The sequence below is a fragment of the Nocardia heshunensis genome (assembly GCF_054782115.1).
Genome location: NZ_BAAGTC010000007.1, coordinates 621723 through 663918, shown reverse-complemented (window position 1 = coordinate 663918; position 42196 = coordinate 621723). Strand labels below are relative to the sequence as shown.

Sequence of the window (42196 nt, the reverse complement as noted above, 5' to 3'; positions counted from 1 at the left end):
GGACAGCAGAGCTCCACAAGTTCCCGCTTCACCACAAGCCAACCGTTACAAGATAAGTAGGGGTGAATCGTGACGACCGTCCAGGAGATGAGAATCGGCGACGCCGCCGCCACGCTCGGCGTGGAGACGCACGTGCTGCGGCATTGGGAGTCGATGGGATTGCTCGCACCGCCGCGCAGCTCCTCGGGGCATCGCAACTACAACGAGCACATCCTCGATTACGCACGGGTGATCCAGAAGTTGCAGCGCACCGGGCTGTCACTGGAACAGATCCGGCAGCTCGGCATCGGCCAGTGCGACGATCGCCTGACCATGCTCGCCGAGCGCCGGGCCGAGGTGAGGGAGCGAATAACCCTACTGGAGGCCACCGATCGCTTCCTCGGGCACCTGGCCGAATGCAGTCATCCGATCATCAGTGAGTGCGCGGAATGCACGGAGTTCGCGGTGCCCCGGTCACGTTCTCGCCGCGCCCTGCGATAGATCAGTCAGCGGGAGGAGTTGGGAATGCGGGTCCACATCGAGATTTTCGCGGTGAGCGCCGCCGTGCTGGCGGCGGTCGGCTGCTCGTCGACCTCGACGACCACCGTGCCGACGTCCGTCGTTGCGGCCACGCCGGGCGTGACCGGTACTGCCGGTGGGCCGTCGGTCACTTCACGGGCGGCACAGCAGGTTCCGGTCACCATCGACCTCGCCGGTTGTGGCAGCGGGCAGGTCGATGTGACCGGTGCGGTGATGTCCCCGGCGACCGGTCACCGCGGCGTGAAGCTCACCTTCACCCTGGCCGCGGGCTCCGCTCCGTGCACGCTGACCGGCTATCCGGGCGTGGACAGCGGAGCGGGCGGCCCACTGCTGCACGCGGATCGCACACCCCGTGGATTCATGGGCGGCCTCCCGCAGGGCAGCGACGAACCGCCCACGGTGACCCTGGATTCCGAGCACCCCGCCACCGCGGTGGTCGAGGGTCTGGCCTTCGACGCCGACGGCAACGGCTGCTCGCTCTATTCGAATCTGCTGGTGACGCCGCCTAATTCGACCGATACCCGCACCGTCACAGTGACGATCGACAGCTGTGCCCTGCACGTGCACCCGGTCACCGGATAACAGCCGCTACACCGGCACCTCGGTCTCGGCGGTCACCACCACGGGGGCACCGTTGGCCGGGATATGTGTGATGTTGCGGACCTTCGACGGCTCGCTTCCCGTCCCGGCGGGCAGCGAAAGCCGGTAGCGCGTCAGGATTTCCCGCAGCACGGCCGTGCCCTCCATGAGCGAGAACCCGGCCCCGATGCAGCGCCGCACGCCGCCGCCGAACGGCAGCCACGTGTTGGGTGCGACGGAGCCGTCGAGGAAGCGTTCGGGCCGGAAGGCGACCGCGTCCGGGAAGGCCGCCGTGCGCTCGTGGGCCAGCAGGATGGATGTCGACACCACCGTGCCCTTGGATAGATCGATACCGCCGATGGTCATGTCGCGGGTCAGTTTCCGCCCGGTCGCGGCGATGACGGTGTGCAGGCGCATGGCTTCCTTGAGCACCGCCTCGAGGTACTTCTCGTCACCGTCGTGTGCCGCGCGCCGGGCCTGCGCCTGGATCTCCGGGTTCGCGGCCAGCTCGTGACAGGCCCACGACAGCGCGGATGCGGTGGTCTCGTGCCCGGCCAGCAGCAGCGTCACCAGCTGATCGCGCAACTCCTCGTCCGACAGCGGTGCGTCGGAGGGGTTTTCACCGGACCCGGCCGCCAGCAGCCGGGAAAGCACATCGGTTCGCGCGTCCACCTCCGGATGCGCACGCCGCTCGCGGATCTCGCTGTAGAGCAGCTCGTTGATGGCGTTCTGGTTGTCGTCGAAGCGTTTCCACGGTCCGCGCTGCTGCAGCCACGGATACTTCCAGCCGAAGAACATGATCGGATTGACGTTCACGATCCGGCGCAGGCGCGGGGCCAGCTGCTCGCGGCGGCGCCCGTCGGTCATGCCGAACACCACCTGCATGATGACATCGAGTGTCAGTTCGTTCATCCGGTCGAGCGTGTGCACGGTGGACCCGGACGCCCACCGGTCCACGTGTTCCTTGGCGATGCCGTCGACCAGGGCCCGATACCCGCGCAGCGACGATCCCACGAACGCGGGCATGAGCAGTCGCCGGGCCCGCGCATGCTCGTCCTCGTCGGTGAGCAGCAGGGAATGCTCACCCATGATGTTGACCAGCAGCCGATTGCCCTCCCCGGCATGCAGATCGGCCGGGTCGGCCGCGAAGATCTCCCGAATGTGCTCGGGCCGCGTGAACACCACGACGTTCTCGGAGTAGGGCGGCACCAGGTGCAGGGTGAACACGTCTCCGTACCGGCGTGCCGCCGCCCGCAGCATCGTCCCGCGCCACCTGGCGTAGAAGATGGTCTGCACGGTGCGCGGCACCGGCGGTCCGGGCGGATATCCAGTGCTCACGATGCCGGTCCCTTCCCCTGCCGCACGGTCGCGGCCGAAAACTTCTGTCCTACAGAGTAGACCGAGCGTTGTACCCAGCGGAACCGTTGGCGGTTATCGGACCGCGGCCGCGCGTCAGACGGGCAGCACCCGTACGCCGAGGGCGGTCGCAAGCACGATCGCCTGTTCCGGGTCGACGATCGCCCGCGTGATCGTGGTGGTCAGCGGGTCGAGTGCGGTGATATCGCTGCCGCGCAGGTCGGCTTCGGTGAAGTCGGCCTTGCTGAGCCACGCCCCCGACAGATCCACGCCCTGGAATGTGGCCTTCTGACAGCGGGCGAAGGTCAGGTCGACCTCACGCATGCGGAGGTCGGTGAACGTGGTGCCGCGCAGGTCCGCACCGGGCAGGCCGACGAACGACCAGTCGCCGCCCGTCGCCTTCAACAAGGTGAAGGTGCAGCGATCGAACATGCTCCCGGTGAGTTTGCAGGTCGTGAACTCGGTTTCGAAGAATCGGCAGGCGGTGAAAGTGCAGTTCAGAAATGCGGCACTGCGGTGGACAGCCTGTGCGAAGCTCACGTTGCGGAAGGCGCATTCGGTGAAAACCGTATCCCGCGTGTTGATTTCGCTCATATCTACATCGAGGAACTCGACCCGGGTGTGCTGCTCGCCGATCAGCTCGCGCCCGTACCAATCCTCCCCGCGGATGGTGCTCTCGGTCGGCGGCGCGTGCTCGCCGTCCCTACGATCGGCCAAGGCGGGGCCCGCTTCTCGACATCATGGGCTCACCGTAACGACACCTACCGACAGGACCACGCCATGCAGACCTTCCACACCCTCGACGAGTTGCGCGCCCAGATCGGTCAGGTGCTCGGTGTCAGCGATTGGCTGACGATCGAGCAGGACCGCATCGACGGTTTCGCGGCGGCGAGCGAGGATCGGCAGTGGATTCATGTCGACCCGGCCCGGGCTGCGACCGGGCCGTTCGGCAGCACCATCGCACACGGCTATCTGACGCTGTCCCTGCTGGCCCACTTCTCCTGGAACCAATTCGAGCTGCCGGGTGCCGCCATGGCCGTCAACTATGGATTGAACAAGGTGCGCTTCCCCGCACCGGTTCCGGCCGGGTCGCGACTGCGCGCCACCGGGACGCTCGACGATGTCCGCGAATTGGCAGGCGGCTGGACCGAATTGACGATCACCCAGACCGTGGAGATCGAGGGCTCAACCAAGCCGGCTTGCGTCGCCGAAACTCTCACCCGAGTGCTCTGGTCCTGAGGGGGTCCGGCGGGTACCCGTCACTTTCGAGGCGGGCAGTCGTCCAGCCTTGGACGTTCCCGACAATGCATCGCCGGTGATCGTCACCGCGAAGGTGAGATCCAGCCGCATCGGCTTGGTGACCTTCTGCCTCCAGGTGAGTCGGTCACCATCGAGCACGATGCCGGTTAGGGGCACGTCTTCGCCTGCGCCCGTTGCTGTTCCGACGAGCAGGTCCTGCTCCCTCCGGAACTCGACGACGGCGGCGATCCTGCCGATCGGGGTGGCGATGGACAGGTCCCAGATGCCTTCTGCGGACATGCTTTTCCTCTCGTTCACAATGGCTGCGGTTCGAATCAGAAGGGTGTCGGCACGGGTCCGTGACTGCGCCAGACCGTTCCGCGCCGTTCGTGCGCGAACAGCTCTTCGACCGCGTGCGCGACCTGCGGGCCGATGTGGCGTTCGAGCAGATACAGCGCCAGGTCCAGGCCGGAGGTGACGCCCGCGCCGGTGACGAGATCGCCGTCGTCGACGATGCGGGCGTGCACCGCGTGCACGCCGGTCGCGTCGAGCAGATCCAGACCCAGGTGGTGGGTGGTGGCGTACCGGCCGTCCAGCAGCCCGGCCATGGCCAGCACCAGCGAGCCGCCGCACACCGCGCTTACCGTCACCGCCGGATCGGTCATCGCCGCCCGCAGCAGAGCGGGCAACTCGGTGGTCAGGGTGCGGCCGAGCAGAACCGGGATGGTCTGATCCGGTTGCGGCCGATCGGCTTCCGCATCCTCCTCGGGTACATCGGTAAGGTCGCCGACGCGGCCCGAAGCGCCGGGCACCAGAATCAGATCCGCGCGGGCGGGGTCCAGTGTGGCGGTTGCGCGCAGCGTCAGGCCGCCGGTCCCGCTGATCACCTCGCGAGCTCCCTCCGCCGACACCAGTTCCACACTCACGGCACCGCCGGAGGCCATGCCGCCCGCGTAGAGCACCTCGTAGGGTGCGATGGCATCGAGCGGATCGAAGCCGTCGAACAGCACGATCTGGGCATGCATGGGAGTCCTGTTCCAGTGCGGTGGTTCGGCTGGGTACTCCCCGAATCTAGGATCGTTCCGCCCTGTCACCCAGTGGCATTCGTGACTACTTGCACCGGATTATTGCCAGCGCCCAGTCGGTAGTTTGGACACATGCATACGGTCGCCGTGCTCGCGCTGGACCAGGTGATCCCCTTCGACTTGGCGACGCCGATCGAGGTCTTCACCCGCACCCGGCTATCCGATGGGCGACCCGCCTACGAGGTGCGGGTGTGCGCCGAGCGCCCCGACATCGACGCCGGCACCTTCACGCTCCGCGCCCGGTGGGGACTCGACGGGCTGCACGGTGCGGACACGATCATCGTGCCGGGAACCGCCACCGCGGCCCCGCCCTCGGTGCAGGTCATCGCCGCTCTGCGGGCGGCCGCCGCGGCGGGCACGCGCATCGCCTCCATCTGCTCGGGCACCTTCCCGCTGGCCGCGACGGGTCTGCTCGACGGTCTGCGGGTCACTACGCACTGGGTGGCCGCCGCCCAGCTGGCGGCGACCTACCCGGATGTCACCGTGGACCCGGATGTCCTCTACGTCGACAACGGTCAGCTCCTGACCTCCGCGGGCGCGGCGGCGGGAATGGACATGTGCCTGCACATGATTCGCCGCGATTACGGGTCCGCCGTCGCCGCGGACGCCGCCCGGATGTCGGTCATGCCCCTCGAACGGGAAGGCGGGCAGGCGCAATTCATCGTGCACGAATATCCGCCCCAGCCGCAGGGCACCGTCCTCGAACCGGTGCTGATCTGGTTGCAGGACAACCTCGATCGCGAACTCACCCTCGCCGATATTGCCGTCCGTGCCGGTACCAGCACCCGCAGCCTGATCCGCCGCTTCCGCGAACACACCGGCACCACCCCGCTGCAATGGCTGCATCGCGCACGCATCCGGCGGGCACAGCAGCTGCTCGAAACCACCGACCACACCGTCGAGCGCATTGCCGGTCAGGTCGGTTTCGGCTCACCCGCCGCCTTCCGGGAGCGGTTCAAACGCACCACCGGCGTGAGCCCGCACCACTATCGACGTGCCTTCAGCTGAAATCGCTGTAGGACACGATTTGACCTAGTTGCTTCCTATTGTGGAGCCATGACGGTTTTCGAGCCCTTCCGAATCGACATCTCCGACAACGACATCGAGGATCTGCGTGGCCGGTTGGCGCGCACCCGCTGGCCTTCCGAACTGGCGGACGTGGGCTGGACCTACGGCATTCCGACCGCGTATGTGCGGGAGCTGTGCGAGTACTGGGGGAGCGGGTACGACTGGCGGGCACAGGAGGCCGCGCTGAATGCGTATCCGCAGTTCCGGACCGAGATCGACGGGCAGCGGGTGCATTTCACGCATGTTCGTTCGCCCGAGCCCGATGCCTTGCCGCTGGCGCTGATCCACGGCTGGCCGTTCGAGGACTTCAGCGAGCTGATCGGTCCGCTCACCGATCCCCGCGCCCACGGCGGGAACCCGGAAGATGCCTTCCATCTGGTGATTCCGACGCTGCCCGGTTTCGGGTTCTCCGGCCCGACCGAGCGTGCGGGGGACGCCGCCACCTCGCGCAGCGCCGAGTTGATCGCGAAGCTCATGGCCGCGCTGGGATACGAGAAGTACGGCGCGCAGGGCGGCGACGCCGGTTCGTTCATCGCACCGCAGTTGGGGCGGATCGCCACCGATCACGTGGTCGGCGTGCACCTCAACGACCCGATCACCGTCCCGGGCTGGAACGAGGACGGCTCCGGGTTCAGTGCGGATGATCAGGCGAAGCTGGCGCAGATGAAGGACTGGAACAGCAAGGAGACCTCCGGCTACGCGGGCATGCACAGCACTCGGCCGCAGACCCTCGCCCCGGCGATGTCGGATTCCCCGGCGGCGTTGGCGGCCTGGGTGCTGGATGTGGTGAACACCTTCAAAGATCCGGCCAAGGCGACCCCGACCGATGCCATCGATTGCGACATGCTGCTGACGAATCTCTCGGTGCTGTGGTTCACCGACACCGGCGGATCGTCCATGCGTTTGTACAAGGAAGGCCAGGTGTGGGGCGCGACCCTGCCGGACTCCGGGGTGCCGACCGGGGTGGCGGTGTTCCCGGGCAACAACACCATTCGCGGCATCGCCGAACGGCAGAACACCCTCGTGCACTGGTCGGAGTTCGATCGCGGCGGCCACTTCGCGCCCATGGAAGTCCCCGATCTGATGACCGGCGATCTGCGTGACTTCTTCCGAAAGCTGCGCGGCTCCGTCCAATAGCGCACCGCCGCAATCGCTTCCGCCGCTATCCTGCCGAGCTCTGGCAGGATAGCGGTATGGCGGAGATCCACGAGACGACCGTGACGCCCGGCAAGCTGGAACTGCTGGCGCGGTGGTTGCCCACCCGGCACTGGTATATCGGCGTCCAGGCGCCTGCCCTCACTAAGTCGGGCGGTTTCCGTCTCGATGATCCCGCGGGCGAGGTCGGGATCGAACTCATGGTCGTCACCGACACCGCCGGAGGCGATGCGGTCGTGTACCTGGTGCCGATGACCTACCGCGGCGCGCCGGTCGAGGGCCTCGACCACGCGCTGATCGGCACCGCCGAACACGGCGTGCTGGGCACCCGCTGGTTTTACGACGCCGCGCACGATCCGGTCTTCATCGAGCAGGCCGCGCACCTGCTGGCGGGCAAGGCGACCCCGCAGGACCAGAACACCAGCGATACCCCGGACCTGACCGTGCACCTGGTTCCCGGCGACATCCTCATTCCCGCACCGGGTTTCCGGCCCACCGTGATCGACACGGACGCGCACACCGATATCGCCTTCGACTCCGACCGCTCCGCCAACGCGGGCGCGGAACTGATCCGCCTGCACCGGCGTCTGCACACGGGCCCGGCCCTGGAACGCGACCGCAGCCATGTCGACGCCCTGTGGTCCGCGGCCGACGGCACCCAACTGCGCGGCATCTTCCTCAGCGCCCCCTAGCATCCTTCCGGCGACGCGCCGGACGACCCTAGATCAGCCAAACGTCCAGTTACCTGGGCATTCGGCCCATATCATGAACGCATGCCCGCCAATCGGATCGAGGGGCGAACCGACGTATTCGCCGACTGGGCTTGGCAGTCGCTGGTGGTGACCGGCGGCTGCTCGGTGATTCTGGGAATCGTGCTGATGGCCTGGCCGGACAAATCCGAGACGGTGGCGGGGATCCTCTTCGGGCTGATCCTGATGGCCACGGCGGCCGTCCAGTTGATCGTGGCGTTCGGGGCGCACATCGGAACCCCGCTGCGAGCCGTCGAGGTGGCGAGCGCGATCCTCGCACTGGCGCTGGCGTTCTCGTCGTTCCGCAGCGGGGATTCGGTTCCGCTGCTGTCCCTGTGGGTCGGCATGGGCTGGACGGTGCGCGGCATCGTGGCGGCGATTGTCGCGGTGTGGTCGGAGCAGTTCCAGGGCTCGGGCCGCCAGGAGCTGGTCGGACTGGCCACCATGGTGGTCGGGGTCGCCGTGGCGGCGGCCCCGTTCGTGTCCATGACGACGCTGTCGATCACCATCGGCCTCGCACTGCTGGCGCTCGGCGCCTCGGAGATCCTGCTGGGCGCCCGCGTCACTCGATGAAATCGCGCACGAGCTTCACCAGCTCGTCCGGCTTCTCGAACATCGGCATGTGCCCGCAGTCCAGCTCCTCGTAGACGGTGTCAGGGATGGCGGCGGCCAGTTCGCGGGGATTCTCCACGGAGACAATCGCATCGTGGGTGCAGGCGATCACCAGCGTCGGGGCTTGGATGAGCGGCAGCCGGTCCCGGGCATCGAGCCGCTGGACCAGATCCATCTGCCGCAACCGGCCCGGCGCGGGCTGGTAGGCCGCCGCCAGCTCCTCCACGCCCGCCCGGTCCAGGGTCGCCAGGTGGGTGCGGCTGAAGGCCACCAGCATGGCGAACCGCGCGAAAGTGTCGGGGGCGTCGGCGAGTTCGCGCCAGACGGTCATGACGCTGCGGAAGTATTCGTCGCTCTGCCCGGCGACACCCGTGACCAGCACCAGCCTGCGGACCAGATCGGGTCGCAGCGCCGCCAGGGTGGCGACCACCGGGGCACCCATGGAGTGGCCCACGACATCCGCCGGTTCCGAACCCACCGCTTCGATCACCGCGGCCACCTGCTCGGCCAGCAGCTCCAGCGTGAGTTCCCCGCCGTCGTCGCGCGCCGCATCGCTGCCCGAAAGATCCGGCAGCACCACGGTTCTGATATCCGCGAACGAACCGGAAACGCCGTCCCAATTCCGCGATCCCGCGCTCGTCCCGTGCACCAGCACCAGTGGGCGTCCCGTTCCCAGCACCCGATACGGCACCTGTGCGCTGCCCACCGTGATCTCGTTCATGTCGCTCTCCTGTCTGATTGTTCGACGAGATCGACGATGCCAGCGACGGAAGACGATGAGGAGCGGAGAGCATCCCCTAGGAGCGGCTCTCCTACCCTGCGCGGACGGCAGCGCCGTCGTGCTCGCTCTTGCGGAAAGCGTTGGGCGGCAAGCCGTTCCATCGGACGAAGGCGCGACGGAAGGCACGGGCGTCGGCGTAGCCGAGGCGGGCGGCGACGGTATCGACGGGCAGGTCGGTGTCGCGCAGCAGCCGGGTCGCCTGTTCGAAGCGGGCGGAGTCGAGCTCGTCGCGCCAGCTGGTGCCGCGGTCCTGCAGGCGGCGCTGCAGGGTGCGGGGGCTGATCGCCAGGCGGCGGGCGACGTCCTCGAGTTCGATCCCGCCGCGGGTGATCGACTCGTGGATCGCGCTGCGCAGCAGGCCGTCCCAATCGCCGTGGACCCGGAAGGAGTCCATCAGGAGTTGGGCGTGGTGGCGGTGGATGCGGGCCAGGTTCGGGTCACCGCCGGTGGGTAGACGACCCACATCGATGAAGGTGATCGCGGAGACCGGGGCATCGAACTCGAATCGCGCGGTGCCGAATTCGTCGACCAGCGCCCGATGACAGCGCGGCGCGGGCTGGGTGAGCGCGACCCGGACCGGGGTGAGGTGCTCACCGGTCGCCTCCCGCATCCGGCGCAGGACGAGCCCGAGCAAAAACACTTCCAGGGTCGGGATGACCATCTCGACAGCGGAAGACGTGGTGTCGTAGACGGTGAGAATGCCGCCGTCCACGACGGTGGAGCTACCGACCGAGGGTGTCGAGACGACCGATTTCAGTTCGCACATCGTCTGGAGGCTCTCGGCCAGGGTCGGGGCGCTCGAGAACAGATAATCCCAAACCCCCAGTCGCCCGCGGTCGGCCATGCCGGTGGCGAGCCGACCGGCCGACACCCCGTGGATCCCGTCCAGCAATTCCCAGATACGCCACACGGGTCCGGAGGAGATCCGCAGCGAGTTCTGCTTGAACAGACTCGGATTCAGGCCCGGGATGTTGCTCAGCTCGACCGGAGACAGGCCCGCGCGCAGGGCCGCCGCATGGACCAATGCGGCGGTGCGGGCGGGAATGGTGCCTTCGAACATGCTGCCGAACGATACGGAATGCCGGCATCGGTCCTTCCAGGGCCATCTGCGTCCCGCGAGTATGAGAGTGCGTTATGACCGCGCTAATGAACCGGACAGGAATGGTCGGTTCGGGTGCGATGACGGTGTTCCTATTCCGATCTCGTCGCTAGCGTCGCAAAACATGAAGGGGGACTTGATCTACCGATTCCGCTACGCGGTGATCGCGATTGTCGTCGGCGGGCTGCTGACATTGGGCGCCTACGGACTGGGACTCGGCGATCACCTCAGCACCGGCGGTCTGGACGATCCCACCTCACAGTCGGCGCGGGCGGCTCAGCTGAAGGACGCCACCTACGGACGTGACCACATCTCGGATGTCCTGGTGCTCTACACCGCTCCCGACGGCGGCAGCATCGACGATCCCGTATTCAGCCGGAGGATTGTCGACAACCTCAACAGCCTGCCCCGCAACCATCCCGACCAGATCGCGAAGATCAACCTCGCCTATTGGAAGACCGACACCGGCGAATTCGCTCCCGCTCTGGGGACGTCCGACAAGCGGCATGCCTTCGCCTCGGTCGCCATCAAAGGTGACGACGACACCGTCACCATGCGCAATTTCCGGGAAGTGCGGTCCGCCTTCGACATCGACGGGGTGACCGTGCAGGTCGCCGGGCTGCAACCGATCGCGGGCACCCTGTTCGACACTATGGCGCAGGATCAACGCCGGATGGAGATGCTGGCGCTGCCCGCGGTCGCGGTGCTGCTGTTCGTGATCTTCGGTGGCCTGGTCGCGGCGTCGCTGCCGTTGATCGTGGGTGGGCTGACCATTGTCGGCGCCACCGGCATCGTCATGGTGATCACGCACTTCACCGAGGTGAATTCCTTTGTGAGCGCGGTCGTCTCGATGATCGGGTTCGGACTCGCGATCGATTACGGGCTGTTCATCGTCAGCCGGTTCCGGGAGGAACTGGCCGAGGGCTACGAGACCCGCACGGCGGTGCGGCGCACGGTGCGGACGGCCGGGCGCACGGTCGCCTCGTCGGCCACCATGATCATCGCTGCCAGTTCGGGAATGTTGTTGTTCCCGCAGGGATTCCTGAAGTCCGTGGCCTACGGGACCATGGCGGCCGTGCTGCTGGCCGCCGCCACCGCGGTCACCCTGTTACCCGCGCTGTTGTCGGTGCTGGGTCCGCGCGTGGACAGCCTCGGGTGGAAGCGGCTGCGCAAGACCAGAACCGCCGAGGAAGTCGAGCGCGGCTTCTGGGGGCGGCTCACCGAATGGGTGATGCGCAATCCCGTGAAAGTCATGCTGCCGCTGACGATCCTGTTGCTGCTGCTGATCATCCCGGTCAAGAATCTGGCGTTCGGCGGGCTCAACGAAACCTACCTGCCACCGGCGGACCCGACCCGGGTGGCGCAGGCCGATTTCGACCGGCTGTTCCCGATTCGCAGTGCCGACCCGATCGAGTTGGTGATCGTGACCGATGATCCGCGGACGGTCGGCCCGATCATCACGCAGGCCGACAAGGCACCTGGCCTCGCGCCGCGAGCCGGGTTCGACGTCAAACGCACTCCGCCACAAGGTTCCAACGTGTGGGCCACCTCCGCGGCGCTCGCCGACAGTGACCACGCCGGCCCCACGATCGACTACCTCCGGTCGATGGACGTCCCCGATGGCACAACGGTTCTCGTCGGTGGCCGCCCCGCCATCCAGCAGGACAGCGTCGACTCCTTGCTCGCCCGACTACCACTGATGATCGGTCTGGTCGTGCTCGTCACGATGGTGCTGATGTTCCTCACCTTCGGCTCGCTGGTGCTGCCGATCAAGGCCGCCCTGATGAGCGCGCTCGGCCTCGGCTCCACCCTCGGCATCCTCACCTGGATCTTCATCGACGGCCACGGTGCTTCACTACTGGACTTCACCGCGCAGCCGATCACCTCACCGGTGCTCGTCCTGATCATCGCGATCATCTACGGCCTGTCCATCGACTACGAGGTATTCCTGCTCTCGCGCATGGTCGAAGCCCGCGCCCGAGGCGCGAGCACCACCGAAGCGGTCCGCATCGGCACCGCCCAAACCGGCCGCATCATCACCGCAGCCGCCCTCATCCTCCTGGTCGTCACCGGCGCCTTCGCCTTCTCCCACCTGGTGATGATGAAGTACATCGCCTTCGGCCTGGTGTCCGCCCTGTTCATCGACGCCACGGTCCTGCGCATGCTCCTGGTCCCCGCCACCATGAAGCTGCTCGGCGACGACTGCTGGTGGGCCCCAGCCTGGTTGAAGAAACTCCAACACCGCATCGGCCTCGCCGAACCGATCCTCGACGACGAGCGCCCCGGTGACGGTGACATGACAGACCTGGTCGAAACCACTCCGGTCACCGACCCGGTCACCGAGCAGATCGCATTGCTGCCGGACGGCAGACCCGCCACCCGACCACGATCCGCCCGCCGGGTGCGCCCCCGCAGAAGCAACAGCGACGCGCCCACCCTCCGCCTCGGCGACGCTGCCAAAGAAGTTGCGGGGAAGGATGGTTGACATGGGCATGGATCGGGAGAAGTTGGCGGACTTTCTGCGGCGGTCTCGGGAGCGGATCGGGCCCGAGGAAGTGGGGCTGGCGGTGGGGCCGCGGCGGCGGACGCCGGGGCTGCGGCGGGAGGAGTTGGCGCAGTTGTCGGGGGTGTCGGCGGATTATGTGATGCGGTTGGAGCAGGCTCGGAGTTCGCAGCCGTCGACGCAGATTCTGGATGCGCTCGGCAGGACGTTGCGGTTGAGTGGGGATGAGCGGGATCATCTGTTCCTGCTGGCGGGGCATCGGCCGCCGGAGGGGCCGCGGGCGGGGGAGGAGATACGGCCGGCGTTGCTGTATCTGCTCGATCGGCTGGGGGATACACCGGCGCAGCTGCTGACCGATCTGGGGGATCTGCTCGCCCAGAATGCCTTGGCCGAGGCGTTGTTCGGAGGGGAGTCCACCCTCGGGGAGCGCGAGCGCAATATCGCGTGGCGGTGGTTCACCATGCCGTCCGTGCGGGCCGCCTACCCGGAGGACGAGCACGGCGATCTCAGCCGGGAGCGGGTTGCGGATCTGCGGGCGGCCGCGACGCGGCGCGGGTACGACCGGGCGTCGACGGCGCTCGTCGATGAGCTCATCGCGGCGAGTACGGAATTCGCCGGCCTGTGGCAGCGGCACGAGGTGGCGGTGCGGCGCAGCAGCCGGTTGCGCATTGTGCACCCGGTTGTGGGGCCGATCGAATTCGACTTCGAGATGCTGCGGACCGACAGCGAGGATCAGCGACTGCGCATGTTCACCCCGCCGCCGGGATCGGCGAGTGTGCAAGCGCTGGAACGGCTTCGGGCGCTGGGCCCGGACCGGCAGCGATGAGCGGGCGGATCAGGGTGCGGGGGTGAGCCATTCGGCGACGTTGTCGCATACCCAGGCGGCGTCGTCGAGTGGCAGATCGTGTCCGGCCGCATCATGCAGGCGCAGCGGAGCCGCGAAGCGGGCGGCCAGGCGCTCCGACATCTGGTAGGGCGCGAGGCGGTCGGCCCGGGAAGCCAGGATCAGCAGCGGGACCGGGACATGGCGGGGCAGGCGGAAAGTGGCGGCGGCCAGCAACTGACCCAGAACGCTGGCGGGCAGGGGCCGGGCGTCGGCTTGGTATTGCGCCCAGGTCCGGGCGAGGGACTCCAAGTCCAGTGCCGGACTGTTGGCGGTGAGGCTCAGCACGGCGGATTCGTGCGCCAAATCGGTGCGCACGGCGCGGCCCGCGAACACGGGCAGCACGCCCCAATTGAATTCGCGGACGCGGAAAACCGCGGGGCTACTGGTGTTCACGACCACACAGCGTTCGAAATCGCGGGGATAGCGGGCGCACCAGTTCATCGCCATCATGCCGCCGAGGGAGATACCGAGCACCGACCATTGCTCGCCGCCGGTGCCGAAGCGCGCGCGGATGTCGTCGACGATCTCGGGTATCGAACGCGGTGACGGCCGGGCGTGCTCGGTGCCGAAACCTGGTGGGTCGATGGCCTCCACCCGCGCGCCCAGCGCCTCGGACAACTGCGCCGGAAACTCACCCCAATGCCGCTGATCGCGAGTCAGACCGCGCAGCAACAGCCAATTCGTCATCCCAGTCCCCAATGCTCTGGTCCGGAGCCTATCGGGAAACTCGTTTCGTCGGGCCGGACCGGTCTCGGTAGGGTGCGGGCGTGGCGAGGATTGCGTTTCTGGGGTTGGGTCGGATGGGTGCGGGTATGGCGGCGCGGTTGGTCGCTGCCGGGCACGAGGTGACGGTGTTCAATCGGTCGCCGGAGAAAGCGGCCGAATTGGTTTCGGCGGGGGCGACTTTCGCTCCGACACCGTGCGAGGCAGCGCAAGGGGTCGAGGCCATCTTCTCGATGGTCGCCGATGACGACGCCTCGCGGGCCGCGTGGCTGGGTCCGAACGGCGCATTGGCAGGGGAGTACGCGCCGAACGCCTTCGCGGTGGAGTTCTCCACCATCTCCGGACCGTGGGTGCTGGAGTTGGCGAAACACGCGGTGGCGCACGGACTCCGATACCTCGATTCGCCGGTCACCGGACTGCCCGACGCGGCCGCGGCCGGGCGGTTGACGCTGTTCGTCGGTGCGGATTCCGCCCATCTCGAGGCGGCCCGCCCGCTGCTGGCGCCCCTGTGCACCGACATTGTGCATTTCGGTGCGGTCGGCGCGGGCGCGAACTACAAGCTCATCCAGAACCTCCTCGGCTCAATCCAGATCGCGGCCACCGCCGAAGCGCTGCGGACCGCGGAGCTTGCCGGACTGGACCTGACGACCGTCGCCCAAACCCTGTCGCGGAGTGGCGCGGCCAGCCCCACGGTCATCCGGATGTGCAGCGAGATGGTGGCCGGTGTGCACGACCGCGATATCGCGTTCACGGCCGCACTTCGCCTCAAGGACACCCGCATCGGCGTCGAACTGGCCGACGCGGTGGGCAGCCCGGCCGCGCTGGGGCACACCGCGCAGGGCATCTTCGAACGGCTGATCGCCGCCGGACACGGCGAACTGAACGAGACGAAGGTCATCGACCTGCTGCGGGAGTGATCGCGAATCACCCCTGCGCCCAATCGGATTCGGATACGCTGACGGCGTGTCGGAACTCGATCGGCTGGTGGGGGTCAGCACGGTCGCGCGCGCGGACATCGAAGCGCTCGGGCAGCTCGACGAGGGGCAGTACGCGGTACTGCGGTCCGCGTTCGAACGGGCCCGGGATCGGCGCGAGCGAGAATTGAGCGCGGCCATCGACAGCGGGCTCACCCTCATCCCACCGCTATTGCGGCCGTTCGCCCGCCGCATGCTGTTCTTCTGAGGTGCCGATGACGAGTCTGGCCGCCCGCGCCGAAGTCGTGAAGCTGGCTCGCGAATTGCATATCGCGCCCGCGGATCTGGAGTTCCTGCAGCAGAGTGATCCGGTCGCGATCCGGCGGGTGCGGCAGGGGATGTACCGGGCGCTGGACGCACCCTATCGGCCCATGTTCGACCGCCTGGCCAAGGTCAGCGGGTTGATCCCGAACAGTCTCGCGATCGCCATCGCGACCCGGTTCTTCGGGCCGATGCTGTGCGGGATGGTCGCGAGCTCCCTGTCGCCAGAGCGGGCCGCGGCGCTGATCGGGCATGTGCCGTTGCCGTTCCTCGCCGATGTCGCGCCCTTTGTCGATCCGGAGGCCGCCACCCCGATCGTGCAGTGCTTCGGCGTCGACGTCATGGTGCCGGTGCTGCGGGAAATGCTGCGCCGCAAGGACTATGTGACGCTGGCCAGATTCATTGTGGCGGCATCGGATGCACAATTGCGTGCGGTGCTGCCGTATGTCGAATCCGGTGAGGACATGCTGATGGTCGCGTTCAACGCCGAACTCGACGCCGTCGCCGACAGATTTGATCTGGTGCTGCTGGAAATGCCTGACGAGGGCATTCGCGGGGTGCTGCGGGCTGCCCATGAACAGAACCTGTTCGCCGAGGCGATCACTTTCCTCGCGGTGCTCGGTACAGAAACCCTGGCCCGGGTCGCGGATCTGGCCGCCGGGATGGGGCCGGAGGTACTCACGCACCTGGTCTCCGCGACCGAGCGCGAGAACGCGTGGGCGGATCTGCTGCCCGTCGTCGGTGCCATGTCGAAGGAAAGTTTGCAGCGGCTGCTGGAACTCGATGTCTGGACCGCCGAGAATTTCGCCGCCATCGCGACCGCCGCCGAGGACAGCGGGCAGTTCGACGAATTGTCGCGGCAGATTGCCGCGGCGAGCGAGCGCCTTGCGTGACCCGTGGGGATGACTGTGCACCGCTGTCAATACCGCTGAGGTCGCACCGGAATCAGGGTCGGCGATGGATGTGCCCGGCCGCAGCCCCGAAATAGCGTGGGGGCATGTCCGAGCAGGTCGAAACGCAGGTGTCCGAGATGGTGCGGGATCGGCGCATCGGGGTGGTCGACAGTCTGCGGGGCTTCGCGCTGTTCGGGATTCTGGTCACCAATACGATCGTGGCGACCCAACTCTGGTCGTCGCCGGGTACGGGCGACGAACTGCGGCCGCTGTTCGACGGCACCGCGGACCGGTTGGTGTACGCGCTGGTCGACGGACTGTTCCTGGGGAAGTTCTATCTGCTGTTCGCGTTCCTGTTCGGCTACTCGTTCACCCTCCAGATCGCCGCCGCGCAGCGAGCGGGTGCGGCTCCGGTGCCGCGACTGATGCGCCGATCCCTGGCGCTGTTTCTCATCGGGCTGGCACATGTGCTGCTGCTGTGGCTGGGCGACATTCTCACCCTCTACGCCGGACTGTGCCTGATCCTGGTGCTGCTGCGCGGGATTCGGCCTCGTCCCGCCCTCATCGCCGGGCTGGTGCTGTATTTCGCGTTCGCGTCGCTGGCGTTCGTGCCGGGCAACGGCGGCTTGTCGGGTCTGGGGCAGATCGTCGATTTGCAGCGCATGCATGATGGCTACACGGGCAATTTCGGTGACACGCTGTCCGCGCAGCTGAGCTTCGGGCCGCAGTTCATGCTGTTCACCTTGCTGGGCCAGGGCATTCCGGCGCTGGGCATGTTCCTGGTCGGGCTCGCGGCGGGCAAGCGGCGGATCTTCGAGTATGCGGAGTGGATCACCCGCTGGCTGCCGCGGGCGCTGGCCCTGGGTTTCGGTGTGGGGCTGCCGGTTTCCACGGTCACCGTGATCATGCAGACCATGCACGGATCCATGCCCGCGTTCTGGTACGGCGTGCAGGAGCTGGCGAATCCGTTTCTGACGCTAGGTTATGCGGCGGGCATCGTGTGGTTGACTCGGTATCGGTGGGCGGGCCCGGTGGTGTGGCTCGCGCCCGCCGGGCGGATGGCGGCCTCCAACTACATCGGTCAGTCGGTGGTCATGATGGTGATCTACACCGGATATGGCCTGGCACTGGCCGATCGGGTGCCGCCCGCCGGTGTCGTCGCGCTGGCCGTGGCGACGTATGTGGCGCAGTTGCAGGGGAGTGCGTGGTGGCTGCGGCGGCACCCGTACGGTCCGGTGGAGTGGTTGTTGCGGGCCGCGACCTACCGGTCGGTTCCGTTCTGGCGGAAGGCATCGGCGTGAATTGTCGCCCACTGCCGGAAGGTTCGCGGTGCGCGGCCGGTGATCTGCTCCACGGTGGGGCGCACGATGGACTCGTCGATCGCGCCGTCGACGTAGAAATCGAAGAAGGCGTCCACGTATTCGACCGGTGTCGTCTGCAACATGTCGGCGCGCGCGTCCGCGTCGCTGAGGCCCACACAGGTTAGGTCGCGGCCGAGTACCTCGCCGAGTATCGCGAGCTGCTCGGCGGGCAGCAACGATTCCGGTCCCGTCGGCCAGAGGATTTCACCGTGCAGCGCCGGATCGGCGAAAGCTCGCGCCGCGACCGCCGCCAGATCGAAGGCATCCAGGTTCGCGGTCCGCACCGTCGGGAACGGGACTCGTACCGTGTCACCGGCCCGCAACTGCGGTAGCCAGCGCAGGGCATTGGAGTCGAAAGCGCACGGGCGCAGGATGGTCCACGCCGCGCCGCAGTCGGTGACTTCCTGTTCGGAGGCCATCATGTACCGGGTGACGGCATTGCCGGTGTCGCCGGTGGCGGCGGAGACACCCGACAACTGCACGATGTGCTCGACCCCCGCCTTGGCCGCCGCCTGCGCGATCCCGGGATAGCCGGGCAGCAGGAACATCGCACGCACCCCATTCAGGGCCGCCGCCAACGATTCCGGCGCGCCGAGATCGCCCGCGACCGCTTCGACACCGGCGGGCAGCGCAGCCTTCGCCGGGTCCCGTACTACCGCCCGCACCGGTTCGGGCCCGCTCGCCAGCGCTTGCACCAGCTCGGCTCCCACATTGCCGGTCGCGCCCGTCACCAGAATCATGCAGTCTTCTCCGTACCGTCCCGTATCTCGGGACCTCCTTCAGGCTTACACGAAAACCGTACTGCCGGAACGAATCCGCTCCTGTTCAGGGCAGATCGTAGGCCGTGGGATGCCGAGGCTGATAGAGCCCGATCTCCCCGGCCCCTGGAACCCGCAACCGGGTGAGTAGACCCCACCCGGCATTGCTGATCTCGGCGGTGAATTCGACGCCCTTGGCCCGCAATTCGTCCACGGTGGCGGTCAGGTCGTCACACATGAGATACAGCTCGGCCCGCCCACTGTCGGCGGGTTCGGTCGGATGAACCGCGATCTCGGCGGGTGGCGACTTGAAGATCAGCCATCCGTCGTTCGCGTCCACATTCGCTAGTCCGAGCACATCCCGGAAGAATGCCCGAGCCGCCTCGGCGTCCTCGGCATAGAGGATCGTGTGCGCAGCATTGATCATGCGCCCGACGCTACCGCCTGCTCACAGCGCCGCGAGGCAGGCGCGAGCCACCTCCACATCCTGGTCGGCGGTGCCGCCGGAGACACCGACCGCGCCGATGATCCGACCCTCGGAATCGGCGATCGGAAGTCCACCGCCGAAGGAGATCAGCCCGCCGTTGCTCCACTCGATGCCGTAGATCGGTCCGTCCGGGCGCGAGATCTCCCCGAGCGTCGCGGTCGGGAGGTGAAAGAGAATGGCGGTCTTGGCCTTGCGCTGGGCCAGATCGATGCAGCCCAGCAGCGCATCGTCCTTTCGGCTGAAGTGCAGCAGGTGCCCCGCCTGATCGACGATGGCGATATTCATCGCAACGTGAATGCCCTCGGCCGCCTTGTGTCCGGCGTCGGCGATGCGGGCTGCGATATCCATGGAAAGTGTTGTCATGCCATCGAGATTCGTCGCGGTGAGGCCGACGAACCAGGGCGTCTCGTACCGGGGGACCGCGTCCCTGGGTACGACACCACCAGGAACCGAACCCGGTGCAGCGCTGTCGGTGCGCTGTCGGTGGCCTGTCAGCGCTACCCGGCACTGTCGATCCCAGCACAGAGATCCGCTTCGGGCGGAGTTCGAGGAAGGTCGGCGCGATGTCGAACATGGGATTGAATGCACTGGTCAGCGAGTTCATCGAAACCAGTGGGGTGCCTGGCGTAGTCGCCGGGGTGTATCACGCGGGGCAGCAGGAAGTAGTCGCGCACGGGGTGACCAATGTGGTCACCGGCGAGCGGATGCGGGAGGGCACCGGATTCCTGCTCGGATCGATCACCAAGGTGCTGACTACGACTCTGGTCATGCAACAGGTGGAGCAGGGCCGCATCGATCTGGACGAGCTCGTCGTCACCTATCTGCCGGAGTTCCGCCTCGCCGTCGCGGGTGCGGAGGACATCCGTATTCGGCATCTGCTCAATCACACCAATGGCATCGACGCCGATCTGTACTTTCCCGATGCCGACGGTCCCGAGGCGCTGCGCATCGCGGTCGACGGGATGGCCGAACAGGTCGGTACGCTGTTCGCGCCCGGCGAGCACATCAGCTACTCCAACGGCGGCATGATCGTCGCGGGGCGCGTGCTCGAGGTGGTGACCGGACTGCCGTATCACGAACTGCTGCAACGGAATCTGTTCTCCCCGGCCGGAATGACCGGCGCGGTGACCAGCCCCGCGCAGGCGATCCTGCGCAGCACCGCCGTGGGCCATTTCCCCACCCTGGAGGGCGCGCGCCGCACGGACCTGTTCAAACTTCCCGACACCTGGGGCCCGGCCGGTTCCTCGGCGATCGCCGGGATCAGCGATCTGCTGGCCTTCGGCCGCACGCATCTCGACGGCGGTATCGCGCCCTCAGGAAGCCGGGTGCTCTCCGAAGAGTCAGCCCGGCGGATGCAGACAGTCACGCATTCCGCTGACAGCCTGCACATTCCGCCGATCGGCCTGGGCTGGCTGCTCATGCCCTTCGGCGACATCGAGGTGCTGTCGCACTCCGGGGCCTCGCCGGGCGGGGTCGCCGTGCTGGTCGCGGTGCCCGGCCACGACCTGGTCTTCGCCGCCTACGGCAACGACGCCCGCGCCATGATGCTGTTCGATCGAATCCTGTTGTCGCTGTTGCGAGATCGCCTGGGCGCCACCGTCCCCGACCTGATCACCGCCACGGTCGAGGCCGACGACCTGACCCGTTACGAGGGCACCTACCGCTCCAACCAGCTGCGCATCGACGTCCGCGCGGTCGACGGCGCGCTGGAGGAGACCACCACCTACGAACCCGCCGACGACGCCCAGTCCCGCATCTTCACCGCCTTCGTCGGCGGTTCGATCCCGGTCATGACCCGCCGCTACCTCCCCGTCGGCAAGGACCTGTTCGCCCCCGCCGGACTGCCATTGGAGATGTTCACCGGCTACTCCCGCCAACTCCTGGTCTCGTACCACGACTTCCGCAGCGGCCAGCCCCAATACCGTTCGGCCGGGGGCCGTGTAACCCACCGCGCTGTCGACTGACCCTGCCCGGGCGGCCAGTCGACGTTGTCAGTCCGGCAGCCAGTTCAGCTCGCGTGCCAGCGTTTTGGCGACGGCACGGACGCGGCCGTGCAGTGGTGATTGCACGCTCGGGAGAACCAGATGGAACGTCTGGCTGGGCGCGCCACGCAGGGGTCGCCAGGTGAGACCGGCGGGGGCGAGGGTGAGCGCGGATTCTCCGGCCGGAGCGAGGGTGAGTCCGTCGCGCAGGTCGCGCTGGGACATATCGAAAGAGATTGCGGGCGTGTGGAATCGGGGGCGTGGTCGAATGTCCCGGAACGGTGTGGACAACAGGTCGTGGATCACGGAGTTTGCCGCACGGTCCGGGAGTCGCAGCGGATACGCGGCGGCGTCGGCGGCCTCGATCTCCGGGTGTTCGGCCAGCGGATGGTGCTCCGCCAGCTGGACCCCGATGCGCTCACGCCGCAGCAGGTACCGGCGCACCCCACGACCAGGCTGCGCACCGCGGGTGATTCCGGCGTCGATGCGGCCGTCGGCGACCGCGGGGGAGATCTCGGGTGTCGTCATCGGGACCGCGCTGACCTCGAGTCCGGGACAGCTGCGGATCAGCTTGTCCACCAGCGCCGGTGCTGTCTCGGCCCCGGTGCTGAGGCTGTATCCGATGCGGAAGGCGCCCAGTTCACCGGCCCCGGCCCGCCGAGCGGTCTCCCAGGCCCGGTCCAGCGCCGCGAGCGCCGGCGGCGCGGACTCCGCCAAAGCCGCACCGGCCGTTGTCAATACGACACTGCGCGTGTTGCGAACCAGCAAGGCCGTCCCGAGCTCCGCCTCCAACCGGCGCATCCGGGCACTGAGTGCGGGCTGCGCGATCCCGATCCGTGCGGCCGCCCGGGTGAAGTTCAACTCCTGCGCCAGCACCAGAAAGTACCGCAGGCTCACCGTATCCGGCGCCACATCCCCTCCCCACCAACTAATAACGATCCGTTCCGACTCTATCCCGTGTTGATCTTTCCCCCGACCCCACATCACGCCCTAACCTGCGGATACGACATTTCAACCGAACGGAGATCCCCATGCATAAGCTGCTGGTCCTCTACCCCCAGCCCACCGACCCCGACCACTTCCGCGACTACTACGTGAACACCCACATCCCACTGGTCCTGAATTGGCCCGGCCTACTCGCCTGCCGCTACAGCTTCGACGTGGCCGCACCCACGGGAGAACCCCCGTATTTCGCGGTCTTCGAAGCCGACTTCGCCGACGCCGCCGCCCTGGCCGCAGCCCAGTCCTCGGAACAAGGCAAGCGAGTCTCCGCCGACGTCGCCAACTACGCCACCGGCGGCGTAGTCGTCATCGACTATCCGGTCCAAGACGCCACCGACCGTGGAGTTACGGGTCGAGGGTGAGGCCGGTCTCGGCGAGGAATCCGTCGAGGAGGCCGTTCACCATCGAGCCCGCGGTCGAGTCCGTTCCGGCCAAACGTGATTCAGTTCCTGTCGAGCAGATCGGCGACGCGCACGAGCTGCCCCGCGAACTGCTGAATCAGCCGGGGATCTCGCAGTTTGCCCGAAATCGGTGTGTACGTGAGCAATTCATGATCGACCACGCTCCAGGCGGGAATCGCACCGGCCGCGTGTGCAGCCACGAGCGCCGGGTTCAGTGTGACCCTAGCGTCCTCGGGCACGGCCGCTGCGACCCGGAAACGGGCGTCGAACTCGGCATTTCCGGTCGCGAAGGGATCGTCTCCCAGGAGTTTTCGCCCGACTTTCGACAGCGGTCCGCGCGGCAGCACGGCCAACCGCGGATACGGCCGATTCAACAAAGCCACTGCGGCGAGGTAGCGCTTCCGCTTGGGGACCGGAACATTGCCGACGGTGGCAGTCGTCCAATACGAATATTCCGCCACGGCCAGCAGGCGCCCGCTCAGCCATCCGGTCACCGCCAGGCCGACCCCGCGTTGGTTGCGGCCCGGCAGCCGACGGGTCCAACCCACTCGCGGCCGCTCCTCGAAGCGCCAACCCGATGTGTCCGCCCAGTCTCGAATCCGCGCAGTGCGCAACTCCGTCATGCCGATCGCCTTCGCCCGTCCTTCGCCAGTGATCGACCCGCCCCGAACCTTTGTGTACGTGAGCAATTCGCCGCTGTGCAGACTCCAGTTTGGCACGACCCCGGCGATCAGCGCCGCTACCAACAGCGGTCCCTACCCGGGATTCGCCGGGCCGAACCCACACCGGGTCACCGTGAGTATCACCGTCAACAACGCCACGAAACCCGTACGAAGAACGGATACACCAGCCAGCCGAATGGTCGCGCTCGCCTATCAGTGACTCACACACCGGATTCCGCCGAATGGTGCTGTGGTCAGTCTCAGATCACCACAGCCGGTTGATCTTTGGAGGCCTCGGCAGATCAGCTTGTCCAATCCCAGCGCCGTCGACTATCTGGTCGACCGGCTTCCGCGCAACTGAGCGCGGCGACGAGCTGCCGTTTCCGCACCAAGAAGGCGTCGACAGTGCTGTACTGAGAGTGCTCATTCCGCTGCGTTACGGGGGTACGCGATGGGTAACGTCTGGCATCCGGCGAGCTTCTGGGGAGTCCTGGCCACCGGCACCGAACTCAATGATCCCGACATCTCTTTCGCTGCTGGTCAGCTGAACAGCGTCGTGCGGCTGGACGAAGAGCCGGTTCCGGTGATCCTGGCTGCCGCCCAGTACAGCGGTGTCTGGCTGGTCGAACTCGACGGTGGCGACGCCATCCCGTTGAGCACCACCTGGGATCGGCCGGGGCTCAACGTGATCCGGCGCGGCGTGCATGGGTCTCGGCACGTGTTCGCCGCCGGGGACGCGCTATGGGAAACCGACACGACCGACAGCATGCCGCTCTTCGCGTGGCGCGAAATTCCGATCGTGGATGCGACGGGCACGCCATTGAATACCGGCGTCATCTACGACCTGGTGATCGTGCCCGAACCGAACACCATCGTGCTTGCGTGTCAGACCGGGGTCTACTGGGCCGAGATTCCGATCGCCGGCAGCGCCTACACCTTCGACACCGCCCTCAATCTGACCGTCGGCCCGTTCAGCGGCATCGCGCTCGGACCCCAACGGACAGTGGTGGCCGCGGCCTGGGGCACTCCGCAGGACGTGCCACCGCGCGGCGGACTGTTCGTGGGCGAATGGCAGAGTCTCACCGGCCCACTCGTCTTCAGCGAGGCCAAATACCTAGGTAATACCGACAACCAGATGTTCATGCGCACCTCCATCGCGAGCTGCCCGACCGATCGCGTCATGATGTACGCCGTCGCCGGGGAATACCACGGCACGCGCGACAGCATCTACCAGGTATTGCGGTCCGGCGACGGTGGTCGATCATGGGCGGCGACCGGTAACAACGTGCTGCACCATTCGCCGTTGTTCGGCTACCCGACGACCAATACACCCGGCGATCAGCAGGCCCGCAACAACTGCATTGCCGTGGGAGCGAGCCACGATGTGGTCGTCGTCGGTTGGCACAACGGCTATTTCGTCTCCGAAAACGGCGGCGAAGCGTGGACGATGATCCCCGGCACCACACCGCACCTGCACACAGGCGTACACGCGGTCGAGTTCGACGACCTCGATCCCAACGAGCGCACCCTGTTCATCTGCAGCGACGGCGGCATGGCCGTGACGACGGACCTGGGAGCAACCCACTCCTCCCTGACGAATCGGAAACTACCGAACCTCGAGGCCCGCTGCGTGGACCGCAACCACCAGACCACCGAACGCGGGTTCCTGACAGCGCGCGGCGGGACCGCGGGCGTCATGGCAATGAGCCTGCAGGACAACGGGGATGCCTACATCTCGTTGTACCCGGCGGACCAACCGTGGCGGCCGTTGGACGAGGGCGACGGCGAACAGGTGGCGCTGCTACACGACGGGAATCTGCTCTACCGCGACTTCTCGACGGTCGACCAGAACAACGTGGAGTTCGGCAATCGCGTGCGCGAAGCGTGGTTCGATCGGCCGTCCGGCACATTCACCAACCTCTCGATCTTTCCCACGCAGCCGCTGTCCGACGGCGTGGTCCCGCTGGACGGTGTCGCCGACGGCCTCGGGTCGCCCGACGTGCTCGCCGCCGTCACCGCACCGAGCTGGGCGAACAGCAGTGCCGAACTGCTTGTCGCGGTCGCGGTGAAGGACCAGACGTTGTACGGGATGTTCGCCGGCGCGCCGAACCCCTATTGGAAGCGCCTCGCGACCCTGGGCCTGTGGCGTCACGGAGTCGGGCCGGGGGCGGAATTCGCGACGGCGATCGGTTCCGGAGATGGCGACGGCATCATCGTCGGCACCAGCACCGGGCGGCTGCTGCAGCTGATGCCCGACAGCTGGCATGTGCACGACACCACGCCGAAACCGTTGCCCGGCACCATCGCCCGTCTGGTGGTGCACACGCGGTACTACGCGTTCGCGATCGCCGCGGGACAGCAGCTGTGGGTCTTTCGGGAGTCGACCTGGACACAGTTGCCGGGTCCGCCTACCGCTCCAGGTGATTTCGTCGGCCTGGCGACCGACACGACCGGGTATCCGGAAGCAGTGTTCGTCGCGACGGCGACCCAGGTCTTCGTCACCCGCGACAGCGGCCTGAACTGGGACGACATCTCGGCAGGTTTGCCCGCCGCGCCGCGCATCCGTGATCTGGTCTTCGTCCGCGATCCCAGCGGAGCCCATTTCCTTTGTGCCGCGACCGAGGGCTGGTCGGTGTGGCGTCGACAGCTCAACGGCACCGATGGATATCGGCACACGGTCCGGGTGCAGGGCCACACGGACATGGTGGACCGGGGTGTCTTCAGCGACACCACCGCGGACCCTCATTTCGGTAATACCGTGAAACTCGGGGCCGACGATCCGTGGGCGTTCTTCTCCTTCACACAAGACGACCTCGACGAAGTATGTGTGATCATCAACTTCAATATCCAGTGGTACACAGACGATTCCATCGACCTCATCTACGACATCGTGCTCTACCCCAAAGACGAACTCGACGAATCGGAGCAGGACCACAAGTCGGGCACCGTCCACATCGCCGCCGGCGCCAGTCGGAACATCATCGAGGACCTAGTCATCGACGAATCATGGCCCGACCGCGCACACGTCGATATGACCGTCTTCAACTGACCGTGTCACCCAGCTAGAGACTTACGCAACGGCGCGGCCAGTACCGGGGAACTCGTGGGCTTGCCCGACCGATACCGATACGCGCTGTGTGGCAGCCACCGCCGCCACCAATGCTGCCGTCATCCCAACATCCTCCCCGGAGTCTTCAGACGCACGGAATGCGCTGCACTACATCAGATTGCGCCACCTGCCAGACCTGGAGGCCGTTCACCGGGCCGGTCTCGGGGCTGGCGCGATGCGCGCACCCTAGTCGGAGGAAACCCGGTTCATCAACAACAGCTCCAAAACCTGTGTCATCCAAGGATTCCCGGGCGTTGAAGGTAGTTGCCTAAAGCGTCGAGCAGTCCTTGGGTGCCTTGCTCGCGGTTCGGGCCGTCGGCCCAGAACTGGTCGAAGAAGACGCCGTGTTCGGTGTGGGTGAATTGGGTGCCCTCCGTGCTGGGGTCGAATTCCAGAGAGGCCACCGATGTTGACATGTGAGCGCCGTCGATCCACATGTCGTAGGTCGTGACGATGCGGATGTGCTCGACGATGTCGGTGTAGGTGGCCTCGTACCGCGACACTGGACCGTTGTGGAACTTGCCCTCGGCGATATCGCGGCCGCCGATACGGAAGTCGAAGGCCCAGGCGCCGCGTTCCATGCTGCAGTCCGCGCCCCACCAGGCCAGCTTTTGTTGCTCTTCGGCGAACGCGCCCCAGACGCGCTCGACGGGAACTGGGTAGTTGCGGGTCAGGGTGAACTCGGCGCGGGCGAGTCGGCGTTCGGTGGTCATGTGCCCGTCCTATCGGGTGAAGGTGACGTGAATCGTGCCGCTCTCGCCCACTTCTGACGTCACCTTGTGGGTGAGGTCGAGACCGCCGAGATCGTCCCACAGTCCCGTTCCGCGGCCGAGGATGATCGGCGCGACCATGAGGTGCAGGTCGTCGACCAGGCCGGCGCGCAGGAAGGCGCGCGCGGTGCCGACGCCACCACCGATGCGCACGTCCAGACCGCGCGCGGCATCGGTCGCCTCGGCGAGGACGTCTTCGATTGCGCCGCTTCGGAAGTGGAATGTCGTTCCGCCCTCCATTGGGATCGATGGCCGCGCGACCACCTGGTACGGGTATCCACCCGGAGGGGCCGGTTTCGACCAATCTTGGCGTCGCAGTGTGTTGGTGAGGACGTAGACCGGCGTGCCGAACGGGGGCCGATCACCCCACCAGCCCTTCCATTCCGGGTCGCCGGGAAACGCGTGCAGCCCGAACATTCCCGCGCCCATGATCTCGGCTCCGACTCCCTCGAAGAACGCGGCGGTGTAGCGATCGTCGACGCCGGTTGTGCCAGCGCCGCTGGTATCGCCGAACACTCGCTCGCGGAATGTGCGGGTCGCTATGTGGCCCGCCGCGAGACGCCCCCAGTCCTCGCCCATCGGATTGTCGGGGGAGTTGTCGGTCGCCGAGGTGAAGCCGTCCAGTGAGACGAACAGGTTGATGCGAACGCGGGTCATATTTCAGGTCTCCTTGGAGGTGGTGCGGGTCAGGTGGATTCCGAGCCGGTCGGCTTGCTGTTCTGCGGGGGTTCGTAATTCGCCGAGCCACAGATGCAGGACATCGAGTGCGCCCGGTCGCAGGCTCACAGTGCGAACGCGTCCGAGCTTGTGCGACGTCACCAGCCCGGCGCTCTCGAGGACGCGCAGATGCTGCATCAACGACGGCAACGCCATCGAGAACGGTGCCGCCAGCTCGGAAACGACGGCCGGCGACTTCGCCAACCGCTCGACGATGGATCGGCGCGTCGGATCTGCAAGAGCGCGGAGCACCGCATCGAGTTCGCCGTGATACTTAGGCACAGACCTAAGTATCACGGCGGTGGAGGGATCCGTCAACAGGTTCGAGGTCGCTGCCAGAAGGGGTGGTCCAGGCGGGTGGAGACGGCGTTCCTGGGGATGGGAGCACCAGGAACGCGGTGGAAGGCGGTGTCAGACTGGGAGTGTGAGTGAGCTCGGGGAGTTTTTGAAGGCCAAGCGAGCGGGGGTTTCGCCGGAGGAGGTGGGCTTGCCTGCGGTGGGGAATCCGCGGCGGGTGGCGGGGTTGCGGCGGGAGGAGGTGGCGTTGCTGGCTTCGATCGACACCTAATTAGTTGATACTAGCTGACCTGCGGAAACGCGGCAATCAAACGCCATGGTCGCTGCTACCAGGTGACGGCAGGCCGAGGGGACTACCGTTGTCCGGTATGGCGAGCAGGGACATTGTGTTGACGGTGGGCGAGGAAGACTGGCTCACGTTGAACGATGCCGCCGAGTGTGCGGGGATGACGGTGGAGGCGTACGTGTCCTGGGGGGTGCGGATACTCGCGATGCAATCCCGGCCAGGCGGGGCAAAGCAAGGCGGACGCGCAGGCAGCCTGGGCGCTGGAAGGCACACGTCCCGATCTGCCGAAGAATCGGAGTCCGCAGCGTGGACGGACACATTCACCGAGCGCTTATCGCACCGCGCCGACCGCCACCCGAAAGACTGAACGACGCTCAAAGCGCCTGCCAAGTCCAGGGCTTCGGTACCAGTCCGCGCAGGCACGCGACGGTCCTTCCTCGCACGAGCGGCGCGAGGCCATGACACCCCCTCTGGCCAGGCTATGGGGTATCCGGTGATGTCTCACCCCAGGTCGCGAATCAAGACGTCGAGACGTGGAGCCTCGGGCCATCGCGGGCGCAGGGTGCCCACTCGACGCCATCCCCATTTGACGTACTTTGCATAAGCGCGCGAGTTGTCCGGCTCGACAAGCAATGTCGCACGTTCCTCAGGACGGCGGTCGAGCAAGTCATCGTGGAGGGCACGCGCGATTCCGTGACCTTGGTACTCGGCGCAAACCATGAGTTCGCTGAGTGCGAATGTGCGCCTACCGGTTTCGGCGATGAACTCGGCGCGGTCGGCGTCCGGATCGTCGAGTTCGAGATTGCCCCACCACGCGGCGTTGGGGCGAAGTGGCCAGCCCCAAGTCTGGCCGACCGGTGCGCCATCGATTCGCGCGATAACCAGCTCGAGCCGCGACATTTGGGCGGGGTTGGTGTACGCATCGAACCGGGCCATGAACGCCTCGGGCTCGTCGAACGTGTCGCCGGACGCGATGGCTTCGACGTACGACTGGCGGTAGATCTCTTCGACGACGGCGCGCAGTTCGCGCGCCTGAGCCTTGTCGTAGTGCTCGAATTCCAGGCCGACGGGCAGGGTAGTCATGCTGTGGTTGCTTTCGTCAGGAGGGCGTCGAACTTGTCGGAAAACTCGCCGCCGACCGGCTTCTCATCGACGGACGCACGGATGGGCTCCAGGTTACGCAGAGTGCGAATCGACGTCAGACCGGTCAGCGTGTCGAGAACGGGCACGGCCTCGGAAACGGCCCCGTGAAGGTCACCCGCGCGCGCCCGTATGACGGCTCGCCAGGCGGCTATGTTGATCACGTTTCGCGGAAAGCGCTCGACGTCGGCGACGGAGTCGAACAGCGCTATCGCGCGGTCGTACTCCTCGAACTCGGCACGGCCTCGCGCCTCGTGCGCGGCGATCTCGGCCGGGGTGACAGCCCAGAGCCAGCGCGGGCACTCGTCGAGTGGCTCGAAACTTGACGCCTGGTCCATCTCCCGCCACGCGGTGGCGATAGCCCGCTCGAATGCCGAACGCTCACACAGGAGTCCGTACGCCTGCGCCTCGCGTACAGCGATGAGAGCGTGAATTCGACCCGGCGGCGTGCCACGCATGAGGTCCCGGGCGCGGGTCGCGAGTTTCAGCGCGACCTGTGGCCGTGCCTTGCCGCGCCGCGCGAGCCCGAGCAGTTGGCCGCCACCGATCAAGCAGGTGCGTGCAATGAGATCGGGATCGTTAGCCTCGCACCCGAGAGCCATAGCATCGGCATAGCAGCGTCGCGCGAGTGCCTGACGGTCGGCGTCATAGGCCAGCCATCCGACCATGACCGCCAATTCCCCTGTAGCGATCGTGAATGCGTCACCAACGGCGGCGTCATAGGTGCCGATCTCGCGCCAGTGTTTGGCCTTGGCCAACTCCGTAACCGCGAAATCCACCAGACGCCCACCGCCAAGACGTTGGTCCTCCGATTCCAGGGCCACTACCCCCTCACGCAACCTGGTCACATCGGACATGCCGATCTGACCAGGTTTCGCCCCTAGCAGCACGATCGCCGAACCTACTAGAGCCGCCTTGCCGAAGTCTCGTCTTCTCACGTCGTCCTCGCCGACCTCCCAGGAATACAGCCCGAGCTCGTCACCGCCGGAATTTGCGTTGCTGGCAACACCTTCCGTGGCTTGCCCATCGGTGCCTGTGTCGGTCGTCCCTTTGCGAACCAACTCCCAGAACCGCGCCCGTTGCTCGGGCTCGGCATCGGCGAGAACCTCGAACAACTGTCGGCGGTTGGCCTCGCGCATGTTCTGGGTCTGTCCCGTCAGCCAATCCCGATGCGCCCGCGCAGTAACCCCAATTCGCTTGCAGAACTCCGCCTTGTTCATCCGCAGCGCCGCGCGAAGCGCTTCGAGTTGATCTGGTGTCCAGTCGATATCGACCATGAGGCTCTCCGGGTCGGTGGGACGGTACGGGCGCGAAACTACCCTTATTCTTCCGCTTTCTTCTCTGGAAGTTCCCCGATCGTTGCGCGCAGGCTCAGATCAACCCCCGGGCCGAGGCAAAACCCCCGTTTGCTGGGTTGATGTTTCGGATCTACCCGGCATTTGAGACCTTTCGGTTTCTCCGGCTGCTCGGCCCGGGGCTGCTGCACCAACGAGGGACAGAGGCGACATGAACCGGCGCACGCGGCTCTACGAGTTCCCCGGAGGCGTGTTCGAACTCCAGGCCAGCGGAGACGATTCCGAAGACTACGACGGGTTCTATCTCCAGTTCCAAGACTTCTACGCACTCGACGGACATGACGATAGAGGGGCTGTAATGCGTTACAAGCCAACGTGTTTGGGCTATCTCCGGATCGACGTGTCTGGGGTGGCGCAACTGTGGGACCAGAGCCAGATCCGCAAGCTAGCCACACGTTTGGGCTACGACTTCGCGGACATGGTGGTCTACGATCCCCGTTTCGGGCGGCCCCCGTTGGCGCGACTGAAGGCGCAAGCGACCCGCTTGGACGCCGAGGCTGTCATCGTGCCCAGCCCCGAGCACTTCGAGGGCGGGGAGATACCGGGGACGCTGGTGGCCCAACTCGACGTGATCACCGTGACCCCAGAAGAGACCTACGCCCGGCGCATGATGCCGCCGCTTCGAGATCTCCCGCCCGCTCGAGCGGATGGCGCGTAGGCGCGGCGGACCGACCCGCTGAAGCCATTCTGATGCTCGGAACCTTGAGAGGGGGTGGTTGATCGACGTAGCGCTTCAGGACAATTCGATAGCGTTGTTCCACAACGCATTTCGCGATGGACCCTCGGCCAACCGCAACCGTGCCGGGGGTTTTCGCATCCAAAGGGACGGGTCCTAGCCCACCGGAGACGGGTTAGGGCCACTCCCGCATCTACACCTGATGAGGAAATCTTGTGATGGCTGTTGATTTGGCGTCCCGTCTCGAGGCTGGGGGCGTCGAGTGAATTTTCTGGGTGCGTTCAATGACGATTCCAACCGGACCGGTCGTGCCTTGACCTGGATCACCCACCGGTCCGGGTACGCGCTGGCTGCGTACGGGCTCGCGTGCGTCCTCGGCTGGTTCCTCGACCCGTGGTGGCTGACGGTTCCGGTGCTGGTGATCGTGATCGCGTTCGACATCGCCGCGACGGTCGCGATGCTGCATGTCGAGTTCACCCGGCTGTGCCCGACCTGTATGGCCGAGGTCCCCACCGACGCGTCCGCACAAGCGAAACGGCGACGGTGGCTGCTGCGGTTCCAGCACTTCGCCCGGCACCGGGCGGCGGTCCCGGTACTGCTGGTGGTGTTCCTGGCCCCGCTGTTGGCGGTGCCGTATGTGCCGTCGTGGTGTTCGGGCATCACCTCCGCGCCGGGGGAGGCGTGGGCGATCGGGCTCGCAGTCTCGATCCGGACCCATCATCGGTTACGGCCGTGGTGCCCGTGGTGCAAGAACTGGGGCGACGGGGGCGATATCCGTGAACCGTCACCCGACCCGACGAACGTGAACACGGCGATCTCATGACCCGTCGCATTTCAAACATGTTGTGAACCAATCGATTACGACCGAATTTGCAGACTCGGGGGTTGTCGTGTCCTTGCTGATCGAGTTCGCTGCGTTGGTGCTGTCGTGCGTGGGTGTCGTGGTGGCCGTGGGGTGGGGCGTCAGCGACGACCCGCCGCCGCCCGCGCGGCCGTACGAATCGTTGCTGAACGCCGAGGGCCGCAGCTTTCATCGCGTCCCGGTCGCCAACCTGCACCGCCTCCACGGGCGACACCGCGCATAAGCCCCGGCCGTTCTCCCAGCAGCCCAAGCCACAGCACCATCCCCGTAGGGGCACCTGTCTTGCACAGGTGCCCCTATTCGTGCGTGCGGTTGTCTGCTCGTGCTCTGGCCGCCCTGCTGGTCGGGAGCGAATTTTGCTGTGCAGTGTCGAAACAGACGCCGTTGAGGCCGTTACTGCGGGCGTGAGGGCAAAGAACGCAACTTCGCGACCGGAGGGAGGTGATCGACCATTGCGGCCATTCCTGGGCCGTGAATGTCGCAAATCGAGGGTGTGAAGGCAACTGCCCACCCGCGAAGCACACGCACCGCGCACCGAACCGGCGAGCGGAGCCCGCGACAAAAAAATACAAAAAGTTTGGCGGTCCACCAGGATTTTCGGCCCCGCGCTTGCCAGTACAGGGTGAACAACCCAGCCCACCCATTCACTCGCCCGCTCATCCGACTGAGGAGTCCGTGATCACAAGAAATCGGGAGCCGACCGCAATTTTCGGCCCGGTCCCTGGCAGTACTGGGTGAGCGACGACCTCACCCATTCACTCGCCCATTCATCTGTTCGAACTAACCGAAGGAATCGACATGAACGCCTCCCCGAACCCCAACCCCAGTAACCACGACGATGACGATATTGCCCCGGTCCACGGTATCGGGCCGGTCACCGGCGGTGCCGTCGACCGGCTCGCGGCAGCGGCGGAACGGTCGCGCCGACCCAGAAACGCCCGATTCGTCGCCGACCGCGTCGGCGGCTCACGCGCGCTGGTGCCCAACCTGGACGCTCCGTGGCTGGACGTGGCCGAACAACGCCTCCGCGACCTGCTCGACGATGAACAGCCCACCCTGCCCCCGGAGTTGGCCGAACTGCTGGCCTCGGGCGACCGGGACCGCTTGCGGTTGCAGCTGTGGACCCATTTGCGCGCCGAGCACCTGGACGCGGTCACGGGTGGGTGCGAGATGCCGTGGACGGGCTGCCCCGACCACGGTGACCTCCTCGAACACGGCGTGATCGCGGGCCGCTGGCGGTGCACAATGCCCGGCCACGACTTCACCCTCGAATCCACGTTCGCCCGGCTGCGGCACTGCCAGCGGCCCGCGGTTGCAGTGCTAGTCGGCGAGCCCGGCGAGTCCGAGGGACTGCCGGTCTGTGCAGGCCACGCCTACAGCGAGCGTGATCGCGCCTCCCACGGCGGCGACGCGGTGTACGTGACGCCGCTGACCGCATTTCCCGAGGCGGCCTAGCAACCCGCGCACCGGTGCCGGGTGTGAACCCACGGCGTGGGTGCGCACCCCGCCCGATCGGCTCGCCCCTCGATTCCCCCACGACGACAGGAAAAGCCATGACTGTCCGCACTGATCATTCACTCAGCGGTGACACACCTACGGGCCTGCGCCGGAATCGGACGGGAATGAATGCCACTCGAATTTCCTCGCCAACTGTCACATGGGCTCCGCTGGTGCACCTCTCTCACTCCAAAGGCCCAAAAGGCTCGGTGAACGTGCCGGGCCGCCTATCGGTGATGGGAGGTGATGCGTCGTGATCACGCATCTGATCGGCATGATTGCTTGGTTCGTCCGTTCGGTACCAGCGCGGCAATGGCTGGTGGTGTGGGTCGTGTGCGCGGTGACGTGGTTGTGCTGGTTGTCGCGGAACCGGTTGCGGAGGAAGGAAGCCGAGCGGGCGGTGTGGGTGGCGATCACCCCGCCCGCCCGCTGGCCCGCCGACGCAGGCGAACGATTCGCGCGGTCGCTGGCCGGACTGTGTCGCCGCACCCACCGCCACGCCCTGTGGGCGCGGTGCGTGGCGTGTGAGTTCGTGGCCACCGACGCCGGGACACAGGTCGGGTTGTGGGTACCTCCCGCCCTTACCGCCCGGACGGTGATCACTGCGGTAATCGGCGCGTGGCCGGGCGCGCAAGCAACGGTGACCGCGCCGCCGAGCCTGATCGAGGGCACGGGCGGGCTGGCCGCGCGGGAAGTGCTCCCGCGCGGCGGCGAGTGGTCACCGGTTGTCGCCCCCTCCTCAGGATGGGGCCGGGCGGGCGCGGATTTGGTCGATCCGTTGGGGCAGGTGCTGACGGTGCTGGCCGAACGCGGCCCGGGTGAGGTCGCCAGCGTCACGATAATCGTTGCGGCACACCGTGGTACCGGCACCGGCCGCCCCGCCCTGCGGGCACTCGACGCGGTGTTGGCGTTCCTCCAGGACGTCCTGCGCGAGGCCATGCGCGGCGGTGCGTCCCCTTCCCCGCGCCCCGCCGCGACTGTGCCGGTGGACCCGGTGGCGGCGGTGCGCTATCGAAACGTGGTGGCCAAGAAGGCATCCGGGCCGCACCTGCGGGTCACGGTCCGGGTCGCGGTCTCGGGTCGGGTCCCGGCCCGCTACCTGCGCCACGAAGCCCGGTTGATCGCCGATGGGTACGACGCGGTGGCCACCGATGGCGACGGCTTGATCACTCGCCGCGTACGCCGCCCGGCGCACAAGGTCGCGCTACGCCGCCCCGGAACGGGGTTCGTGGTCACCGTGGCCGAATTCGGCGCGCTGTGGCACTTGCCCACTGGTTCGGCCACCTACGGCATCGACACCAACCCGGCCCGCTCACGCCGCCCACACCGCGACATCGCCCGCAACGACGACCAGGAGCCCCAGTCATGAACGCCACCCCCGCCCCCAGCACCGATGACAGCGATCCGAACGGCAACTACTCACCCGCCGAGGCTCCCACCGCCGGCCGATTGCGGTTGACCGCGGCCGGCGACCCGCGCCGCGGCCACCCCAAACCCCTCGGTGTCAGCCGCGGGGAAGTGATCGGGCTGCGGGTGCCCGACGCCCGCCACCACATCCACGTCCCCGGCATCACTGGGGCCGGGAAATCGACGTGGCTGGCGAACCTGACCCTGGCCGAAGCGGCAGCCGGACGAGGCGTGGTGCTGCTGGACTGTCAAGGCGATCTGGCCCGCAACGTCCTCGAGCGGTTGCCCGCCGACTGCGCCGATCGCCTGGTCATCTTCGACCCCGCCGAGCACGACGCGCCCCCGGTGTGGAACGTGCTGACACCGATCGGTGCCGACACTGTGCAAGCACGCGAGTACACCGCCGAAACGATCACTGGCACGTTCCGGCGGGTCTACGCCCAAGCGTGGGGGCCGCGTATGGACGAGTTGTTCCGCGCGGCATGTCTGACCTTGGTCCGCCGCCCCGGATCCACACTGGCCGACATCATTCCGTTGTTGACGCAGCCCGGCTACGCCCGCCGACTGGTCGGGCGCTACGGCACTCCCGGCGGGCTGGAACGCTACTGGGAGGGCTACGACGAACTGACCGCCGTCCAACGCCAGCAGCTCTATGGGCCGGTGATCTCACGACTACGTCCGGTCATGTCCCACCAATTCGCCCGCGACCTACTCGCTACCCCGACTTCTACCGTCGATCTCTCCGAAATTCTGGACGGCGGAATTCTCATCGCCCGATTGCCGAAAGGCGAACTGGGGGAGCACGGCGCGGTATTGATCGGCTCGCTATTGCTGTCCGGGTTATGGTCGGCGACCACGCGGCGCGCCGACAGGGCCCCCGAGGATCGGCCCGACGCCACGATCATCGTGGACGAATGCCACAACTTCCTTCATCTGCCCATCGGTGTCGATGACGCATTAGCCGAATCGCGAGGATACCGAGTGTCACTGGTACTCGCCCACCAACACTTGGGACAACTACCGCCGGATATCCGTGGCGCGGTCGATGCCAACGCCCGCAACAAGATAGTGTTCCGAGTGTCACCGGCCGACGCCACCAAAATCGCTGCGCATTTCACGCCGATCTTCGATGACACCGATCTATCCCATCGCCCGAATTTCGGGATCAGCGCGCGTATCATCAACAACGGCACCGACGCAGCGGCATTCGATCTGGCCGCACTGCCGCTACCGGACCCGATTCCCGGACGCGGCAACGCACTTCGGGCCGCTGCCCGCACCCGTACGGGACTCTCCCGGGCAGCCCGGCAAGCCCTGGCCAACCGCCACCAACTCGCCACCGGCAAGCTCTCATCGAATCAGGCGGGCGGGCAACATTTTTCACTCGCCCATTCACTGGACCACTCACTGTCCCATTCACCCTCCCAACTAGAACGCGACAGTGAACGGGACACCCCGCCTCCGGCATCGCCCCAGGCTAGCGGGGGGTGAACTGTGATGGCGCGGCAACCCCGACAGGCTGTAATAGCCTCCCGGCGGGGTCCTTCGATCGCGGACGCGCTTGCCGAACAACGCCAACTCACCCCTCGTGACCTCGAGTTGCTCGCTCTGCTCGCAGCCCATAAGGCTTTCACCGCTGGTCAGGTCACGCGGTTGTTCTACCCGGCCAACGGCAACGCGGCCCGCAAGCGCCTTGCCTTGCTCGAGCGGCGCGGCGTGCTCGCACGGTTCCGGGCCTGCCCTCGGCCCGGCTCGCAGGAGTACCGCTACACGCTCGGACCGATCGGCGCGATGATCCGCGCTGCGGCCACCGACAGACCCATTCCCACCCCGCACACCGTGTACCAAAAGGCTTTCAAGCTATCGCAGAATCCGCAACTCGACCATTTGTTGGGGATCAACGAATTCTTCACAGCGCTCCGACACTATTCGCGCGGCAATTCCGAATGCACATTGCGGGAATGGTGGAACGAACGCGATGCCACGCAATCGTGTAGCGCAATCGCCCGGCCGGACGGTTACGGGGAATGGGAAGAGAATGGCAATAGCATTCGCTTCTTCCTGGAATACGATACCGGCACCGAGACCCTTTCCCGGCTTGTCGATAAATTGCAGGGATACCGCGAGCTCCGCGACGGCGGAATAGCTATCCCCGTTCTGTTCGTGCTCCCCGGACCGAAACGGCAACGGTATTTTCATCAGCTTCTCGACCGGCAACCCGCCGCCCTTGCCGGGCTCACCGTGGCCACCACCACGGTTGCCGACCTTGCCACCGACAACCCTGCCGCCCCAGTTTGGTGGCTCGCCGGGCATACAGCCCGCCTGCGCCTCGCCACCCTCCCCGCCCCGCCAGCCGCCACCCACGCCGCCTGACACCCCCAGGAAGCCACCATGCCCGCCGACGACGCCCCAACCCTGCGCAACCACCACCAGCCCGATCCGGAACCCGATCAACTGTCCTTCGATGACGACTTGATCGACTACTGGCGGCAGATCACCCGCACCTGGGAACCGCTGGAACGCGACCAACTCACCGCGATCGCCGCCATCGTTGCGGGCATCGACGAACGACGGGCCGCCACCCGCAACGGTGACGACCCGCGAGAGCGACCGCCCAGGGTCGCGTGAAACTCACACAGCGGCAATGGTTTTGAGGGGCTTCACCTTGATCCGTTCGCGGTCGAAACGGGGGCCGCGTGTCGTGGCGGGCATGATCTCCACCCGCTTGCCGCGCAACGCACGCTTGAACATCGCCCGCTTCTCACCAACATTCGCCGCGTCCCAGCGTGCAGTCCACACCTCCACCGATTCCGCCCGTGCCTCCTCCGAATCATCGATCTCCCGCGCCGCGTCCAACGCATCCCGCTTGGCAGTCAACTCCGCGATCCGCCGATCCAGCGGCCCGATCGCCGCGTCATAGCGGTCCACGCTCATATCCCCGCGCCCGAGCCGCCCGGACAACACCTCCGCCAACTCCTCCGCTTCCGCCAACTCGTCCGCGATCGGCTTCCGCTTGGCCGCCAGCGCGACTGCTGCCGCGCTCACCGCTTCGGCGTGACGCGGGTCCGACAAGATCGTCACCACCAACCCACCTATCGCGGTATCGAGCTGGAGCATGTCCACCGACACCTTGTTGCATCCGCCGCCGGTCATGCGCTTCTGGCACCAATACCGCCGCCGAAGCGAACCATCCGGGTACGGAGCCCGATGGGGCTGGGACATACCGGTCAATCCACGGCCGCAACGTCCGCAGTACACCAGCCCCGAGCACACGTAGTCCGCCGTGGTCGGCCGTCCCCGCCCTCTTGCGGCGAACGTCGCGGTCAGTCTCTCCCAATCGGACTCACCGATGAGCGGTGTTCCCGGCAGGCGTCCGACAATCTCGCCCAGGTGTGCGACGAAGCCACCGTTGCGCGGGTTCGCGACAACCCGCTTCAGCTTCTCTCCGGACCATTTCGCCCCCACCGACGTGGTCAGCCCACGTTCGTTCAGGTCAGTGGCGATTCGCTTCATGCTCTCACCGGCCAGCAGTCGGGCCACCATCTCCCGCAACACGACTGCTTCCGATTCCCGCACGGTCACCCCGTCCGGCTCGTAACCGAATGGGCGGTGTGTGTGGTTGGACTCGCCACGCGCGGCCTTCACCCTCTTACCGCGCTTCACGCGCGTGGACAGCCGATCGGACTCGTATGCTGCCGCATTCAGCTGGTCACGAAAAGTCTTGCGGCCGTTCGCTGTTGACAGGTCGTATTCGCCTTCGCTGTCCAACACGACCAAACCGCGCTCGGCTGCGAGGATCAGCCGCTCACCCTCGATCGGTCGGCGCGAGAACCGCGCCATATCGAATACCACCACGCCGCCGGTCGCGCCCGACTCGAGCCGTTGCATTAGCCGTTCCCACTCACGACGGCGAACTCGAGGGTTCCAGGCTGATCGCCCGCTATCGATGTGGACCTCACCGACCTGCGCGCCGTGATCCTGAACCCGGGCCGTGCAATCCTCTACTTGACCCGAAGTGGATCGCTGCCGGTCGTCTCCCAAGCGGGACACCCGAGCGTAGATATCCAAAATCAAGTTGCCAGCGTCTGTGACCAGGGCATTCGACACCGTCACCACTCCCTCCGGCGAAGGACGACTAATCCTACGCTCACTTCGGTGAGTGTGGATCATTACACGCGGTTGGAGCAGGGGCGGGTTTCGTCGGCTTCGGAGAATTTGCTTTCGGGGATTGCGCGGGCGCTTCGGTTGACGGCGGAGGAGCACGAGTATTTGCGGATGTTGGTGCAGGCTAGGCCTCGGCGTGGGCGGGTTGTCGAGCCGGAAATTGGTGCGCCACTGCGGGATTTGCTCGCTGCGCTTCGGGCTCCCGCCCTGGTTCTGGGGCCGCGGACAGATATTCTGGCGTGGAATGCCGAAGCTGTCGCACTGTTTCTGGACTTCTCGGAAATCCCACCGGCACAACGCGCTCTGGTGCGAATGGTGTTCCTGGAACCCAGGATTCGCGGCCTGTTCGCGAACTGGGAACAGGTTGCCGCCGAGGCGGTCGACCGCCTGCGGATGACCGCGGCACGCACTCCCGGAGATCCGCGGTTGACCCAGCTCGTCGGTGAGCTGTCCGTGCACGACCCCGACTTCCGCCGGTGGTGGGCGGGCCACGGCGTGCGCACTCTCGCGGGCGGCCACAAACACCTCCGTCATCCGGTGGTCGGCGAGCTGCACTTGGATTGGCAAGTGCTGCAGGTCCTGACCGCACAGGATCAGACCCTCGTCACCTACACCGCCCCCGAAGGTTCGCCGAGCCACGAAGCGCTGCGCATCCTGTGCTCCTGGAATGCCGAGGTCCCGGTCCGGCGGGACAGCGCAATCGAGAGCGATCACTGAACCGAAATCTCTACTACGCTGCGTCGTTTTCGGCCTAGGATGGGACCACGGCATCCGCGAAGATGAAGGGGACAGCGCATGCGAGCATTCACACGAATCTGGAACTACCTCAAGGTGTTCGGGCGCGCTCGCCGGAATCAGGCCGATCTCGTCGGCTGGCTGATCCGGCGGCCACTGTTGTTGCTGAGCACTGCGTTCTACGAATCCATGCTGCTGTTCTCCAACCGAGTGGACCCTCGGCTGAAGGAACTGGCCGAGTTGAAGACTGCGGCGCTGGTCAACTGCGAGTTCTGCTTGGATATCGGGTCGGCGTTGGCGCATCACGGCGGGCTCACCGAGGCACAGATCAGCGACCTGCCGAAGTATCAGGACAGCCACGCCTACAGCGAGCTCGAGAAGCTCGTCATCGGCTATGCGGAGGCCGTCACCGTCACGCCAACCTCGCTGGACCTCGACGAGTTGCGCACACGGTTGCTGACTCATCTGAGCAAGGCGCAGCTGGCCGAACTCGCCGCCGCGATCGCCTGGGAGAACCAGCGCTCACGGGTGAATCAGGCGCTGGGCGTGCGGCCGACGGGGATGGCCGACGGGATGACCTGCGCACTGCCGGAACCGCGTCGCGCTACTGAATAAACCCTTCGAGCATTCCCGTTCGCGCCGCGATGAATTCGGGGCGGTCGTACGGTCATAAGAGGTGTCCGTGTCGCTAACACGCTTGGAGCAACCATGACCTCGACCGCACCCGTCACCTCCGGAACCCTCGCGGTGCCGGACGGCACCATCTACTACGAAGTCCGCGGCAGCGGCCCGCTCATCGCCCTGATCGGCGCCCCGATGGATTCCGGTCCGTTCACCCCGCTGGCCGAGTTGCTGGCCTCGGATTACACGGTCCTGAGCAGTGATCCGCGCGGCCACGGCAAGAGCGTCCTGAACAACACCGACGAGGACTCGACACCGGAACTGCGGGCCGACGACCTGGCCCGGGTGCTCACCCACATCGGCAAGGGCCCGGCCATCGTGCTGGGTTCCAGCGGCGGCGCGATCACCGGCCTCGCGTTGGCCATCGCCCGCCCCGATCTGGTCTCGAAGCTGATCGCGCACGAGCCACCGCTGCGCGAACTGCTCGACAATCGCGAGGAGTTGCGGGCGCAGACCCAGGAAGTCATCGACGTCTACAACACCGGTGACGCGCTCGGCGCGATCCGTAAGTTCTTCGCCATGACCGGTCTCTTCATGCCGGAGGAAGTGCTGCAGCAGATGTTCGGTGGCGAACGTGACCCGCACGCAGTCGAATCCGACGATTTCTTCTACCGCCACGAACTGCACACCACCTCCGGCTGGGAGCCGTCGCTCGACGCCCTGCGCGCCACCCCGACCACCATTCTCATCGGCATCGGCGACGAGTCCGCGGACAAGTTCTGCGATCACACCTCCCGCGCCCTGGGCCGCGAACTCGCCGTCGAGCCCACGCTGTTCCCCGGCGGTCACGGCGGATTCATGGAACAGCCCGACGCTTTCGCCAAGCGACTGCGCGAGGTTTTGGAGTCCTGAGCGCGACCCGATAAATGGCTCGAAGGTTGCCGGGCGGGTGATCTAGCATCGCCCGGTGACGGATGCGGTTAATCGGCAATGGGTTCTGCGGCGACGGCCCGAAGGCGTTGTGCGCGATGAGGATTTCGAGCTGCGGACCGTGCCCATACCGACGCTGGGGCCCGGCGAAGCGTTGATCAGGGTGCGCTGGCTGGGCATCGATCCCACCCAGCGCGGCTGGCTCAACGATGCCGACAACTACATCGACGCGATCCCAATCGATTCGGTGATGCGGGGCGGCGGCGTGGGACAGGTTGTGCGGTCGAACAATCCGAGCTACCCGGTCGGCAGCTGGGTCGCGGGAATGGTCGGCTGGCAGGACTACGTCGTCGCCGCGGAGGGCGGGCTGTTCGGGTTGAACGTGGTTCCGGACGGCGTGCCCGCCCGACTGATGCTGAGCATGTTCGGAGCACCCGGGCTGACCGCGTACTTCGGCATGACCGACATCGGCCGTCCCCGGCCGGGCCAGACCGT

The 42196-nt window shown here is 66.5% G+C and carries 45 protein-coding genes and 2 pseudogenes (1 of these 47 running past the window's edge); 29 read left to right on the top strand and 18 right to left on the bottom strand.

Going from position 1 to position 42196, the window contains the following annotated elements; all coding sequences use genetic code 11:
- The first annotated feature begins 69 nt into the window (after nucleotides 1-69).
- Together ACYVN4_RS26300 and ACYVN4_RS26295 are read left to right on the top strand one after the other, a co-directional pair.
- The gene (locus tag ACYVN4_RS26300; protein ID WP_460724656.1) at nucleotides 70-480 is read left to right on the top strand and encodes a MerR family transcriptional regulator; all 411 of its coding nucleotides are present in this window, start codon (nucleotides 70-72) and stop codon (nucleotides 478-480) included.
- Between the two features lie 24 nt (nucleotides 481-504).
- The gene (locus tag ACYVN4_RS26295; RefSeq protein ID WP_460724655.1) at nucleotides 505-1101 is read left to right on the top strand and encodes a DUF4232 domain-containing protein; all 597 of its coding nucleotides are present in this window, start codon (nucleotides 505-507) and stop codon (nucleotides 1099-1101) included.
- Nucleotides 1102-1107: 6 nt separating this feature from the next.
- On the opposite strand, the gene ACYVN4_RS26290 is transcribed toward ACYVN4_RS26295, so the two are convergent.
- Together ACYVN4_RS26290 and ACYVN4_RS26285 are read right to left on the bottom strand one after the other, a co-directional pair.
- Nucleotides 1108-2436: a cytochrome P450 gene (locus ACYVN4_RS26290; RefSeq protein ID WP_460724654.1), complete on the bottom strand. Its 1329-nt coding sequence runs from the start codon at nucleotides 2434-2436 to the stop codon at nucleotides 1108-1110.
- A 114-nt stretch (nucleotides 2437-2550) separates the two neighbouring features.
- Nucleotides 2551-3171: a pentapeptide repeat-containing protein gene (locus tag ACYVN4_RS26285; protein ID WP_460724653.1), complete on the bottom strand. Its 621-nt coding sequence runs from the start codon at nucleotides 3169-3171 to the stop codon at nucleotides 2551-2553.
- A 63-nt stretch (nucleotides 3172-3234) separates the two neighbouring features.
- Here ACYVN4_RS26285 and ACYVN4_RS26280 point away from each other — a divergent pair, with 63 nt between their 5' ends.
- Entirely contained in the window at nucleotides 3235-3693 is a 459-nt protein-coding gene (locus ACYVN4_RS26280) for a MaoC family dehydratase (RefSeq protein WP_460724652.1), read from the top strand.
- Here ACYVN4_RS26280 and ACYVN4_RS26275 read toward each other — a convergent pair.
- Both ACYVN4_RS26275 and ACYVN4_RS26270 read right to left on the bottom strand, forming a co-directional pair.
- On the bottom strand, nucleotides 3640-3993 hold the full coding sequence (locus ACYVN4_RS26275) for a hypothetical protein (protein ID WP_460724651.1): 354 nt from the start codon (nucleotides 3991-3993) through the stop codon (nucleotides 3640-3642). The two genes, ACYVN4_RS26280 and ACYVN4_RS26275, sit on opposite strands and share 54 nt — an antisense overlap.
- A 35-nt stretch (nucleotides 3994-4028) precedes the next feature.
- Nucleotides 4029-4718 carry a DJ-1/PfpI family protein gene (locus ACYVN4_RS26270; RefSeq protein ID WP_460724650.1) on the bottom strand — a complete coding sequence of 230 codons (690 nt, stop codon included), beginning with the start codon at nucleotides 4716-4718 and terminating at the stop codon, nucleotides 4029-4031.
- Between the two features lie 132 nt (nucleotides 4719-4850).
- Between ACYVN4_RS26270 and ACYVN4_RS26265 the strand changes: the two genes are divergently transcribed.
- The 4 genes from ACYVN4_RS26265 to ACYVN4_RS26250 all read left to right on the top strand — a co-directional run bounded on the left by ACYVN4_RS26265 (nucleotide 4851) and on the right by ACYVN4_RS26250 (nucleotide 8323).
- Nucleotides 4851-5786, top strand: coding sequence for a GlxA family transcriptional regulator (locus tag ACYVN4_RS26265; protein ID WP_460724649.1), 936 nt, complete (start codon nucleotides 4851-4853; stop codon nucleotides 5784-5786).
- Between the two features lie 48 nt (nucleotides 5787-5834).
- Complete coding sequence (locus ACYVN4_RS26260; RefSeq protein ID WP_460724648.1) at nucleotides 5835-6983, top strand: epoxide hydrolase family protein; 1149 nt, start codon at nucleotides 5835-5837, stop codon at nucleotides 6981-6983.
- Between the two features lie 56 nt (nucleotides 6984-7039).
- The gene (locus ACYVN4_RS26255; RefSeq protein ID WP_460724647.1) at nucleotides 7040-7693 is read left to right on the top strand and encodes a maltokinase N-terminal cap-like domain-containing protein; all 654 of its coding nucleotides are present in this window, start codon (nucleotides 7040-7042) and stop codon (nucleotides 7691-7693) included.
- Between the two features lie 81 nt (nucleotides 7694-7774).
- Entirely contained in the window at nucleotides 7775-8323 is a 549-nt protein-coding gene (locus ACYVN4_RS26250) for a DUF308 domain-containing protein (protein ID WP_460724646.1), read from the top strand.
- Here ACYVN4_RS26250 and ACYVN4_RS26245 read toward each other — a convergent pair.
- Entirely contained in the window at nucleotides 8313-9083 is a 771-nt protein-coding gene (locus ACYVN4_RS26245) for an alpha/beta fold hydrolase (RefSeq protein ID WP_460724645.1), read from the bottom strand. The genes ACYVN4_RS26250 and ACYVN4_RS26245 overlap by 11 nt on opposite strands.
- A gap of 91 nt (nucleotides 9084-9174) precedes the next feature.
- Entirely contained in the window at nucleotides 9175-10203 is a 1029-nt protein-coding gene (locus ACYVN4_RS26240) for a helix-turn-helix domain-containing protein (protein WP_460724644.1), read from the bottom strand.
- A gap of 163 nt (nucleotides 10204-10366) precedes the next feature.
- On the opposite strand from ACYVN4_RS26240, the pseudogene ACYVN4_RS26235 reads away from it, so the two are divergent.
- Nucleotides 10367-12712, top strand: a pseudogene (locus ACYVN4_RS26235) (MMPL family transporter); the annotation flags it as partial.
- Between the two features lie 16 nt (nucleotides 12713-12728).
- Entirely contained in the window at nucleotides 12729-13571 is an 843-nt protein-coding gene (locus ACYVN4_RS26230; protein WP_460724643.1) for a helix-turn-helix transcriptional regulator, read from the top strand.
- A gap of 9 nt (nucleotides 13572-13580) precedes the next feature.
- Here ACYVN4_RS26230 and ACYVN4_RS26225 read toward each other — a convergent pair whose 3' ends face one another.
- Complete coding sequence (locus tag ACYVN4_RS26225) at nucleotides 13581-14318, bottom strand: alpha/beta fold hydrolase (protein ID WP_460724642.1); 738 nt, start codon at nucleotides 14316-14318, stop codon at nucleotides 13581-13583.
- Between the two features lie 80 nt (nucleotides 14319-14398).
- Between ACYVN4_RS26225 and ACYVN4_RS26220 the strand changes: the two genes are divergently transcribed.
- The 4 genes from ACYVN4_RS26220 to ACYVN4_RS26205 all read left to right on the top strand — a co-directional run bounded on the left by ACYVN4_RS26220 (nucleotide 14399) and on the right by ACYVN4_RS26205 (nucleotide 17783).
- Entirely contained in the window at nucleotides 14399-15271 is an 873-nt protein-coding gene (locus ACYVN4_RS26220; protein ID WP_460724641.1) for an NAD(P)-dependent oxidoreductase, read from the top strand.
- Nucleotides 15272-15317: 46 nt separating this feature from the next.
- The gene (locus ACYVN4_RS26215) at nucleotides 15318-15536 is read left to right on the top strand and encodes a hypothetical protein (protein WP_460724640.1); all 219 of its coding nucleotides are present in this window, start codon (nucleotides 15318-15320) and stop codon (nucleotides 15534-15536) included.
- A 7-nt stretch (nucleotides 15537-15543) separates the two neighbouring features.
- Nucleotides 15544-16482 carry a hypothetical protein gene (locus tag ACYVN4_RS26210; protein ID WP_460724639.1) on the top strand — a complete coding sequence of 313 codons (939 nt, stop codon included), beginning with the start codon at nucleotides 15544-15546 and terminating at the stop codon, nucleotides 16480-16482.
- Between the two features lie 104 nt (nucleotides 16483-16586).
- A complete protein-coding gene (locus ACYVN4_RS26205) occupies nucleotides 16587-17783 on the top strand; it encodes a DUF418 domain-containing protein (RefSeq protein ID WP_460724638.1) in 1197 nt (398 codons plus the stop codon).
- Here ACYVN4_RS26205 and ACYVN4_RS26200 read toward each other — a convergent pair.
- From ACYVN4_RS26200 to ACYVN4_RS26190, 3 genes are all read right to left on the bottom strand, one after another.
- Nucleotides 17744-18583, bottom strand: a complete 840-nt coding sequence (locus tag ACYVN4_RS26200; protein WP_460724637.1) for an NAD(P)H-binding protein — start codon at nucleotides 18581-18583, stop codon at nucleotides 17744-17746. The genes ACYVN4_RS26205 and ACYVN4_RS26200 overlap by 40 nt on opposite strands.
- An 85-nt stretch (nucleotides 18584-18668) precedes the next feature.
- Entirely contained in the window at nucleotides 18669-19028 is a 360-nt protein-coding gene (locus tag ACYVN4_RS26195; RefSeq protein WP_460724636.1) for a VOC family protein, read from the bottom strand.
- 21 nt (nucleotides 19029-19049) lie between these two features.
- Complete coding sequence (locus ACYVN4_RS26190) at nucleotides 19050-19451, bottom strand: GlcG/HbpS family heme-binding protein (protein WP_460724635.1); 402 nt, start codon at nucleotides 19449-19451, stop codon at nucleotides 19050-19052.
- Between the two features lie 200 nt (nucleotides 19452-19651).
- On the opposite strand from ACYVN4_RS26190, the gene ACYVN4_RS26185 reads away from it, so the two are divergent.
- Complete coding sequence (locus ACYVN4_RS26185) at nucleotides 19652-21052, top strand: serine hydrolase domain-containing protein (RefSeq protein WP_460724634.1); 1401 nt, start codon at nucleotides 19652-19654, stop codon at nucleotides 21050-21052.
- A 27-nt stretch (nucleotides 21053-21079) separates the two neighbouring features.
- Here ACYVN4_RS26185 and ACYVN4_RS26180 read toward each other — a convergent pair whose 3' ends face one another.
- On the bottom strand, nucleotides 21080-21982 hold the full coding sequence (locus tag ACYVN4_RS26180) for a LysR family transcriptional regulator (protein WP_460724633.1): 903 nt from the start codon (nucleotides 21980-21982) through the stop codon (nucleotides 21080-21082).
- 119 nt (nucleotides 21983-22101) lie between these two features.
- Here ACYVN4_RS26180 and ACYVN4_RS26175 point away from each other — a divergent pair, with 119 nt between their 5' ends.
- Entirely contained in the window at nucleotides 22102-22434 is a 333-nt protein-coding gene (locus ACYVN4_RS26175) for an EthD family reductase (RefSeq protein ID WP_460724632.1), read from the top strand.
- A gap of 80 nt (nucleotides 22435-22514) precedes the next feature.
- On the opposite strand, the gene ACYVN4_RS26170 is transcribed toward ACYVN4_RS26175, so the two are convergent.
- Complete coding sequence (locus ACYVN4_RS26170; RefSeq protein WP_460724631.1) at nucleotides 22515-23219, bottom strand: hypothetical protein; 705 nt, start codon at nucleotides 23217-23219, stop codon at nucleotides 22515-22517.
- Between the two features lie 367 nt (nucleotides 23220-23586).
- Here ACYVN4_RS26170 and ACYVN4_RS26165 point away from each other — a divergent pair, with 367 nt between their 5' ends.
- Complete coding sequence (locus ACYVN4_RS26165) at nucleotides 23587-26184, top strand: WD40/YVTN/BNR-like repeat-containing protein (protein WP_460724630.1); 2598 nt, start codon at nucleotides 23587-23589, stop codon at nucleotides 26182-26184.
- 293 nt (nucleotides 26185-26477) lie between these two features.
- Here the strand turns inward: ACYVN4_RS26165 and ACYVN4_RS26160 are convergent, their stop codons facing one another.
- Genes ACYVN4_RS26160 through ACYVN4_RS26150 form a run of 3 tightly spaced genes read right to left on the bottom strand, consistent with a single transcriptional unit; the run spans nucleotide 26478 to nucleotide 28013 of the window.
- Nucleotides 26478-26957 (bottom strand): SRPBCC domain-containing protein, encoded by a 480-nt coding sequence (locus ACYVN4_RS26160; protein ID WP_460724629.1) that lies wholly within the window; start codon nucleotides 26955-26957, stop codon nucleotides 26478-26480.
- A 9-nt stretch (nucleotides 26958-26966) separates the two neighbouring features.
- Nucleotides 26967-27671: a dihydrofolate reductase family protein gene (locus ACYVN4_RS26155; protein ID WP_460724628.1), complete on the bottom strand. Its 705-nt coding sequence runs from the start codon at nucleotides 27669-27671 to the stop codon at nucleotides 26967-26969.
- Between the two features lie 3 nt (nucleotides 27672-27674).
- On the bottom strand, nucleotides 27675-28013 hold the full coding sequence (locus ACYVN4_RS26150) for an ArsR/SmtB family transcription factor (protein ID WP_460724627.1): 339 nt from the start codon (nucleotides 28011-28013) through the stop codon (nucleotides 27675-27677).
- A 142-nt stretch (nucleotides 28014-28155) separates the two neighbouring features.
- On the opposite strand from ACYVN4_RS26150, the pseudogene ACYVN4_RS26145 reads away from it, so the two are divergent.
- A pseudogene (locus ACYVN4_RS26145) lies at nucleotides 28156-28290 on the top strand (transcriptional regulator); the annotation flags it as partial.
- A 525-nt stretch (nucleotides 28291-28815) separates the two neighbouring features.
- On the opposite strand, the gene ACYVN4_RS26140 reads toward ACYVN4_RS26145, so the two are convergent.
- Together ACYVN4_RS26140 and ACYVN4_RS26135 are read right to left on the bottom strand one after the other, a co-directional pair.
- On the bottom strand, nucleotides 28816-29397 hold the full coding sequence (locus ACYVN4_RS26140; protein ID WP_460724626.1) for a GNAT family N-acetyltransferase: 582 nt from the start codon (nucleotides 29395-29397) through the stop codon (nucleotides 28816-28818).
- Entirely contained in the window at nucleotides 29394-30731 is a 1338-nt protein-coding gene (locus ACYVN4_RS26135; RefSeq protein WP_460724625.1) for a helix-turn-helix domain-containing protein, read from the bottom strand. The genes ACYVN4_RS26140 and ACYVN4_RS26135 overlap by 4 nt, the downstream gene beginning before the upstream one ends.
- A 229-nt stretch (nucleotides 30732-30960) precedes the next feature.
- Between ACYVN4_RS26135 and ACYVN4_RS26130 the strand changes: the two genes are divergently transcribed.
- The 8 genes from ACYVN4_RS26130 (at nucleotide 30961) to ACYVN4_RS26095 (ending at nucleotide 37879) form a co-directional block, all read left to right on the top strand.
- Nucleotides 30961-31467, top strand: coding sequence for a hypothetical protein (locus ACYVN4_RS26130; RefSeq protein ID WP_460724624.1), 507 nt, complete (start codon nucleotides 30961-30963; stop codon nucleotides 31465-31467).
- Between the two features lie 280 nt (nucleotides 31468-31747).
- On the top strand, nucleotides 31748-32308 hold the full coding sequence (locus tag ACYVN4_RS26125; RefSeq protein ID WP_460724623.1) for a hypothetical protein: 561 nt from the start codon (nucleotides 31748-31750) through the stop codon (nucleotides 32306-32308).
- 67 nt (nucleotides 32309-32375) lie between these two features.
- Nucleotides 32376-32570, top strand: a complete 195-nt coding sequence (locus ACYVN4_RS26120; RefSeq protein WP_460724622.1) for a hypothetical protein — start codon at nucleotides 32376-32378, stop codon at nucleotides 32568-32570.
- Nucleotides 32571-33145: 575 nt separating this feature from the next.
- On the top strand, nucleotides 33146-33802 hold the full coding sequence (locus tag ACYVN4_RS26115) for a hypothetical protein (protein WP_460724621.1): 657 nt from the start codon (nucleotides 33146-33148) through the stop codon (nucleotides 33800-33802).
- Between the two features lie 295 nt (nucleotides 33803-34097).
- Nucleotides 34098-35213: a hypothetical protein gene (locus tag ACYVN4_RS26110; protein WP_460724620.1), complete on the top strand. Its 1116-nt coding sequence runs from the start codon at nucleotides 34098-34100 to the stop codon at nucleotides 35211-35213.
- Nucleotides 35210-36742: a type IV secretory system conjugative DNA transfer family protein gene (locus ACYVN4_RS26105; RefSeq protein WP_460724619.1), complete on the top strand. Its 1533-nt coding sequence runs from the start codon at nucleotides 35210-35212 to the stop codon at nucleotides 36740-36742. The genes ACYVN4_RS26110 and ACYVN4_RS26105 overlap by 4 nt, the downstream gene beginning before the upstream one ends.
- 6 nt (nucleotides 36743-36748) lie before the next feature.
- Complete coding sequence (locus ACYVN4_RS26100; protein WP_460724618.1) at nucleotides 36749-37624, top strand: replication-relaxation family protein; 876 nt, start codon at nucleotides 36749-36751, stop codon at nucleotides 37622-37624.
- Nucleotides 37625-37642: 18 nt separating this feature from the next.
- A complete protein-coding gene (locus ACYVN4_RS26095; protein WP_460724617.1) occupies nucleotides 37643-37879 on the top strand; it encodes a hypothetical protein in 237 nt (78 codons plus the stop codon).
- Between the two features lie 3 nt (nucleotides 37880-37882).
- On the opposite strand, the gene ACYVN4_RS26090 is transcribed toward ACYVN4_RS26095, so the two are convergent.
- Nucleotides 37883-39358: a recombinase family protein gene (locus ACYVN4_RS26090; protein WP_460724616.1), complete on the bottom strand. Its 1476-nt coding sequence runs from the start codon at nucleotides 39356-39358 to the stop codon at nucleotides 37883-37885.
- Nucleotides 39359-39526: 168 nt separating this feature from the next.
- Here ACYVN4_RS26090 and ACYVN4_RS26085 point away from each other — a divergent pair, with 168 nt between their 5' ends.
- The 4 genes from ACYVN4_RS26085 to ACYVN4_RS26070 all read left to right on the top strand — a co-directional run.
- Nucleotides 39527-40132: an MmyB family transcriptional regulator gene (locus ACYVN4_RS26085; protein WP_460724688.1), complete on the top strand. Its 606-nt coding sequence runs from the start codon at nucleotides 39527-39529 to the stop codon at nucleotides 40130-40132.
- A gap of 78 nt (nucleotides 40133-40210) precedes the next feature.
- Nucleotides 40211-40765 (top strand): carboxymuconolactone decarboxylase family protein, encoded by a 555-nt coding sequence (locus ACYVN4_RS26080; protein ID WP_460724615.1) that lies wholly within the window; start codon nucleotides 40211-40213, stop codon nucleotides 40763-40765.
- A 93-nt stretch (nucleotides 40766-40858) separates the two neighbouring features.
- A complete protein-coding gene (locus ACYVN4_RS26075) occupies nucleotides 40859-41683 on the top strand; it encodes an alpha/beta fold hydrolase (protein WP_460724614.1) in 825 nt (274 codons plus the stop codon).
- 55 nt (nucleotides 41684-41738) lie between these two features.
- Nucleotides 41739-42196 carry the 5' end (the start) of an NADP-dependent oxidoreductase gene (locus tag ACYVN4_RS26070; RefSeq protein ID WP_460724613.1) on the top strand. The gene runs 565 nt beyond the window's last position, so 458 of the gene's 1023 nt are visible here — the first part of the coding sequence; the start codon lies at nucleotides 41739-41741; its stop codon lies beyond the right edge, outside the window.

Coding starts and splice junctions, on each gene's coding strand:
- ACYVN4_RS26295 (WP_460724655.1), top strand. CDS start 505: ATGCGGGTCCACATCGAGATTTTCGCGGTGAGCGCCGCCGTGCTGGCG.
- ACYVN4_RS26280 (WP_460724652.1), top strand. CDS start 3,235: ATGCAGACCTTCCACACCCTCGACGAGTTGCGCGCCCAGATCGGTCAG.
- ACYVN4_RS26275 (WP_460724651.1), bottom strand. CDS start 3,993: ATGTCCGCAGAAGGCATCTGGGACCTGTCCATCGCCACCCCGATCGGC.
- ACYVN4_RS26270 (WP_460724650.1), bottom strand. CDS start 4,718: ATGCATGCCCAGATCGTGCTGTTCGACGGCTTCGATCCGCTCGATGCC.
- ACYVN4_RS26265 (WP_460724649.1), top strand. CDS start 4,851: ATGCATACGGTCGCCGTGCTCGCGCTGGACCAGGTGATCCCCTTCGAC.
- ACYVN4_RS26260 (WP_460724648.1), top strand. CDS start 5,835: ATGACGGTTTTCGAGCCCTTCCGAATCGACATCTCCGACAACGACATC.
- ACYVN4_RS26255 (WP_460724647.1), top strand. CDS start 7,040: ATGGCGGAGATCCACGAGACGACCGTGACGCCCGGCAAGCTGGAACTG.
- ACYVN4_RS26250 (WP_460724646.1), top strand. CDS start 7,775: ATGCCCGCCAATCGGATCGAGGGGCGAACCGACGTATTCGCCGACTGG.
- ACYVN4_RS26245 (WP_460724645.1), bottom strand. CDS start 9,083: ATGAACGAGATCACGGTGGGCAGCGCACAGGTGCCGTATCGGGTGCTG.
- ACYVN4_RS26240 (WP_460724644.1), bottom strand. CDS start 10,203: ATGTTCGAAGGCACCATTCCCGCCCGCACCGCCGCATTGGTCCATGCG.
- ACYVN4_RS26230 (WP_460724643.1), top strand. CDS start 12,729: ATGGGCATGGATCGGGAGAAGTTGGCGGACTTTCTGCGGCGGTCTCGG.
- ACYVN4_RS26225 (WP_460724642.1), bottom strand. CDS start 14,318: ATGACGAATTGGCTGTTGCTGCGCGGTCTGACTCGCGATCAGCGGCAT.
- ACYVN4_RS26210 (WP_460724639.1), top strand. CDS start 15,544: ATGACGAGTCTGGCCGCCCGCGCCGAAGTCGTGAAGCTGGCTCGCGAA.
- ACYVN4_RS26205 (WP_460724638.1), top strand. CDS start 16,587: ATGTCCGAGCAGGTCGAAACGCAGGTGTCCGAGATGGTGCGGGATCGG.
- ACYVN4_RS26200 (WP_460724637.1), bottom strand. CDS start 18,583: ATGATTCTGGTGACGGGCGCGACCGGCAATGTGGGAGCCGAGCTGGTG.
- ACYVN4_RS26195 (WP_460724636.1), bottom strand. CDS start 19,028: ATGATCAATGCTGCGCACACGATCCTCTATGCCGAGGACGCCGAGGCG.
- ACYVN4_RS26190 (WP_460724635.1), bottom strand. CDS start 19,451: ATGACAACACTTTCCATGGATATCGCAGCCCGCATCGCCGACGCCGGA.
- ACYVN4_RS26185 (WP_460724634.1), top strand. CDS start 19,652: ATGTCGAACATGGGATTGAATGCACTGGTCAGCGAGTTCATCGAAACC.
- ACYVN4_RS26175 (WP_460724632.1), top strand. CDS start 22,102: ATGCATAAGCTGCTGGTCCTCTACCCCCAGCCCACCGACCCCGACCAC.
- ACYVN4_RS26165 (WP_460724630.1), top strand. CDS start 23,587: ATGGGTAACGTCTGGCATCCGGCGAGCTTCTGGGGAGTCCTGGCCACC.
- ACYVN4_RS26160 (WP_460724629.1), bottom strand. CDS start 26,957: ATGACCACCGAACGCCGACTCGCCCGCGCCGAGTTCACCCTGACCCGC.
- ACYVN4_RS26155 (WP_460724628.1), bottom strand. CDS start 27,671: ATGACCCGCGTTCGCATCAACCTGTTCGTCTCACTGGACGGCTTCACC.
- ACYVN4_RS26140 (WP_460724626.1), bottom strand. CDS start 29,397: ATGACTACCCTGCCCGTCGGCCTGGAATTCGAGCACTACGACAAGGCT.
- ACYVN4_RS26135 (WP_460724625.1), bottom strand. CDS start 30,731: ATGGTCGATATCGACTGGACACCAGATCAACTCGAAGCGCTTCGCGCG.
- ACYVN4_RS26130 (WP_460724624.1), top strand. CDS start 30,961: ATGAACCGGCGCACGCGGCTCTACGAGTTCCCCGGAGGCGTGTTCGAA.
- ACYVN4_RS26115 (WP_460724621.1), top strand. CDS start 33,146: ATGAACGCCTCCCCGAACCCCAACCCCAGTAACCACGACGATGACGAT.
- ACYVN4_RS26105 (WP_460724619.1), top strand. CDS start 35,210: ATGAACGCCACCCCCGCCCCCAGCACCGATGACAGCGATCCGAACGGC.
- ACYVN4_RS26100 (WP_460724618.1), top strand. CDS start 36,749: ATGGCGCGGCAACCCCGACAGGCTGTAATAGCCTCCCGGCGGGGTCCT.
- ACYVN4_RS26095 (WP_460724617.1), top strand. CDS start 37,643: ATGCCCGCCGACGACGCCCCAACCCTGCGCAACCACCACCAGCCCGAT.
- ACYVN4_RS26085 (WP_460724688.1), top strand. CDS start 39,527: ATGTTGGTGCAGGCTAGGCCTCGGCGTGGGCGGGTTGTCGAGCCGGAA.
- ACYVN4_RS26080 (WP_460724615.1), top strand. CDS start 40,211: ATGCGAGCATTCACACGAATCTGGAACTACCTCAAGGTGTTCGGGCGC.
- ACYVN4_RS26075 (WP_460724614.1), top strand. CDS start 40,859: ATGACCTCGACCGCACCCGTCACCTCCGGAACCCTCGCGGTGCCGGAC.